Origin of the sequence: Clostridium chrysemydis (assembly GCF_015234215.1) — a bacterium.
In the GTDB taxonomy this organism is placed as follows: Bacteria; Bacillota; Clostridia; order Clostridiales; family Clostridiaceae; genus Clostridium; species Clostridium chrysemydis.
Genome location: NZ_JADEKP010000005.1, coordinates 1 through 57,671, shown reverse-complemented (window position 1 = coordinate 57,671; position 57,671 = coordinate 1). Strand labels below are relative to the sequence as shown.

49 protein-coding genes, 11 tRNA genes and 2 other annotated features (1 of these 62 running past the window's edge) are annotated in these 57,671 nt (G+C 30.7%); of the genes, 52 read left to right on the top strand and 8 right to left on the bottom strand.

Annotation, left to right across the window (positions count from 1 at the left end; translation table 11 throughout):
- From nrdD to INR60_RS12940, 6 genes are all read left to right on the top strand, one after another.
- Window positions 1-1,105, top strand: partial view of an anaerobic ribonucleoside-triphosphate reductase gene (gene nrdD, locus INR60_RS12965; RefSeq protein WP_194191931.1) — the 3' portion only. 1,031 nt of this gene lie to the left of the window's left edge; only the last 1,105 of its 2,136 coding nucleotides appear in the window; the start codon falls outside the window, past its left edge; its stop codon occupies window positions 1,103-1,105.
- A 265-nt stretch (window positions 1,106-1,370) separates the two neighbouring features.
- A complete protein-coding gene (nifV, locus tag INR60_RS12960; RefSeq protein ID WP_194191930.1) occupies window positions 1,371-2,534 on the top strand; it encodes a homocitrate synthase in 1,164 nt (387 codons plus the stop codon).
- 22 nt (window positions 2,535-2,556) lie between these two features.
- Window positions 2,557-4,479: an aconitate hydratase gene (locus INR60_RS12955; RefSeq protein ID WP_194191929.1), complete on the top strand. Its 1,923-nt coding sequence runs from the start codon at window positions 2,557-2,559 to the stop codon at window positions 4,477-4,479.
- 117 nt (window positions 4,480-4,596) lie between these two features.
- Window positions 4,597-5,142 carry a DUF2812 domain-containing protein gene (locus INR60_RS12950; RefSeq protein WP_194191928.1) on the top strand — a complete coding sequence of 182 codons (546 nt, stop codon included), beginning with the start codon at window positions 4,597-4,599 and terminating at the stop codon, window positions 5,140-5,142.
- Between the two features lie 94 nt (window positions 5,143-5,236).
- Window positions 5,237-5,755, top strand: a complete 519-nt coding sequence (gene nrdG, locus INR60_RS12945; RefSeq protein ID WP_194191927.1) for an anaerobic ribonucleoside-triphosphate reductase activating protein — start codon at window positions 5,237-5,239, stop codon at window positions 5,753-5,755.
- Window positions 5,756-5,768: 13 nt separating this feature from the next.
- Window positions 5,769-7,253 (top strand): leucyl aminopeptidase, encoded by a 1,485-nt coding sequence (locus tag INR60_RS12940; RefSeq protein ID WP_420797494.1) that lies wholly within the window; start codon window positions 5,769-5,771, stop codon window positions 7,251-7,253.
- 49 nt (window positions 7,254-7,302) lie between these two features.
- Here INR60_RS12940 and INR60_RS12935 read toward each other — a convergent pair whose 3' ends face one another.
- Together INR60_RS12935 and asnS are read right to left on the bottom strand one after the other, a co-directional pair.
- Window positions 7,303-8,724 carry an amino acid permease gene (locus INR60_RS12935; RefSeq protein ID WP_194191925.1) on the bottom strand — a complete coding sequence of 474 codons (1,422 nt, stop codon included), beginning with the start codon at window positions 8,722-8,724 and terminating at the stop codon, window positions 7,303-7,305.
- A gap of 255 nt (window positions 8,725-8,979) precedes the next feature.
- Complete coding sequence (gene asnS / locus INR60_RS12930) at window positions 8,980-10,377, bottom strand: asparagine--tRNA ligase (protein ID WP_194191924.1); 1,398 nt, start codon at window positions 10,375-10,377, stop codon at window positions 8,980-8,982.
- A gap of 72 nt (window positions 10,378-10,449) precedes the next feature.
- Window positions 10,450-10,694, bottom strand: a binding site (T-box leader).
- Window positions 10,695-10,794: 100 nt separating this feature from the next.
- On the opposite strand from asnS, the gene INR60_RS12925 reads away from it, so the two are divergent.
- Window positions 10,795-11,193, top strand: coding sequence for a cytochrome b5 domain-containing protein (locus tag INR60_RS12925; RefSeq protein ID WP_194191923.1), 399 nt, complete (start codon window positions 10,795-10,797; stop codon window positions 11,191-11,193).
- Window positions 11,194-11,231: 38 nt separating this feature from the next.
- Here the strand turns inward: INR60_RS12925 and INR60_RS12920 are convergent, their stop codons facing one another.
- Window positions 11,232-11,945: a metallophosphoesterase family protein gene (locus tag INR60_RS12920; RefSeq protein WP_274380447.1), complete on the bottom strand. Its 714-nt coding sequence runs from the start codon at window positions 11,943-11,945 to the stop codon at window positions 11,232-11,234.
- Between the two features lie 100 nt (window positions 11,946-12,045).
- On the opposite strand from INR60_RS12920, the gene INR60_RS12915 reads away from it, so the two are divergent.
- From INR60_RS12915 to INR60_RS12905, 3 genes are all read left to right on the top strand, one after another.
- Entirely contained in the window at window positions 12,046-13,125 is a 1,080-nt protein-coding gene (locus tag INR60_RS12915; RefSeq protein ID WP_194191921.1) for a M24 family metallopeptidase, read from the top strand.
- A gap of 131 nt (window positions 13,126-13,256) precedes the next feature.
- Entirely contained in the window at window positions 13,257-13,796 is a 540-nt protein-coding gene (locus INR60_RS12910) for a sigma-70 family RNA polymerase sigma factor (protein WP_194191920.1), read from the top strand.
- Window positions 13,789-14,757: a DUF4179 domain-containing protein gene (locus INR60_RS12905; RefSeq protein ID WP_194191919.1), complete on the top strand. Its 969-nt coding sequence runs from the start codon at window positions 13,789-13,791 to the stop codon at window positions 14,755-14,757. The genes INR60_RS12910 and INR60_RS12905 overlap by 8 nt, the downstream gene beginning before the upstream one ends.
- Window positions 14,758-14,821: 64 nt before the next feature.
- On the opposite strand, the gene INR60_RS12900 is transcribed toward INR60_RS12905, so the two are convergent.
- Window positions 14,822-16,048, bottom strand: a complete 1,227-nt coding sequence (locus INR60_RS12900; RefSeq protein ID WP_194191918.1) for a NupC/NupG family nucleoside CNT transporter — start codon at window positions 16,046-16,048, stop codon at window positions 14,822-14,824.
- A gap of 389 nt (window positions 16,049-16,437) precedes the next feature.
- Here INR60_RS12900 and INR60_RS12895 point away from each other — a divergent pair, with 389 nt between their 5' ends.
- The gene (locus tag INR60_RS12895) at window positions 16,438-16,965 is read left to right on the top strand and encodes a YdcF family protein (protein WP_194191917.1); all 528 of its coding nucleotides are present in this window, start codon (window positions 16,438-16,440) and stop codon (window positions 16,963-16,965) included.
- Window positions 16,966-17,122: 157 nt separating this feature from the next.
- On the opposite strand, the gene murC is transcribed toward INR60_RS12895, so the two are convergent.
- Complete coding sequence (gene murC / locus INR60_RS12890) at window positions 17,123-18,502, bottom strand: UDP-N-acetylmuramate--L-alanine ligase (protein WP_194191916.1); 1,380 nt, start codon at window positions 18,500-18,502, stop codon at window positions 17,123-17,125.
- 241 nt (window positions 18,503-18,743) lie between these two features.
- Between murC and purR the strand changes: the two genes are divergently transcribed.
- From purR to lysS, 35 genes are all read left to right on the top strand, one after another.
- Entirely contained in the window at window positions 18,744-19,559 is an 816-nt protein-coding gene (gene purR / locus INR60_RS12885; protein ID WP_194191915.1) for a pur operon repressor, read from the top strand.
- Window positions 19,560-19,668: 109 nt separating this feature from the next.
- Complete coding sequence (gene spoVG, locus INR60_RS12880; RefSeq protein WP_194191914.1) at window positions 19,669-19,950, top strand: septation regulator SpoVG; 282 nt, start codon at window positions 19,669-19,671, stop codon at window positions 19,948-19,950.
- A 237-nt stretch (window positions 19,951-20,187) separates the two neighbouring features.
- Window positions 20,188-21,558 (top strand): bifunctional UDP-N-acetylglucosamine diphosphorylase/glucosamine-1-phosphate N-acetyltransferase GlmU, encoded by a 1,371-nt coding sequence (gene glmU / locus INR60_RS12875; RefSeq protein WP_194191913.1) that lies wholly within the window; start codon window positions 20,188-20,190, stop codon window positions 21,556-21,558.
- A 57-nt stretch (window positions 21,559-21,615) separates the two neighbouring features.
- Window positions 21,616-22,584 (top strand): ribose-phosphate diphosphokinase, encoded by a 969-nt coding sequence (locus INR60_RS12870; RefSeq protein ID WP_194191912.1) that lies wholly within the window; start codon window positions 21,616-21,618, stop codon window positions 22,582-22,584.
- A gap of 219 nt (window positions 22,585-22,803) precedes the next feature.
- A complete protein-coding gene (locus INR60_RS12865; protein ID WP_194191911.1) occupies window positions 22,804-23,490 on the top strand; it encodes a response regulator transcription factor in 687 nt (228 codons plus the stop codon).
- Between the two features lies 1 nt (window position 23,491).
- Window positions 23,492-24,910: a sensor histidine kinase gene (locus INR60_RS12860; RefSeq protein ID WP_194191910.1), complete on the top strand. Its 1,419-nt coding sequence runs from the start codon at window positions 23,492-23,494 to the stop codon at window positions 24,908-24,910.
- 16 nt (window positions 24,911-24,926) lie between these two features.
- Complete coding sequence (locus INR60_RS12855; RefSeq protein ID WP_194191909.1) at window positions 24,927-26,003, top strand: S1C family serine protease; 1,077 nt, start codon at window positions 24,927-24,929, stop codon at window positions 26,001-26,003.
- A 126-nt stretch (window positions 26,004-26,129) separates the two neighbouring features.
- A complete protein-coding gene (gene pth, locus INR60_RS12850; protein ID WP_194191908.1) occupies window positions 26,130-26,705 on the top strand; it encodes an aminoacyl-tRNA hydrolase in 576 nt (191 codons plus the stop codon).
- A gap of 16 nt (window positions 26,706-26,721) precedes the next feature.
- Window positions 26,722-30,234 (top strand): transcription-repair coupling factor, encoded by a 3,513-nt coding sequence (gene mfd, locus INR60_RS12845; protein WP_194191907.1) that lies wholly within the window; start codon window positions 26,722-26,724, stop codon window positions 30,232-30,234.
- An 88-nt stretch (window positions 30,235-30,322) separates the two neighbouring features.
- Complete coding sequence (locus INR60_RS12840; RefSeq protein WP_194191906.1) at window positions 30,323-31,330, top strand: peptidylprolyl isomerase; 1,008 nt, start codon at window positions 30,323-30,325, stop codon at window positions 31,328-31,330.
- A 199-nt stretch (window positions 31,331-31,529) separates the two neighbouring features.
- Window positions 31,530-32,078 carry a stage V sporulation protein T gene (gene spoVT / locus INR60_RS12835; RefSeq protein WP_194191905.1) on the top strand — a complete coding sequence of 183 codons (549 nt, stop codon included), beginning with the start codon at window positions 31,530-31,532 and terminating at the stop codon, window positions 32,076-32,078.
- A 79-nt stretch (window positions 32,079-32,157) separates the two neighbouring features.
- Window positions 32,158-33,696 carry a putative polysaccharide biosynthesis protein gene (locus INR60_RS12830; protein ID WP_194191904.1) on the top strand — a complete coding sequence of 513 codons (1,539 nt, stop codon included), beginning with the start codon at window positions 32,158-32,160 and terminating at the stop codon, window positions 33,694-33,696.
- A 20-nt stretch (window positions 33,697-33,716) separates the two neighbouring features.
- On the top strand, window positions 33,717-35,162 hold the full coding sequence (yabN, locus tag INR60_RS12825) for a bifunctional methyltransferase/pyrophosphohydrolase YabN (protein WP_194191903.1): 1,446 nt from the start codon (window positions 33,717-33,719) through the stop codon (window positions 35,160-35,162).
- 253 nt (window positions 35,163-35,415) lie between these two features.
- Entirely contained in the window at window positions 35,416-35,691 is a 276-nt protein-coding gene (gene hbs / locus INR60_RS12820; RefSeq protein WP_194191902.1) for a non-specific DNA-binding protein Hbs, read from the top strand.
- 149 nt (window positions 35,692-35,840) lie between these two features.
- A complete protein-coding gene (locus INR60_RS12815; protein WP_194191901.1) occupies window positions 35,841-36,086 on the top strand; it encodes an RNA-binding S4 domain-containing protein in 246 nt (81 codons plus the stop codon).
- A 97-nt stretch (window positions 36,087-36,183) separates the two neighbouring features.
- Entirely contained in the window at window positions 36,184-36,486 is a 303-nt protein-coding gene (gene yabP, locus INR60_RS12810; protein WP_194191900.1) for a sporulation protein YabP, read from the top strand.
- Window positions 36,486-36,875 carry a spore cortex biosynthesis protein YabQ gene (gene yabQ, locus INR60_RS12805; protein WP_194191899.1) on the top strand — a complete coding sequence of 130 codons (390 nt, stop codon included), beginning with the start codon at window positions 36,486-36,488 and terminating at the stop codon, window positions 36,873-36,875. Before yabP ends, yabQ begins: the two co-directional genes overlap by 1 nt.
- An 80-nt stretch (window positions 36,876-36,955) precedes the next feature.
- Window positions 36,956-37,246, top strand: a complete 291-nt coding sequence (locus tag INR60_RS12800) for an FtsB family cell division protein (protein WP_194191898.1) — start codon at window positions 36,956-36,958, stop codon at window positions 37,244-37,246.
- 58 nt (window positions 37,247-37,304) lie between these two features.
- Window positions 37,305-37,715: a S1 domain-containing RNA-binding protein gene (locus tag INR60_RS12795; RefSeq protein ID WP_194191897.1), complete on the top strand. Its 411-nt coding sequence runs from the start codon at window positions 37,305-37,307 to the stop codon at window positions 37,713-37,715.
- Between the two features lie 210 nt (window positions 37,716-37,925).
- Window positions 37,926-38,014, top strand: a tRNA-Leu gene (locus INR60_RS12790).
- A gap of 22 nt (window positions 38,015-38,036) precedes the next feature.
- Window positions 38,037-38,112: transfer RNA gene (locus INR60_RS12785), tRNA-Met, on the top strand.
- A gap of 5 nt (window positions 38,113-38,117) precedes the next feature.
- Window positions 38,118-38,194, top strand: a tRNA-Met gene (locus INR60_RS12780).
- 7 nt (window positions 38,195-38,201) lie between these two features.
- A tRNA-Leu gene (locus INR60_RS12775) sits at window positions 38,202-38,290 on the top strand.
- Window positions 38,291-38,321: 31 nt separating this feature from the next.
- Window positions 38,322-38,397 (top strand) — tRNA-Met (locus tag INR60_RS12770).
- 8 nt (window positions 38,398-38,405) lie between these two features.
- Window positions 38,406-38,482: transfer RNA gene (locus tag INR60_RS12765), tRNA-Met, on the top strand.
- 5 nt (window positions 38,483-38,487) lie between these two features.
- Window positions 38,488-38,576 (top strand) — tRNA-Leu (locus tag INR60_RS12760).
- Between the two features lie 328 nt (window positions 38,577-38,904).
- A complete protein-coding gene (gene spoIIE, locus INR60_RS12755) occupies window positions 38,905-41,301 on the top strand; it encodes a stage II sporulation protein E (RefSeq protein ID WP_194191896.1) in 2,397 nt (798 codons plus the stop codon).
- Between the two features lie 111 nt (window positions 41,302-41,412).
- On the top strand, window positions 41,413-42,813 hold the full coding sequence (gene tilS, locus INR60_RS12750) for a tRNA lysidine(34) synthetase TilS (RefSeq protein ID WP_194191895.1): 1,401 nt from the start codon (window positions 41,413-41,415) through the stop codon (window positions 42,811-42,813).
- A gap of 4 nt (window positions 42,814-42,817) precedes the next feature.
- Window positions 42,818-43,357, top strand: a complete 540-nt coding sequence (gene hpt, locus INR60_RS12745; protein ID WP_194191894.1) for a hypoxanthine phosphoribosyltransferase — start codon at window positions 42,818-42,820, stop codon at window positions 43,355-43,357.
- A 71-nt stretch (window positions 43,358-43,428) separates the two neighbouring features.
- A complete protein-coding gene (gene ftsH, locus INR60_RS12740) occupies window positions 43,429-45,237 on the top strand; it encodes an ATP-dependent zinc metalloprotease FtsH (RefSeq protein ID WP_194191893.1) in 1,809 nt (602 codons plus the stop codon).
- A gap of 209 nt (window positions 45,238-45,446) precedes the next feature.
- Complete coding sequence (locus tag INR60_RS12735; RefSeq protein WP_194191892.1) at window positions 45,447-47,117, top strand: formate--tetrahydrofolate ligase; 1,671 nt, start codon at window positions 45,447-45,449, stop codon at window positions 47,115-47,117.
- Window positions 47,118-47,243: 126 nt separating this feature from the next.
- Window positions 47,244-48,023 carry a type III pantothenate kinase gene (locus tag INR60_RS12730; protein WP_194191891.1) on the top strand — a complete coding sequence of 260 codons (780 nt, stop codon included), beginning with the start codon at window positions 47,244-47,246 and terminating at the stop codon, window positions 48,021-48,023.
- 5 nt (window positions 48,024-48,028) lie between these two features.
- Window positions 48,029-49,018 (top strand): tRNA dihydrouridine synthase DusB, encoded by a 990-nt coding sequence (dusB, locus tag INR60_RS12725; RefSeq protein ID WP_194191890.1) that lies wholly within the window; start codon window positions 48,029-48,031, stop codon window positions 49,016-49,018.
- 263 nt (window positions 49,019-49,281) lie between these two features.
- Window positions 49,282-49,761, top strand: coding sequence for a transcription elongation factor GreA (gene greA, locus INR60_RS12720; RefSeq protein ID WP_194191889.1), 480 nt, complete (start codon window positions 49,282-49,284; stop codon window positions 49,759-49,761).
- A 15-nt stretch (window positions 49,762-49,776) separates the two neighbouring features.
- A complete protein-coding gene (lysS, locus tag INR60_RS12715) occupies window positions 49,777-51,285 on the top strand; it encodes a lysine--tRNA ligase (protein ID WP_194191888.1) in 1,509 nt (502 codons plus the stop codon).
- Window positions 51,286-51,330: 45 nt separating this feature from the next.
- Here lysS and INR60_RS12710 read toward each other — a convergent pair whose 3' ends face one another.
- Window positions 51,331-51,525: a hypothetical protein gene (locus tag INR60_RS12710; protein WP_194191887.1), complete on the bottom strand. Its 195-nt coding sequence runs from the start codon at window positions 51,523-51,525 to the stop codon at window positions 51,331-51,333.
- Window positions 51,526-51,666: 141 nt separating this feature from the next.
- On the opposite strand from INR60_RS12710, the gene INR60_RS12705 reads away from it, so the two are divergent.
- The 4 genes from INR60_RS12705 to INR60_RS12690 all read left to right on the top strand — a co-directional run bounded on the left by INR60_RS12705 (window position 51,667) and on the right by INR60_RS12690 (window position 52,298).
- Window positions 51,667-51,741: transfer RNA gene (locus INR60_RS12705), tRNA-Asn, on the top strand.
- A gap of 68 nt (window positions 51,742-51,809) precedes the next feature.
- Window positions 51,810-51,884 (top strand) — tRNA-Asn (locus tag INR60_RS12700).
- Window positions 51,885-52,088: 204 nt separating this feature from the next.
- A tRNA-Asn gene (locus INR60_RS12695) sits at window positions 52,089-52,163 on the top strand.
- Window positions 52,164-52,223: 60 nt separating this feature from the next.
- A tRNA-Asn gene (locus INR60_RS12690) sits at window positions 52,224-52,298 on the top strand.
- 34 nt (window positions 52,299-52,332) lie between these two features.
- Here INR60_RS12690 and INR60_RS12685 read toward each other — a convergent pair.
- Complete coding sequence (locus tag INR60_RS12685) at window positions 52,333-52,821, bottom strand: LURP-one-related/scramblase family protein (RefSeq protein ID WP_194191886.1); 489 nt, start codon at window positions 52,819-52,821, stop codon at window positions 52,333-52,335.
- 108 nt (window positions 52,822-52,929) lie between these two features.
- Window positions 52,930-53,100: a binding site (T-box leader), on the top strand.
- A 52-nt stretch (window positions 53,101-53,152) separates the two neighbouring features.
- Between INR60_RS12685 and INR60_RS12680 the strand changes: the two genes are divergently transcribed.
- The gene (locus tag INR60_RS12680) at window positions 53,153-54,553 is read left to right on the top strand and encodes a glycine--tRNA ligase (RefSeq protein ID WP_194191885.1); all 1,401 of its coding nucleotides are present in this window, start codon (window positions 53,153-53,155) and stop codon (window positions 54,551-54,553) included.
- Window positions 54,554-54,743: 190 nt separating this feature from the next.
- Window positions 54,744-56,120, top strand: a complete 1,377-nt coding sequence (gene murD / locus INR60_RS12675) for a UDP-N-acetylmuramoyl-L-alanine--D-glutamate ligase (protein ID WP_194191884.1) — start codon at window positions 54,744-54,746, stop codon at window positions 56,118-56,120.
- A gap of 37 nt (window positions 56,121-56,157) precedes the next feature.
- On the opposite strand, the gene INR60_RS12670 is transcribed toward murD, so the two are convergent.
- A complete protein-coding gene (locus INR60_RS12670) occupies window positions 56,158-57,141 on the bottom strand; it encodes a DUF5050 domain-containing protein (RefSeq protein ID WP_194191883.1) in 984 nt (327 codons plus the stop codon).
- Window positions 57,142-57,671: the final 530 nt, after the last annotated feature.

Sequence of the window (57,671 nt, the reverse complement as noted above, 5' to 3'; positions counted from 1 at the left end):
AAATGATCCATACTACTATCTTTATGAGTTAGCATGCAGAGTTGCAGCTAAGAGAATGAATCCTACATTTATGAATATAGATGCAGACTTTAATAAAAAGTGGTATGAAATAGGACACATGCCTGCAACTATGGGATGTAGAACATACCTTATGAGCAACGTAAATGGAGAACCTGGATGTAAGGGAAGAGGAAATATAGCTCCAACAACTATAAACCTACCTAGAATAGGTATACAAGCAAAAGGAGATATAAATAAATTCTTCGAATTATTCGACGAAAGATTAAACCTAGCAAGACGTTCATTAGAGCATAGATATGGTGTATTAAAGAACCTAAGAGTAAAAGATTTACCTTTTGTAGCGGGTCAACACTTAATGAAGGGTGCAGAAGGATTATCACCAGATGATTCAATCGAACCAATCCTAAAACAAGGAACTTGGGGAATTGGATTTATAGGACTTAGCGAAACTTTAGTAGCTTTAGTAGGTGCACATCACGGGGAAAGCGAAGAAGCTAGAGAACTTGGTGTTAAAATAGTAACTCATTTAAGAGATTACTGTGATATGTTAACAAAAGAAACTAAGCTTAATTGGAGCGCATATGCAACTCCAGCTGAAGGCTTATCAGGCAAGTTTATAAAGCAAGACCAAAAATTATATGGAGAAATTAAAGGTGTAACTGATAAAGAATACTACACAAACAGTTTCCACGTACCAGTAGGATGTCCTATTTCAATTAAGAAAAAAGTTGAAATAGAAGCGCCATACCATAACCTTTGTAATGGAGGTCACATAAGTTACTTAGAAGTAGATGATTCACCAACTGGCGAAGATATTATGAATATAATAAACTTTGCATATAGAAACACTAATATAAGTTATTTAGGTGTAAACTTCCATATAAGATATTGTAAAAACTGTGGAACTTATCTTCAAAACCATGAATCTAGATGCACAAGCTGTGGAAGCACAGATATCCAAGGTGTATCAAGAGTTACTGGATACTTAAGTCTTGATGAAAGATTTGGACCAGGTAAATATCATGAAAGACAAGATAGAATAACTCACACAGGAACAAACATGAATCACTATCAAGAATGTTAAAATAATTATAAATCGCAAACACAATTTTAAAAATGTGTTTGCGATTTTTTTTGCTTTGGGGCGTAAATGAATTATTTTATAAAAAACTTGCAAAATAATGTCTAAAATTAATTGAAATATAGTATTATTATTTAATAAATGAAACTTTAAATTAAAAACTTGCAATTATCGTTGTTGATAAAAGTATTTTATGTTAAAATTAAATGGTAAAAATATCTAAAATGGGGAAATTTTATTTTTATAGATATTAAAAGGGGGCTTAAATATGACTATTAAAAAGTTAGATGATGGTAAGCAAATTTTTATTGTAGATACCACCCTAAGAGATGGTGAACAAACAGCTGGAGTAGTATTTGCAAATGCAGAAAAAATAGCAATAGCAGAGATGCTATGTGAAGTTGGGGTAGACCAACTTGAAGTCGGGATTCCTACTATGGGTGGGGATGAAAAGGAAGCTATAAAACAAATAGTAAAAAGGAATCTTAACTGTAGCATAATGGCTTGGAATAGAGCAGTTATATCAGATATAAAAGAATCTATTGATTGTGGAGTGGATGCTGTTGCTATATCTATATCAGTTTCAGACATCCATATCAAGCATAAACTTAAGACATCAAGAGAATGGGTTATAAACAATATGGTTAAAGCAGTTAGATTCGCTAAAGATAATGGTCTTTATGTATCGGTAAATGGGGAAGATGCATCAAGGGCTGATGTAAAATTTTTAGTGCAGTTTATAGAAGAGGCTAAAAAGGCTGGAGCAGATAGGTTTAGATACTGCGATACTGTAGGAATAAAGGATCCATTTAGCATCTATCAAGACATAAAGTATTTAGTAGAGAATACAGGCTTTGATATAGAGATGCATACTCACAATGATTTTGGTATGGCAACAGCTAATGCCTTAGCAGGTATAAGAGCAGGTGCTACTCATGTTGGGGTTACAGTTAATGGCTTAGGTGAAAGAGCTGGAAATGCTGCTTTAGAAGAGGTTATTATGTCATTTAAGCATGTGCTTAAATACGAAGTTGATGTAGATACTAAGATGTTTCGTGAGGTATCTGAGTATGTATCAAGAGCATCGGGAAGAGCTCTTCCTAAGTGGAAGGCTATAGTAGGTGATAATATGTTTGCTCACGAATCAGGGATTCATGCAGATGGGGCGCTTAAGAATCCTAAAAATTACGAAGCTTTTGACCCTTCAGATGTAGGGCTCGAAAGACAAATAATTATAGGTAAGCATTCAGGAAAAGCAGCTATAATAAATAAGTTTAATGAATATGATATAAGCTTAGAAGATTATGAGGCAACAGATATATTAAAACTAGTAAGGTCTACATCAGTAAGACTTAAAAGACAATTATTTGATAAAGAATTAGTTCAAATATATAGAGAATACGAAAACATAATTAATAAAGAAGCTAAATAGCATAAAATAAGGGGGCTTAACTTTGGGAGATAATTTAGTATATAAAATAATAAAAAATCATTTAGTTTCAGGAGAACTTAAAACTTCTGAACCTATAAGTATTAAGATAGATCAAACTCTTACTCAAGATTCAACAGGAACTATGGCATACCTTCAATTAGAAGCCATGGGGATAGATAAAGTTAAAACTAAAAGGTCTATAGCATTTATAGATCACAATATGCTTCAACAAGGTTTTGAAAATGCAGATGATCACAAATTCATTCAAACAGTAGCTTCTAAGCATGGAGTATATTTTTCAAAACCGGGTAACGGTATTTGTCACCAAGTCTTTTTAGAAAGATTTTCAACTCCAGGAGAAACTTTAATAGGGTCAGACAGTCACACTCCCACAGCAGGAGGAGTAGGAATGTTAGCTATGGGAGCTGGGGGGCTAGATGTAGCTCTTTCTATGGCAGGAGGAGCATATAATATAAACATGCCTAAAGTTTGTAAGATAGAACTAAAAGGCAAATTAAAAAGGATGGTTTCTGCAAAAGATATAATTTTAGAAGTCTTAAGAAAGTTTACTGTGAAAGGTGGAGTAGGAAAGGTTTTTGAGTATGGAGGACCTGGAGTTTTAAGTTTGTCAGTTCCAGAGAGAGCAACTATTACAAATATGGGAGCTGAACTTGGTGCAACAACTTCTATTTTCCCAAGTGATGAAAGAACTTTAGAGTTTTTTAAAGCGCAAGAAAGAGAAGCTGAATTTAGATTTTTAAAGCCAGATAGTGATGCTTTTTATGATGAGGTAGTAGAGATAGATTTAGAAAAACTAGAACCTCTAGCAGCTATGCCACATTCTCCTGATAATGTTTTAGAAGTTTCTAAAATAGGGAAAATTAAAGTAGATCAAGTAGCTATAGGAAGCTGCACAAATTCTTCTTATGAAGATTTAATGAAAGTAAGTAAGATATTAAAAGGAAAGAAGATTCAAGATGACGTAAGTCTTGTAATAGCACCTGGTTCTAGACAAGTTATGGAGATGCTTTCTAGAAATGGAGCATTAGGAGATATAATTAGTTCTGGTGCTAGGATTTTAGAAAACTCTTGTGGTCCTTGTATAGGGATGGGACAAGCGCCAGGTACAGATGGAATATCTCTAAGAACCTTTAATAGGAATTTCTATGGAAGAAGTGGGACTCTTTCAGCAAAGATATTTTTAGTTAGTCCTGAAACTGCAGCAGTTTCAGCTATTACTGGATTTTTAACAGATCCTAGAGAACTTGCAGTTTCTTTAGATTTTGAAATTCCAGAGAAGTTTTTAGTAGACGATTCTATGATTATAAAGCCAGCCGCAAATAATAGAGAAGTTGAAGTTAAGAGGGGACCAAATATAAAACCATTCCCAGTAAATAAAGAATTAGAAAAAGATTTAAGCGGTAAAGTTTTAATTAAGGTTGAAGATAATATAACAACAGACCATATAATGCCTTCAAATTCTAAGCTTCTACCGTTTAGATCAAATATTCCGTATTTATCAGAGTTTTGCTTTAATACAGTTGATACAGAATTCCCGAAAAGAGCTAAAGAAAATGGCGGCGGAATAATAGTTGCAGGATCAAATTATGGACAAGGCTCAAGTAGAGAACATGCGGCCCTTGCACCATTATATTTAGGAGTAAAAGCTGTAGTTGCAAAATCATTTGCAAGGATTCATAAAGCTAACTTAATAAATAACGGGATAATACCTGTAGAATTTGAAGATGAAACGGTTTATGAATCTATAGATTTATTAGATGATATTAGAGCTTATAATATTAAGGATGAATTAGAAAAGGGCGAAATAACATTTAAAAATATAACTAAAGGAAACGAATTTAAAGCTAAAGTTGATTTAACTTTAAAAGAAATAGAAGTTATATATTCTGGCGGAAGATTAAATTATGTAAAAGAAAATAATTAATAAAAAGCCTATCAATTTTAAATTTGATAGGCTTTTTATTATGGATTATAAATTGACACTTAAAGAGTAAGAGTGTTATGTTTTAGATAAATATAGATATATTTAAGGGGAGATTTTATGGAAAAAGGGGCAGGGTATTGCGGAGCAAAACTGACTCCGTTTGAGGAAAGAGAATTAGAGTATAAAAACATTTTAATAAAGGTATTTAGGCCTTTATTTTTAATAGATACTGTAGGTACAGAAGACTGGCTTAGCGAAATGGAACTTAGGGGACTTAATTTATATAAAGTAAATTTAGGAATGTTTTATTTTATAAAAGGAAAGCCTCGTATAATGAAATACTTAGTATTAAACAGAAGTGTTATAGATGATGAGACTTGGACTGTTTATTATAGAAGAGGTTTATTATTTGAAAGAAGTATTCTTGGAAAAGATTTAAAGAACAGTTTTGAAGATTTGTCTGAGATAGAGGGACAAATGAAAAAAGAATCATTAAAAACTTTTATAATATATCTTATCTCTTTAATAATTTTTGAGTACTTAGATTATAGTTTATTAAAAAGTGGTTCAAATCTATTTAGAATGGTAGTTTTTATATGGTTAGGGTTAACAATTTTATCAGGAATTAATTACTTTAGGGTAAGAAAAAAATATAGTAAATAATTAAATTTTTATGTTAAAAAGGTTAAATGATATATAAATGTATATAACCGACTAAATTAGTATGATATAATAATTAAAAATCAGGAGGAGCATAATGAGTAAGAAAATAAGACTTGCAGGAATTGCATATGAAAGTTTAGTAAACGGACCAGGTATGAGAAGGGTGTTCTTTTCACAAGGATGCAATCATAATTGTGAAGGATGCTTTAATCCAGATACTCATAACTTTGAAGGTGGTTCTTTAAAAGATATGGATGAACTAATAAAAGATGTATTAGATAATCCTATGATTAAAGGAGTTACTTTTAGCGGTGGAGATCCTTTTGAAAGAGCAGAAGATTTTGCATATATGGCTAAAAAGTTTAGAGAAAACGGAAAAGACGTTTGGTCATTTACTGGATATACTTTCGAATATATAATGGATAATTTAGATAAAAGAGAAGGATTTAAAGATTTATTATATAACTTAGATGCTCTTGTTGATGGGAAGTTTGAAATAGACAACATGGGAGATGGCTTAAGGTTTAGAGGTTCTAAAAATCAAAGAATAATTGATGTTAAAAAGAGCTTAGAATCAGGGAAAGTTGTTTTATTTGAAGAATATATGAAATAGAGAGGTGTTTAGGATTATGGAATTTGGATTTAAAACAAAATCATGTAGAGAAACTTCAGGTGTTATAATGCCATTTTTTGAAGACAAAATTATTATGAAACATGAAGAACTTAAAAAAATGATAGAACACTTAAAAAAGACTGATAAGTTTAACGGTAAGTTAGGTGAAATGTATAACTTTACTCGTGAAATAGATGGAGTTATTCAAGATATAGTTTTAATTGGTCTTGGAAAAGAAGAAGAAATAAATTTAGAAAAAATAAAAGTAAATATATCAAAAGCTTATAAAAAGCTAAAAGAACTTAAAGATACAGATATAGCTGTAAGAATGATAAGAACAGATGCAATTGAAACAAATGAAATTCTTAAAGCTATGACTATAGCTTTAGAACTTACAGATTATACTTTTGATAAGTACAAAAGTAAAAAAGAAGATAAAAAAGACGTATTTATTTCATTTACAGGATGTAATGTTAGTGATATAGAAGAAGAGGATGTTAAAGACTCTATTGAAGAGGGAATAGATATAGCAAATGGTGTAGTTATCGCAAGAGATTTAGTAAACGAACCAGCAAACGAAATGTATCCTGAAGTTTTAGGATTTAAAGTTCAAGAACTTGGAGAAACATTTGGATTTGAAGTTGAAGTTCTAGGTCAAGAAAAGATTGAAGAGTTAGGAATGGAAGCATTCTTAAGTGTAGCTAAAGGGTCAACTAACGAACCAAAATTAATTGTAATGAGATACTTTGGTGATAATGAAAATAAAAAGAAAAGATTAGGATTAGTAGGTAAAGGTCTTACTTTTGACTCAGGCGGATATTCATTAAAACCAACTGATAGTATGGCAACTATGAAATCAGATATGGGTGGTGCAGCTGCAGTTATAGGTGCAATGACTTCTATAGCAAAGAGAGATTTAAAAATAAATGTTATAGGTGTAGTTGCAGCTTGTGAAAACATGATAGATGGAAATGCTTATAAAGCAGGAGATATCATAGGAAGTATGGCTGGAAAAACAATAGAAGTATTAAATACAGATGCAGAAGGAAGATTAACTTTAGCAGATGCTATGACTTATATTAAAACAGAAGAAAAGGTAACTGAAATTGTTGAACTTGCAACTTTAACAGGGGCAGCACTTGTAGCACTAGGAGAAACTACTACAGCACTTGTAACAAACAACGATGATTTATGCAGTGAAGTAGTTAGTGTTTCAGAATATACAGGGGAAAGAGCTTGGAAGTTACCAGCTTTTGAAGAGTATAAAGAATTAATAAAATCAGATATAGCAGACCTTAAAAACATAGGAGGAAGATATGCAGGAACAATAACAGCAGGATTGTTTGTTGGAGAATTTGCAGAAGAAACTCCTTGGGTTCATATGGATATAGCAGGAACAGCTTGGACTGATAAACCTGTAACTTATAAAGGAAAAGGTGGTACTGGAGTTCCAGTTAATACTATTTACGAATTAGCAAAAGGAAGAGCTAATAGATAAAATTAAAAAAGATGCTTCGCAAAACATATTTGCGAAGCATCTTTTTATTTTAAGAAATTCCTTTAGCTCTTCTTTCTTTTGAGGCTATTCTAGGTAAGATTAATCCTAACCCAACTAAAACGAAAGGAGTTATTATATTTAATACTAATTGGAATGTGTTTTCTGAATACATTCCACCTATACATGCAAATGCAGTGAATCCAAAGCACCATGCACCTAGGATAATACCAAATATTTTGCTTTTAGTGAATCTATATTCTGCGTGGAATTTGTCTCCAGCTTTTTTTAATGCTATATAAGCTACGAACACCCAAAGGTATCTAAGTGGCATGCAAACAGCATTAAGTTTTATTAACCATTTTACAATAGCATCAACATCACCTATACCAAAAGCAGGTATTATTATTAAAATAGCAACAATTACCCCGATTAGTTTATTACCATTAATGAAAGAACCATGTTCATTTTGAACAAGTAATTTTTCTGGTATATATTCACTATCTGCACTATCTAAAAGTATACGTAATGGTGCATCTATTGAAAGGATAAGAGTTGATACTTGTCCTATAACATTTGTTATAGCGTAGATAACAACGAAAGTATTACCTATTCCGTAGTATTCACCAAGTCTTTGGAATGCGTAGTAAGCACCGTTTGTTAATAAGTCTTTTGGAACATTATTTGAATCAAACATCATTCCTAAAGAAATAGTTCCAAGTATAGCACAAACAGCAACCATTATAGCAAGTGCTATCATACCTTTTGGGAAACCTTTAGAAGGATCTTTCATCTTATTTACGTAAGGTGAAATCTTTTCACAACCACCAACAGCAAATACTAATATAGATAAACTAGTAAAGTATTTAACGTCGAAAGTAGGCATGAATGTATCAAATGACCAATCTATTTTTAGAAGAGGTGCATTTGTTATAGCTGGTGCTGCAATCATTAATAATATGAAAAGAATTGACATTATAAACATTGATGTACCAGCTATAGTTGTTATGTTCTTTAATGCTTTAATTCCCTTTGATGCAAACCAAAGTCCAAATAAGAATATTACTAAGCAAAGAGCTTGTAATAATAATGGATTTAGATTACTTATTGAACCATCTTGGAATATCGCCCAAGAAGCTGCAATAACTGCACCTTGAGGTTTTTGTGATATGTAAGGTAAGTGTACAACAAAGTAAGTCCAACCAGCATAATAAGCAAGTTTAGGTCCTATAGTTTCGTTAATCCAAGAACTAACCCCACCACCTAAATCTTTAAATGCAGAACCAAGTTCCCCAACCATTAAAGCGTAAGGAACGAAATATACTGCGAAAATTAGTATCCATGATACAATCGCTTTAAGTCCTCCGAATTCAGAGAATCCGTTAACAACGTTTCCAAATCCCCAAACAGCAGAGAAGGCCATAAGTGCAAGACTATACCACATGATTTTTTTAGTATCGTTTTTTGCGTTCATAAAGAACCCCCCATAACTATATTCATTTTTAAAATAACAAGATAATAAATCTTAATATGTTAACTAAATGTAAACATTTAAATAACGTGTGATTGGTTTTGTTAAAGATTTAATTATCGTATCATAACATATAGTAATACAAGATGTACACTATAGTCAATATGTTCCATAATAATTAAAATTATGACAAATTAAGATTAGAATGGAATAATAAATTTAAAAATAAAAGCCACTGAAAATTCAGTGGCTTTTTTATTAGAAGTCTGATTGACCTGTAGTTCTTGGGAATGGGATTACGTCTCTGATATTTGACATACCAGTTATATACATTATTAATCTTTCGAATCCTAATCCATATCCTGAGTGCTTAGTTTCACCGTATTTTCTAAGCTCTAAATACCACCAGTAGTCCTCTTCATTTAAGTTAAGTTCAGCCATTCTTGCTTTTAAAACATCAAGTCTTTCTTCCCTTTGGCTTCCTCCTATGATTTCACCGATTCCAGGAACTAAAAGGTCCATAGCAGCAACTGTTTTGTTATCTTCGTTCATTCTCATGTAGAATGCTTTTATATCTTTTGGATAATCAGTTACAAATACTGGACACTTGAAGTGTTCTTCAGTTAAATATCTTTCGTGTTCAGTTTGTAAGTCAATTCCCCACTCAACAGGGTAATCAAATTTCTTATCGCAAGATTTAAGTATTTCTACAGCATCTGTGTAAGTAACTCTTGCAAAGTTTGAGTTTACTACGTGGTTTAATCTTTCTACTAAACCTTTATCTATAAATTGGTTGAAGAATTGAATTTCTTCTGGACATTCATTCATAACATATTTAATAACATATGTTAGCATTTTTTCAGCAAGTTCCATGTTATCATTTAAGTCTGCAAATGATATTTCAGGCTCAACCATCCAGAATTCAGCAGCATGTCTTGCTGTGTTTGAATTTTCAGCTCTAAATGTTGGTCCGAAAGTATAGATATTTCTAAATGCTAAAGCAAAAGTTTCACCGTTTAATTGGCCTGAAACTGTAAGGTTAGTTTCTTTTCCGAAGAAATCTTCTTTGAAATCTATTTTTCCTTCTTCAGTAGTAGGTACGTTTTGTAAATCAAAAGTAGTTACTCTAAACATTTCTCCTGCACCTTCACAGTCACTACCAGTTAAGATTGGAGTGTGAGTGTATACGAAGTTTTGTTCTTGGAAGAACTTGTGTATAGCGTAAGCTGCAACTGATCTAACTCTAAATACTGCTGAGAAAGCATTACTTCTAGGTCTTAAGTGAGCTATGCTTCTTAAATACTCGAAAGTGTGTCTTTTCTTTTGAAGTGGGTAGTCTGAATCTGACATACCTTCTATTACTATTTCTTTAGCTTGAATTTCAAACGGTTGTTTAGCGTTTGGAGTTTCTACTAAAGTACCTATTATTTTTAAAGATGAGCATATAGGTAACTTTGAAACATCTTTAAAGTTATCTAATTCGCTTCCAAATACTACTTGGATATTTTTAAAGAAAGAACCATCATTGATTTCTACAAAACCAAAAGCGTTTGAAGCTCTTAAAGTTCTTATCCATCCAGTTATAGTTACGTCTTTGTTTAAATATTCAGCTGTGTTTCTGTAAAGAGATCTAACTAATACGTTATCTTTGTTCATTAATATTACCTCCTAGTAATTGTTTTTTCTTGATTTTAGACAATAAAAAAAATCCTATCGTTTCCCTAAACTATAAGGGACGAAAGGATATATCCGCGGTACCACCCAAATTGCTGATAAACAGCCGGCTTTAACAGGCACAAAAGTTATGCCCTCCAATATTAACGGTTTGGGTCCGTCTAAGTCTACTTGCTTTAAAAGCTTTCGGTTAGAAACTCAGAGATGTTCTTCAATCAAAGGCTTCGTATGAGGCTCTCACCATCCCTCACTCGCTAAGAACTACGTCCTAAGTCTACTCTTCTCGTCAAAGTTTTTTAAATTTGAATACATTAAATTGATTTTACAATACTTTTCTATCAAATGCAATATAGTAAGCATATATTAATTTTATATACTAATATTTCTTAGGGGGATAAAATGTTACTAGAAAAACTTCTAATTAAAAAAAATATCCAAATAAATAAACTTAAAAAAATGCTATTAGAAAGAACAAAGAATAAAGAGGAAATAGTAGATGAAATAAAAAATATAATGGATGATATAGAAATTATATTAGAAGAATATAGTTTGGTAGATTATATGAGAAAAGAATTTACAATAGAGGAGCTTTCTAAGTTTGATGGAGTCGGAAACAACTTAGCTTACATAGCTATAGAAGGAACTGTTTATGATGTTACTGGTGTTACTGGATTTAAAGAAGGAATATATTGTAATATAAAACCTGGAAAAGATGTTACTAGTGAATATAAGGCTTGTAACAATAAAGATAAAGTAAAGCTTAAAAGCGCTAGGATAGTAGGTAATTTAATAGAATGAAATATTCTGAGATGATAAAAATCATCTCAGAATATTTTTTATTCATTTCCAGTTTCAAATGAAGATATAAGCCTTTCAGGGAAGTTTAACATCTTCATATCTTTAACTATTCTTTTTACTTCATATTCGACTTCATGGATTTTAACAGAAGTTCCACTATCTTTGTCTATATTTAATATAGCGTAAGTAGGGTTTGGTCTTCCGATTTTTGGTTTACCAACGCTTCCGTCATTTATAAATAATTTGTTGTCAAATTGTTTAGCGCAAGGAAGGTGTGTATGTGCAGAAACTAAAATATCATAATTAAGTTCTTTCATAATAGTTTCAGTTTCTTCAGAGTCTTTTAGCATATATTCATTTATTTTATTTGGGCTACCGTGTACAAATAAAATATTGTTACCATCAAAGTTAAGATTAAGTGAAGTAGGTAAGTTATCAAGATAATGCCTGTTTTCAGCTCTTAATTCTTCTACAGTCCAAGGTAATGTAAATGAATTAATATTATTTTCTCTTATAAAGTTAAATTCATTTTCACAAACAGCTGCATCGTAATTTCCTTTAATGCAAAGGATTTTTCTTCTTCTTATCATAGCAACTACTTCGTTTGGATGAGGACCGTACCCAACTAGGTCTCCAAGACATACGATTGTATCTACTTTATTGTCTTCTATATCTTCTAATACTTTCATTAGTGCATATAGATTTCCGTGTATATCAGAAATAACTGCGATTTTCATTGTTAAGACCTCCATAATTCAATATAACTATATTATACAACAATAGAAGAGAGATATAAAAGTTATTAAATAGTGTATAATAGAAGATAAATATACATAAACGGAGGGATAAAGAATGAAGGTAAACAGAATTTTTAATGTAATTGAAGAGATGCAAAGACAAGGCTTAAAGCAAATGGTAGTTTCAGCACCTCCATCATTATTTTATTTAACAGGAAAATGGTTTAGTCCAGGGGAGAGAATGATAGCGCTTCTTATTAAATCTAATGGAGAGCATAAACTAATTATAAATAAACTTTTCCCTATAAATGAAGATTTAGGAGTAGATTTAGCTTGGTACACTGATACAGAAGATCCAATAAAACTACTTTCAAGCTTTGTAGATAAAAACGAAGTTTTAGGAATAGATAAAACTATGCCAGCACAATTCTTAATAAGATTAATGGATATAAATAGTGCAAGTGGATACGTAAATTCATCTACAATAATAGACGATTTAAGAAGAGTTAAAGATGAAGAAGAAATAAAGCTTATGAAAGAAGCTTCAAGATTAAATGATAAAACTATGGTAGAACTTTTAGAAAGACTTGAAGAAGGAAAAACTGAAAGATATTATGCAGACCTTTTAAAAGAGCTATACGCTAAAAATGGAATGAACAAATTCTCATTTAGTCCTATAGTTGCATTTTGTCCAAATGGTGCAGATCCGCATCACGGAACTGATGATACAGTTCTTAAAAAGGGAGATAGCATAGTAATCGATATGGGTGGAGTTTATAAAGATTATTGCTCAGATATGACAAGAACAGTATTCTTTAAAGAAGAACCATCAAAAGAACATGCTAAAGTTTATAATATAGTAAAAGAAGCTAACGAAAGAGCTATAGCTATGATAAAACCAGGAGTTAAATTTAGTGATATAGATAATGCAGCTAGAAGCTATATAGAAAAAGAAGGCTATGGAGAGTACTTTACTCATAGAACTGGTCACTGCATAGGGATAGAGTGTCACGACGCTGGAGATGTTAGTGCTATAAATCATAACGAAGTTAAAGAAGGAATGATTTTCTCAATAGAACCTGGTATTTACTTAAAAGATAATATCGGAGTTAGAATAGAAGATTTAGTTTTAGTAACTAAAAACGGCTGTGAAAAGTTAAATCAAGTAACTAAAGAACTTACAGTAATTAAATAATTAAAAAAAGATATCTAAAAATTTTAGGTATCTTTTTTTATCTTTTTTTAAAGGCTTGAAACATTTTACGTTGAATAATTATCTAATATGTAATTACGTAATTAATTTAAAGCTTAAGGGGGACTTGAAATTTGAAAATAGCTTTGTTTAAGCCTAAATCAGATGTTTATAAAGCAAAAAAAGGAGATAAGGATTCATTTTCTAAATTAATAAAGGAAAATAAACTTAATTTATATAAAGTATCAAAAGGTATGTTAAAAAGAGAATGTGATATAGAAGATGCCATACAAAATACTATAATAAATGCTTATGAAAACATAGAAAATTTAAGGGAAGAAAAGTATTTTAAAACTTGGCTTATAAGAATCTTAATTAATGAATGTAAAAAAATATTAATTAAGAGCAAAGATATTATAAGCTTAGAAGAAATACAAGAAATATCAAATAAGTGTACAGACGATTCTTATGAAAATCTAGATTTAAAGGATGCTATAGAAAAATTGCCTAAAGAAACAAAGGAGATAATAATTTTATATTATTTTGAGGATATGAAGCAAAAAGATATAGCTAAGATTTTGAATTTGAAAGATTCTACTGTTAGAACTAAATTATTAAGGGGAAAGAAAAAACTAGCAGATTTGATGGGGGAGGATTATGTAGTATATGAATAGTGATTTTGATAATAGAATAAAGGTATTAATAGAGGGTGGAAGTGATGAAATTCCTAAAAATATAGATGATAAGATAAATGAAACATTAAATAATCTAAATAAAAGAAATAGTATAAAAAAAGAAGGGAAGTTCCTTAAAATAGCTCTTTTAGGGTTAGTGGTTTTATGCGGAACTAGTTTTACTGTTGTTAGCTATGCAACTGGAGAAGATGCTAAGGATTTTATATTTAGTTTATTTGGTAGAAGTGATAAATACAGTAGTAATGCAACTTTAGTTAATCAAAAATTTTATTTTAAAGGCGGGGATTTTAAAATAAATAGTGTTGTTTATGATGGATTTACTTTGAGTTTCTCGTATGAAATTAAATATAATGAAGATAACTTAAACAAAGATGAAGATATAAATATAAATTCAGACTTTAAGATAAATGGAGAAAATAGAGAGTGTAGTGCTGTAGGAGGCTACAGTGAAAAGGTAGATAAGAATACTAGGGTTGGGATAAAATCTATTTATTTAAATGATGGTTGGATGTCAGATATAGATAGTGAAATATATGATAAGAAATTAAGTAAGTATGTTGGAATAGGAAGTGAAGATTTTAAATTAGATCAAGATATAAATATTGGAGATAAAAAGTTTTCACTTAAAACTACAGTTAAAAATGTTTCTGATAAATCAGATGTTTTAAGAGTAGATAAGATAATTTCAAATTATAAAATAAATGAAGTTGTTTCCACAGAAACTCATCTGATATTAAGAGGTGAGAAGATTAAAGATGGGACAAGTGAAAATGAATTAAAAGTTCTATCAAGTAATAAAGAAATGGATAGTGATAGTAAAGTATATTATGAAAATAAAGAGAAAAACAAGTTTGAGTATAGATATATAAAAGGAAAAGATTTTAAAGATGAAGTTAGTATAAAGTTTGGAGGTAAGGATATAACTTTAAACTTAAAATAAAGTAAAAAGCATTCGGGAGGCCCGAATGCTTTTTCTTGTATGTGTTGTTAAAAATTTAAGTTATTTATATTGAGAATAGGACTCCGGCAATTGTACCTGTTAAACAAGTAGCAAGTGCACCACCTAATAAGGCTTTAAATCCTAATTTAGCGATAATTGATTTCTTTTCTGGTGCTAATGATCCAATTCCACCGATTTGGATAGCAACAGAACTGATGTTAGCGAATCCGCAAAGTGCATAAGTTAATATTAATACAGTTTTTGGTTGTAATACATTTGCTGCCATTTGTTTTGATAATTCAGCATATGCAACGAATTCGTTTATCATTACTTTTTGACCTAATAAGTTACCAGCTGCAGAGATATCTACAGTAGGAACACCCATTACGAATGCAAGTGGTGAGAATAATTTACCCATTATCCATTGGAATGTTAACCAAGGAGCTCCGAATAATCCACCGATTGAAGCAAGTATCCAGTTAAGGCAAGCGATAAGAGCAACGAATGCAAGAAGCATAGCTCCAACGTTAAGGGCTAATCCTAAACCTTCACTAGCACCGTTTGCAGCAGCTTCAACTACATTTGAAGCAGTTTGCTCAACTGTGATGTTTGATATATCTTTAGTAACTGGTTCTTCAGTTTCAGGAACTAAAATCTTAGCTAAAACTAATCCAGCAGGTGCAGCCATAATACTTGCTGCAAGTAAGTTACCAGCATCAATACCCATTGCTACGTATCCTGCCATAACTCCACCAGCAACTGTAGCCATACCACCAACCATGATAGCCATAAGCTCAGATTGAGTCATTTCTTTTATATAAGGTTTAACTAGAAGTGGTGCTTCAGTTTGACCTAAGAATATGTTACCTACGGCGCTTAAAGTTTCAGCACCTGAAGTTCCTAGTAATTTACAAATAAATTTAGCTATAACTTTAACTACAGCTTGCATGATTCCTAAATAATAAAGAATTCCCATTAAAGCTGAGAAGAAGATGATAGTTGGAAGTACTTTTAATGCAAAGATCATTCCAAAAGTGTTTTCATCTAAAAGGTTACCGAATAAGAAACGAGTACCCTCAGCTGTAAAATCTAATAATTTAGTTATAAAAGTGCTAATGTAATTGAAAAAATCTCTACCAGCAGGTACGTTTATGATTAAAAGTCCAAAAATAGTTTGTATTATAAGACCAGTAATAACTAGACGCCAGTTGATTTTTTTTCTGTTTGTTGAAAATAATACTGCTATACCAATGATAACAGCTATACCTATTAATCCAATAAATCTGTCCAATTTTCCTTCTCCTTTGTGTATTATATTTTTTTGTATGTTAAAAATTATTACAAACGAACATAAAGATAAATGTTTAGAATAAATATTCAAAACATTTATAACAAAAAATATTTAAACGTTTTCTGCATTGCAAAAAATATAAAAGACTTATTTATAATTTATATATTTTCATATAAAAATATGCAGAATATTGTAGAAGAACTAATTTTGTTCGTTCTTATTATAAGTTATAATTGAAAAAAATTAAATAGATTTACAAAAAAATGTTTCGAGAAATTTTGGAAATTAAAGAACTAATAAATAGTGTACGCTATATAATAGTATAATAAATAGCAAGTTTTGGATATAAAAGTATGATTTTTTTAGTGATAAAAATTTTTTGTATTATATTGTTAATTTTATTTGCTATATTAATATGGATTTCTACTCAAAAGGGAGAGGAATCAGAACCTAGCGAAGTTGCAATAGTTTTAGGATGTAAGATAAAGAGTGAAAGTATCAAAAGAAGGTTAGATTTAGCTATTAATTTATATAGGAAAGATAAGGTAAAGTCAATAGTAGCAACAGGTAGGGGGAGAGGATCTATTCCTGAATATATTTGGATGGAAGAAGAACTTTTAAAAAGTTTAGTAAAAAAGAGTGATATATATTTAGAAAAAAGGTCTATGAACACATTCGAGAACCTTTTATTTACTAGGGAGATATTAAATAAAAATAAAAGTAAACGTTTAATTGTGTGTACTAATAGATTTCATATAGCAAGGGTTAAGTTTATTAGCAAGGAACTAGGGCTTAAAGTCAGTGTTGTAGGTAGTAGAGAGAGATTTGATATAAAACTTTGTTTGAGAGAGACAGCTGCTTTTATAAAGGATTATGTAAAGATAAAGTACTTAAAATGTAATAGAAAGCTTAAGTAGTATACTATATTAATGAAAAAATGTAGTAGATAGAGTTTTTGAATTCGTATTCATTTTAAAATAGAAAATACAAATACTTAAACAGTATTTGTATTTTCTATTTTTTTAACTTAAATTAATTACTTAAATTTACAAAATTGTAAAAGGAGAAAGGGTTTTAGTCTTGTAAAAACGTTTCTCCAACGATAACTACATCTCCAGCACCTACTGTAAGAAGCATGTCGTTTTTGTTCAATTTTTTGTTTAAATATTCAACTGCTTCTTTATGAGAGTGAACATTAGTGCATTTAACACCTTTTTCTCTTATAGCCTCACCAAGTTCATCTGAAGAAACAAGACCTGTATCTTTTTCTCTAGCTGCGTAAATATCCATAAGGATTAACTCATCACAGTCAAAGAAGGCTTCTGTGAATTCATTAAATAAAGTCTTAGTTCTTGTGTAAGTGTGAGGTTGGAATACGCAATAAGTTTTACCGTGAGGTATTTTTTTTGCAGTATTAAGAGTTGCTTTAATCTCAACTGGGTGGTGAGCGTAATCATCTATAACAGTGATTCCATTTCTTTCACCTTTATATTCAAATCTTTTGTGCGCACCCTTGCATTCTTTTAAACCTTCAGCTATTTTTTCGTAAGATATATCAAATATTAATCCTACAGAAATAGTTGAAAGTGCGTTTAAGATGTTATGAGTTCCTGGCATTTCAAGAGTAACTTCAAATAGTTCTTCTGAGCCACGAACTACAGTAAATGTAGCACATCCTTTGTTGTTGTATGAAATATTTTTAGCCCATACATCAGAATTATCATCAAAACCGTAGCTTATGGTGTTACAATCTGCGTGATTTAAGATATCTTTTACGTTAGGATCTTCGTTATATCCTATAAGGTATCCGTCTTTTGGTATAAGTTTTGAGAATTTTTTAAAAGTTTCAGTTATGTGGTCTAAATCTCTATAGTAATCTAGGTGGTCAGCATCTATATTTAGTATTATTCCAACGTATGGGAAGAATTTAAGGAAAGATTCCTTATATTCACAAGCCTCAGTTACGAAGTATTCGCTTTGACCTATTCTATAGTTTCCTCCTATAACATCTAATTCTCCACCTACAAGAATAGTAGGATCTAAATCAGCCTCAAGAGTTATGTTAGTGATCATAGAAGTACAAGTAGTTTTTCCGTGAGTACCAGCAACCGCTACGTTGTATTTATGTCCTTTCATAATTAAACCTAAAAATTCAGCTCTATCCATTAAAGTGATACTATCTTCTTTAGCTTTAACAATCTCAGGATTATCAGATGGGATAGCAGCTGTATAAACAACTAAATCTACATCTTTAAGATTATCACTATTATGTCCTATATATATTTCAGCACCTTTATCTTTTAAGTTGTTTGTTATAGCAGATTCTTTAGAATCTGAACCAGATACTTTAAAACCATTGTTTAATAGTACAGCAGCAAGACCGCTCATGCTTATACCGCCAATACCAATAAAATGAACTTTTTTGTTTTTATCATTTAAAAAATCGAATGACATGAAATCAACCCCTTTTCTTAGTTCATTTATAATTATATACAAAATTAATAATTTGAACACAGAAAACGAATAATAATTTATTAAATTTGAATTAAATACTAAATTTACATCTTTAATGAAAATATTTATAGATATAAGTTTAAAATATATTGCAAGAGGAAATGATATAGAATAAAATATGAATATTGAGGTATGATTTTTATCATATATTTCGTATTTATTGAAAATGTGGGTGATTATAATGGAAAAGTTAAGTAGAAATAATAGAGTAGTAGTTATTACAAAAGTTTTAATGGAAAATCCAAATAAGATAATTGGATTAAATAGATTTTCAGAAATGCTAAATGCAGCAAAATCAACTATAAGTGAAGACATAGTTATAGTTAGAGAAGTGCTAGAAAAACTCCAGATGGGTAGAATAGAAACTATATCTGGTGCAGCTGGAGGAATTAAATATATTCCTCAAATCGGAATAGATAAAGGGAAAGAATTCGCTTTAGAATTATGTAACCTTTTAAACGATGATAGCAGAGTGATACCTGGAAACATAATTTATATGACAGATGTTATGTGTAATCCTGAAATTATAAGTAGAGCTGGAACTATTCTTTCATCTTTATTTAAATCAACAGAAGTAGATTACGTTATAACAGTTGAAACTAAGGGTATTCCTTTAGCTTATGAAGTAGCAAGAAATCTAGGAGTTCAATTAGTTATAGCAAGAAGAGATGCACAAGTTACAGAAGGTCCTACGATGTCTATAAACTACGTATCAGGTACTAGTGGAAGACTTCAACAAATGTCACTTTCAAAAAAATCAATGAAGAGTAATTCAAAATGTATATTTATTGATGACTTTATGAAAGGTGGAGGAACTGCACTTGGAATAAAAGATTTATTAAAAGAATTCGACAGTGAACTTACAGGAATCGGAGTTTTAGTTGACAATAAAGATGTAGAAAAGAAAATATTAAACTACGTATCTATAGTTGATCTTCATGCAGTTAATGGATCAACTATATTAGACGTAAAACCTTCAAAAATGTTTGAAAAATAAAATTTTCTAGTTTTTTTTAGAAATATTATAAATTTTCCAAGGAAAAAAGAGGATTTAACCAATAAATGGAGAATTATAATACCATCAAGGCAACTGGAGGTGTAGTTAAATGCAAATAACAGACGTAAGAATAAGAAAGATAACTACGGATGGAAAAATGAAAGCAATCGTTTCTGTAACTTTTGATGAGCAATTTGTTGTACACGACATTAAAGTAATCGAGGGGCAGAACGGACTATTTATCGCTATGCCAAGTAGAAAGACACCCGATGGAGAGTTTAAGGATATAGCACATCCTATAAACACAGACGCTAGAGAGACTATTCAAAAAGCGATACTAAAAGCATATGAAGAAGCATTACAAGAAGAAAATGAAGTAAGTGAAGATTAAATCAGTGATAAAAGGGTAGTAATACCCTTTTATTTTTTTGTTTTGTACAAAAAAGCGAATATTTTTGATTAAACTCTTATAAATAGTAAGGAAAAATTGATTAAAGCCTAGTTTGCGAGGTTGAAATACTGAGATGTTTGAAATATAATTATAAAGGTATATGATTATAATGGTGTATACACTAAATCAAATAATATATACTATTATGTAAATATTCGTCATAATAGAGGTGGTAAAATGTATAAATGCGCATTAATACTTGCGGCAGGACAAGGGAAGAGAATTAAATCAGATTTACCTAAGGTATTACACAAAGTTTGCGGAAAAGAAATGGTGAACCACGTAATAGATAATATGAGAAAAGCTAACATCGAAGATGTTAATGTAATTATAGGAAAAGGTGCTGAGTTAGTTAAAAAAGGAACAGAAAGCAGAAATGTTTCTTATTCACTACAAAATGAACAATTAGGAACAGGACACGCAGCTAAGTGTGCTATTGATTTCCTAAAAGGTAAAAAAGGAACAGTTATAGTTTTTGCAGGGGATGCTCCATTAACTAAAGAAAGTACTGTTTTAGAACTTATAAAAGAACACGAAGAAAATAATAATTCAGCAACGCTTTTAAGTGCAATGGTTGAAGACCCTACAGGATACGGAAGAATCATAAGAGATGAAGATGGTTTTGTACTTAAAATTGTTGAGCATAAAGATTGCAGCGAAGAAGAATTATTAGTAAATGAAATGAACGCAGCAATGTATTGCTTTGATATAGAAGAGCTTATAGAAGCTTTAGATAAACTATCAAACAACAACGAACAAGGAGAATATTACTTAACAGACGTTATTGGAATATTCAAATCAGAAGGTAAAAAAGTTGGGGCAGTTGTTACAGATTACGAAGATACTATAGGAGTAAACTCAAGAGTTCAACTTGCTGAAGCAGAAGAAATTTTAAGAAAAAGAATAAACTTATCACATTTAGAAAATGGGGTAACTTTAATAGATCCAAAATCAACATATATAGGTGCTGATGTAGAAATAGCAAAAGATACAATAATCTATCCAAACGTTGTATTAGAAGGTAATACTAAAATCGGAGAGTTTTGCACAATTATGCCAAACTCAAGAATAAAAGACAGCGTTATAGAAGATAATGTAAATGTTGAGTCATCAGTAATACTTGAAAGTAAAGTAGGAAAAAATACTACTGTTGGTCCATTTGCTTATATAAGACCAGAAAGTACTATAGGTGAAAAAGTTAAGATTGGTGACTTCGTTGAAGTTAAAAAATCATCTATAGGAGATGGAACTAAGGTATCACACTTAACTTATATTGGTGATGCAGAAGTAGGAAAAGAATGTAACTTTGGTTGTGGAACAGTAATAGTAAATTACGATGGAACTAAAAAACACAAAACAATAATAGGTGATCATAGTTTCATAGGATGTAACACAAACTTAGTGTCTCCAGTAAAAGTTAACGATAATACTTATATAGCAGCAGGTTCAACTATAACATCAGAAGTAGAAGAAGGTGCTTTAGCTGTAGCAAGAGCTAAGCAAAGAAACATCAAAGGATGGGTTTCTAAAAAAGGACTAATGAAATAATAAATTTTATTATATAAACTAATAATAGCTAAAATATTGAGGAGGTCTTCATAGATTATGATTAATCATGGAAAGAATATCAAAATATTCACAGGTAATTCACACCCAGAATTAGCAGAGGAAATAGCAAAAATATTGGGATTAGAAATAGGTAAGGCTCAAGTAGGAACTTTCAGTGATGGGGAAATAGCAATAAATATCGGAGAAACTGTAAGAGGTGCTGACGTATTTATAGTTCAATCAACTTGTTCTCCAGTTAACAACAACTTAATGGAACTATTAATAATGATAGATGCATTTAAAAGAGCATCAGCAGGTAGAATAACAGCAGTTATGCCATACTATGGATATGCAAGACAAGACAGAAAAGCTAAGTCAAGAGATCCAATAACAGCTAAGTTAGTTGCTGACCTTTTAACTACAGCAGGAGCAGACAGAGTTCTTACTATGGATTTACATGCTGCACAAATTCAAGGATACTTCAATATACCAGTAGATCACTTAGTAGGGTCACCAATCCTTGCTGAATATTTCGTAAACGAAATGGATTTAGATGATAAAGAAGATGTAGTTGTTGTATCACCAGATTTAGGAAGTGTAACTAGAGCAAGAAAGTTCGCAGATTACTTACATGCACCTATAGCAATAATCGATAAAAGAAGACCAAAAGCAAATGTATCAGAAATAATGAATATAATTGGGGACGTTGAAGGTAAGAGATGTATCTTAATAGATGATATGATAGATACAGCTGGAACTATAGCAAATGCTGCAAATGCTCTTAAAGAATTAGGAGCAACTAAAGTATATGCGTGTTGTACACACGGTGTATTATCAGGACCAGCATTTGAAAGAATTACTGATTCTGCAATAGAGAAATTAGTAATGCTTAATACTATAAAATTACCAGAAGGAACAAATACTGAATTATTCACATCACTTTCAGTAGCACCATTATTTGCTGAAGCAATTCAAAGAATATATGATGACAAACCAATAAGTAAATTATTCGAAATGCAAAAATAAGGCTATTTTATTTTAGAGGCTGCACACTACATAATTTTTTATGTATGGTGCAGCCTAATTTTATAAATTTAAATAATTTCATATATATGGTTAATAATTTGTAACTTATTAGATAAAACTATACTAATGATACTTAATTAATGATAAATTTATAATGGATAGTTAAACAAAAATATAAGTTTTTAAAATATTATATTTAAAATATATGGAGGTGCTAATATGGAGGGCGTATTAGGAAAAGTTTTAATAGTAGACGATGATGAAAATATTTGTGAAGTCATAAACATGTATGTTAAAAGTGCAGGTTATGATACAAAAATTGCAAACAACGGAAAGGAAGCTGAGGATATATTCTTAGAATATAAACCAGATATAGTTTTACTTGACGTTATGATTCCAAACATCGATGGAATAGATGTTTTAAAATGGATAAGAAAAGAAGGAACAACACCTGTAATAATGTTAACAGCAAAAGGTGATACTTTTGATAAGGTTTTAGCTTTAGAACTTGGTGCAGATGATTATATAGTTAAACCATTTGAACCAAAAGAACTATTAGCTAGAGTGAAAGCTGTTATGAGAAGATATACAGCAGACAACACAAACAAAGAAGTAATTCAATACAACGATCTAACAATCGATGCAAATTCATACAAGGTAATTTATAAAAACAATGAAGTTAAAATGCCACCTAAAGAATTTGAACTACTTTACTACTTAGCTTGCAATAAGAATAGAGTATTTACAAGAGAACAACTTTTATGTGAAGTTTGGGGGTACGATTACCCAGGCGACTCAAGAACTGTAGACGTACATGTCAAGAGACTTAGAGAAAAATTACATTCAGGAGATACATGGCAAATAGAAACAGTTTGGGGAGTAGGATATAAATTCGAGGTGAAATAGGATGAAGAAGAATAGTTTAGTTTATAAACTAATACTAACTTTTACCTTGATTTTAGCAGCTAGCACTATATTAGTTGCAGGAACTCTATCTTTTTGGTTTAAGCAGTACTATTTTAACCAAAAGAAAAGTGAATTAGATAAACAAAGTTTAATAATAGAAAATGCGGCGATATCTTATTTGACATTAGATAAAAGTTCTAACTTAACAACTCTTAATAACGTTATTGATTTCGTAGGGAGTGCTGTTGATGCAGATATATTCATTACAGATAATATGGGATACGTCTATGCAGTATCAAATGAAAAAGATGAAAAATATACATATTCACACCTTGGAATAAGTAAAGAACAAATGGATTTACTAAAAAAAGGTCAAAGTATATCTTACAGTCAAAAAGCTGATGATTCGGGAAAAGGATATGTATTTATGAAGCCTATTTTTAATGGTAAATACTTTAGTGGAACTATAGTTATGACTACCTCAATGGATAGCATAAATAGTGAAATATTTAAAGTAAACGAAGTTATTTGGATAACTGCAGTGATTGCTATTATAATAGGATCAATAATTGTTTATTCATATGGTAAACGAAAGTTAACTATGCCACTAACAAAGATAACTACAGCAGCTAGGAAGCTTGCAAGTGGGGATGTTGATTCAAGACTCGAAATAATATCTAATGATGAAATTGGAGAACTTGCAGAATCATTTAATATAATGGCTGAATCTTTAAGGCAAATAGACTCAAACAGAAGAGCCTTTATATCAAATGTTTCACATGAATTGCGTTCGCCTATAACTTCTATTAAAGGATTTATTTCAGGTATATTAGATGGAGTAATCCCTAAAGATAAAGAGGGTTATTATCTAAAAATTGTTTATGATGAAACAGATAGACTATCAAGACTTATAAATGATTTATTAGATCTATCAGCTATGGAAACAGGTAAGATAAAACTTAATATGCAAGAACTTGATATAAGCGTTCTTATAAGACAATGCCTTGCTAAGTTTGAAGGTACAATTAGAAAAAAAGGAATTCACGTTAACGTTACATTAGAAAACGCGCACCAATACGTAATGGGAGATATGGATAGGATTACGCAAGTAATTACAAATCTTTTAGATAATGCGCTTAAGTATGGACACGAAAATGGAGAAATCAGAATAAACACTAAATCTAAAGGCGATAAAGTATTCGTAAGCATATATAACGATGGTCCAACACTAAATCAAGAACAACGAGTTAAGATTTGGGATAGATTCTATAAGGTTGATGAATCTAGGACTAACAAGATAAGTACTGGACTTGGGTTACCAATAGTAAGACTTATTTTGACAGAACACAATGAGGACATTTGGGTTGAAAACTACAAAGATAATGGTGTAGAATTTACTTTCACATTAAGTAAAATATAAAAATTGGTGATAAGATATGAAAGAAAATGAAAATAGAATTGGTAAGATAGAAATTACTAATAAAAATCAAACATTAACCAAATACATCATCTTAATTATATTAGTTGTAATAGGTGTATCGATAGTAACGGGTGCAATTACATCAAGATATATATTCAAAAAAATGGAAGCTCAAGGTAATAGTTCTAATGTTAAATCAAATTTATTTAATTACAAAGGAACTAGTAGTGATGCCAAGGATGTTATTAATGCAGTTGGTCCATCTATAGTCTCAATCGGTAAATCTGAAAAAGGATTAGAAAAGAGTGAGATTAATAGAGATAATACAAGTGGTGTTATAATTGATTCTACTGGAATAATTTTAACTAATTACTCTAGTATAAAAGATTTCAAAGATATATACGTAAAACTTCCAAACAAGGGAGTTAAACCTATAAAGGCAACTCTTTTAGGACACAACGAAGAAACAGACTTAGCTCTTGTAAAAATAACTCATGCAGAATTAATTCCTATTAAATTTGCAGATATAAACGATGTAAAAGAAGGGCAATTAGTTTTTGCGCTAGGGAATTCTACAGGAGATAATTATGTAGGATTAATAACACCTGGTATAGTAACTTCAAGAAACCATAGAGTTACTATAGATGGTGAATACTATTCAGTTATTCAAACTAATGCAGTTATGAATGGAGAAAATTATGGAGGTCCTTTATGTAATAGTAAAGGAGAGTTTATAGGTTTAAATAGCAGAATTGCTACTAAGGAATTAAACGATCAAAATTTATACTTCTCTATAGGTGTAGATGCTATTAAAGAAAGTATAGACTCTATAATAGAAACTTCAAATAAACTTGGATTAAAAGGTGCTGAACTTCAAACTGGAGCCGGATTTTATGTAACTAATTTAAGTGAAAATGGTATAGGATATGAGGCTGGCATAAAGCCGACTGACATAATAGTTAGTATAAATGGTACAGCTGTTAATACTATAGATAAGTTTAAAAATACACTTGATAAGATAAAACCTGGTGACAAAGTAAAATGCAAGATACTTAGAGACGGAAAAGAAATAGAAATAGATATGAAAATGTAGTAAAGAGACTTTTTTAAAAGTCTCTTTATTATTGTTAAAAATTAGTATAATATAAAGAAGTATATTATAAAAATTTAGGATAAAAATATAAGATAACAAATTATATTTAAGAAGAGGAGAAGTTTTATGTTTTTAATAGTAGGACTAGGTAATCCTGGTAGCAAATATAAAAATACAAGACATAATATTGGATTTGAAGCTATAGATAATATAGCAAAAAAGTATAATATAGACGTAAATAGGGCAAAATTTAAAGGTGAGTATGGTGAAGGGTTTATAGGAAGTGAAAAAGTTATCCTTTTAAAGCCAACTACATTTATGAATTTAAGCGGTGAGTCTGTTAGAGAAGTGGTTGATTTTTATAAATTAACTAATGAAGACATATTAGTTATCTACGATGACATAAGCTTAGATATAGGAAAACTTAGAATAAGAGAAAAGGGTAGTGCAGGTGGTCATAACGGAATTAAAAGCATAATAAATCACCTAGGAACTAACGAGTTCCCAAGAATTAAAGTAGGGGTAGGACAACCTAAAGGTGATTTAGTAAATCACGTGCTTGGAACTTTTTCTAAAGAAGAGTTAGAAGTCTTAGAAGAGAGCTTAGAAGCTACTTCAAAGGCTACAGAATGTGTTATAAAAGAAGATTCAAAAAAAGCTATGAACGATTTTAATGGGTTTAGTGCAAATAAAACTGTTTAAGGATGGTGTATAAGAAATGAGATTGGAAGGGTTAAATAAGCCCTTGCTAGATAGTAGGGAATTTGGAGAAATAAAAGAGAATATACGGAATAATAAGTATCCGCAAGCTATTTATGGTTTATCAGACTCAGGTAGAAGCTACGTAATTAACGCTATCTACGAAGAGGAAGATAAGCCTTTAGTTGTAGTTACGCATAATGATATGGAAGCTAAAAATCTTTATGAAGATCTTAGTTTTTATACAAACGACGTTTATTATTTCCCAGTAAAAGAAGTTGTTTTTTACAATATAGATGCAATTTCAGGAGATTTAAGATGGGCTAGATTAAAAGTTATAAAAGAAATTTTAAATAAAGGCAAAAAGATAATAGTTACATCTATAGAGGCTTTTGCAGCTATGTATACTCCTATAAAATACTACGAAAACAGCAGGCTTAAATTAAGAATTAACGAAGAGGTTAACTTTAATAACATAAGTAAAGTCTTAGTTGAAAGTGGTTATGAAAGAGTAGAGATGGTTGAAGGAAAGGGAGAGTTCACTTTAAGAGGTGGTATATTAGATATATATCCAGCTGACGCAACTTATCCTTATAGAGTAGAGCTTTTTGGTGATGAAATAGACTCTATAAGAACATTTAATGTAGAGTCTCAAAGAAGTATAGAAAAAGTTCAAGAAGTAAATATATTTCCTGCAAAAGAAGTTATACTTACAGAAGAAAACATAGATAGTGGCATAGAAAAAATCAAGGGTGAGCTATCAGAAGCTTTAAAAGGAAGTAAGGATAAAGAAAGAAATTCAAGACTTGAAGAAATAACTTTAGCTAACATAGAAAGCTTAAAAACTACAGGTAGCTTCGAAACTATAGATTCTTACTTACCATTTTTCTATGAGGAATTAGAAACTCTTTTTGATTATTTCAAAGGTTATAACGTAATAATTGATGATACAGAAAGATGTTTAGGAAAACTAGATAGCACTTATATTGAATTTAGAGAAAATTATTCTATGTTCCTTCAAAAAGGAAATATATTACCATCTCAAGGTAATTTACTATTAGATTTAGAAAAAGTTATAGATAATTTTGAAGACTCAAGACTTTTAACTTTAGATGTGTTTAAAAAGACGAGGTCTCATTTAAAACCTCTATCTATAGTAAATATAACTCAAATGACGCTTCATAATTATCAAGGACAACTTGATATATTGATAGACGAAATAAAAAGGAAAAAAGAAAGTGGATATAAAACGCTTTTACTTTCGGGGACAAGAACTAGAGGTGAAAGGTTTGTAGAAACTTTAAGAGATAGAGGGATTGAAAGTGCATACAAAGATGATGTTAAAGATATACAATTTGGAGAAGTTGTAATTACTTTTGGAAATCTTTCTAAAGGCTTTGAATTTCCAGAAAGTAAAGTATGTCTAATATCAGATAAAGAAGTTTTTGGAGAAGCTAAGAAAAAGCTTAAAAGGAGAAACCGAAATAAAAAAGGTGTCTCAAAAATAAACTCCTTTGCAGAACTTAAAATAGGGGATTATGTAGTACACGTTAACCATGGTGTTGGTGTGTATAAGGGAATAAAACAAATAGAAGTAGGGGGTAATACCCGTGACTATTTAGATATAGTTTATCAAAAAGGTGATAAATTATATGTTCCTGTTGAGCAACTAGACTTAGTTCAAAAATATATAGGAAGTGAAGGAAAAACTCCAAAAGTTAATAAGCTTGGGGGAACAGAGTGGCAAAAGGCCAAAATAAAAGTAAAAAAATCTATAAACGAGATAGCAGAAGATTTAGTAAAGCTTTATGCTACAAGGTCAACTATAAAGGGATATAAATTCTCAAAAGACACAGAGTGGCAAAGGCAGTTTGAAGACGAGTTCCCACACGAAGAAACGCCGGATCAATTAACTTCTTTAGAAGAAATAAAAGAAGATATGGAATCTACAAAAGTTATGGATAGGCTTCTTTGTGGAGACGTTGGATACGGTAAGACAGAAGTAGCTGTAAGAGCTGCTTTTAAAGCTGTTATGGATGGGAAGCAGGTAGCATTTTTAGTTCCTACAACTATCTTAGCTGAGCAGCACTTCAAAAACATGGTAAAGAGATTCTCAGATTTCCCAATTAAGATAGATATGATTAGTAGATTTAGAACAGCTAAACAGCAAAAAGCTACTCTTCAGGCAGCAAAAGAGGGAAATGTTGATATTGTGATAGGTACTCATAAGCTTGTAACAAAAGATATAAATTTTAAAGATTTAGGGCTTCTTATAATAGACGAAGAGCAAAGGTTTGGAGTTAAGCAAAAAGAAAAAATAAAAGAACTTAAAAAGAATATAGATGTTTTAACTTTAAGTGCAACGCCTATTCCAAGAACTCTTCATATGTCACTTACTGGTGCTCGTGATATTTCAGTTATAGAAACTCCGCCAGAAGAAAGATATCCTGTACAAACTTATGTTATAGAGCAAAATGACCAACTTATAAGAGATGCTATTTTAAGAGAGATGAATAGAGGAGGCCAAGTATTCTTTGTTTATAATAGAGTAGAATCTATAGAAAGTGCTGCAAATTACATTAAAGAATTAGTTCCAGAAGCTAGGGTAACTTTTGCACATGGAAGAATGACAGAGAGGCAGCTAGAAAACGAGATGGTAAACTTTATGGATAGAGAATATGATGTCCTAGTTTGTACAACTATAATAGAGACAGGTATAGATATGCCAAATGTTAATACTATTATAATCTCAGACTCAGACAAAATGGGATTATCTCAGCTTTATCAATTAAGAGGTAGGGTTGGAAGATCAAACAGAATAGCTTACGCCTACTTACTTTATACTAAAGATAAAGTTCTTACAGAAGTTGCAGAAAAAAGGCTTAAAGCTTTAAAAGATTTCACAGAACTTGGTTCAGGGTTTAAGATTGCTATGCGTGACTTAGAAATAAGAGGTGCAGGTAATATGATGGGTTCTTCTCAGCATGGCCATATGGCAACTATAGGTTATGATCTTTATTGTAGAATGCTTGAAGATACTATAAAACTTATAAAAGGTGAGATAACAAAAGAACCAGTTGAAACTACTGTAGACTTAAAGGTGGATGCTTATATTCCAAGCGATTACATCTTAGATGAAAACTTAAAAATAGAAGTTTATAAAAAGATTGCAGCTATAGAGAATTTAACAGACTATATGGAAATAAAAGATGAATTAGAAGATAGATACTCAGATATTCCAGATACTGTGTATAATTTAATGGATATAGCTTATATTAAGAGTAAAGCAAAATCACTAAATATAGAAGAAATCAAAGAAACTCCTAAAGGAATATTCTTTAAATTTGAAGAGGGAGATAAAGATTATAAAAAAGCTTACAAAATTATCTTAGAAAAATACAAAAATAATTTCCTTCTTAAGTTTGGAAATAATCCTGAAATTCAATTTAAAATAGAAAGTATTAAAAAAGAAGAGGTTTTAGTCTTCTTTAAAGAAGTTTTTGATGAGCTTGTAAAAGTAATAAATACTTAATCTTAATTAATTGAATTGTTAAAGAGATATTGATATACTTAAAATAGTCAAAATTTGTGAAAATAAAAAGAGAAGTGAGGGAGAGCACGTGGGAAAAATCAAAAAGATAATAGCTCTAGGATTACTAGCAATAACAGGATTCGCTTTTGTTGGTTGTGATATGATCCAAAAAACTCCAGAAGCTATACAAAATGAAAAATTAGCTGTTGTAGGGGATAAAACGATAACTAGAGGTGACTTAGATAAAGTTATGCAACCTACATTTGATCAACTTAAGCAACAATACGGTGAAGACTACATGAAAAATGATCAAATAAAGGAAAATGTTATAAAACAAGAGAAGAGCCAATTAACAGCTTTAGTAGATAGCGCTGTTATGCTTCAAGAGGCAACTAAATTAAACTTAGTTCCAAATGAAGAAACAATGAAAAAAGAAATGGATGACAGAATGAAATTCTTTGAACAACTTTATGGTTCAAAAGAAAATTTAGAGTCAGAAATTAAAAAAGCTGGTTATAAAGATATGGATGCGTTTAAAGCTTTCGTAAAAGATCAAATAATAGTTGGAAAAGTTATGGAATACATCGTTAAAGACGTTAAAATAACTGATGCAGACGCTCAAAAATACTATGATGAGCACAAATCAGAGTACGAAATGCAACCTGGTGCTAACGTATATCACATCTTAGTTAAAGATGAAAAAGCAGCAAAAGAAATAAAATCAAAATTAGATGGTGGAGCTAAATTCGCTGATTTAGCTAAACAATATGGAACAGATGGAACTAAAGAACAAGGTGGTTCATTAGGATACATTCCATATGATTCAAAAGATTATGATCAAGACTTTATGAATGCTGTTAAAAAGCTTAAAAAAGATGGAGAAATATCAGGACCTGTTAAAACTCAATTTGGTTATCACATAATAATGGTTGATAACATAAACACTAAAAAGACAGTTACTCCATTTAAAGATGTAAAAGACGAAATCAAAAAGACTTTAATGAGTCAAGCGCAACAAGCTAAATATGATGAGTTTATGAAAAAATGGAAAGAAGAATTAAAAGTAAAAGTTTATGAAGATAAAATAGGCAAATAGTTTTAGTAAAGCATATGTAAATTTACATATGCTTTATTTTTTTATAAAAGTTTCTAAAAGAGTATGCTAAATAATAAAATAAGAAAAATTTAGAGATAAATAATTATAAATAATAGTTATATGTGTATAAAATTCCTTATGAATCAAATAATATTAATGACAAAAAACATTATTTGGTTTTATTAGGAGGTTGAAATAAATGAAAGCTACAGGAATCGTAAGACGTATAGATGATTTAGGAAGAGTTGTTATTCCTAAAGAAATAAGAAGAACTCTTAGAATTAGGGAAGGAGATCCTTTAGAAATCTTTACAGATAGAGAAGGTGGAGTAATTTTAAAAAAATACTCTCCAATCGGTGAACTAACTGATTTCTCAAAAGAGTATGCTGAAAGTTTACAACAAGTTATAGGTCATATAATTTTAATAGCAGATAAAGATGCGTTTATCTCAGTAAGTGGAGCACCTAAAAAAGATTATATAGACAGAAAAATAAGTAACGAATTAGAAGAAATTATGGATAACAGAAAAACAATTCTGTTAGGAGAAAATAACGATTCAATTCCATTACATAGTGATGAAGATAACAGCAATATGTCATCACAAGTAGTTGCACCAATTATAGCAGAAGGTGATGCAATAGGAGTAGTTGTTATAGTAACTAAAGAATCAGGAGAAAAACTTGGAGAACTTGAGATGAAACTTGCAGAAACAGCTGCAAACTTCTTAGGAAAACAGATGGAACAATAAGTTAAATAAAAAAACAGTAATAATACCTCCAAACTTGAAATAAAAATTATTAGTAATAATAAAAGTTTGGAGGTATTTTATGAAAAAACAATCTTTAGTAAAGGGCAGCATAATACTAGGTGTAGCAGGGATAATTACTAAAGTATTAGGTTTGTTTTTTAGATGGCCTATAATAATGCTTATTGGGGACGAGGGTCTAGGACTGTATCAAATGCCCTTTCCTTTATATATGTTATTTATAGCGATAGGGGCCGGAGTGCCTGTTGCTGTTTCAAAACTAGTTTCAGAAAATAATGCTATGGGAAGATTTAGAGAAAACTTTGTGATAGTTAAAGAAACTAAGATTGCTATGATGCTTTTAGGTGTTGGATACAGTGCATTGATGTTTATTTTTGCAAAACCTATAATTCATGCATTTAATTGGAATGAAGAAGCTTATTATGCAATGATTGGACTTGCTATTGGGCCTATTGCAATATCAGTTATGACTGTTTACAGGGGTTTTTTTCAAGGTATGCAAAATATGGTGCCAACTGCTATTTCGCAGCTTTTAGAACAAGTTGGAAGAGTTGTTTTTGGAGTAGGACTTGCATACATTCTTTTAGATAAGGGGATTGGTTATTCGGCAGGAGGGGCTGCACTTGGTGCAAGTCTTGGAGGATTTTTAGGTGGGGGATATTTAATGATTAAATATCACTCTGAAAGAAAGAAACATAAAATTAAAAAGGTTGAATCAAAGCCTGAGATTTTAACTAAAATATTTAAAATAGCATTCCCTGTTACGTTAGGTGCCTGCGCTGGAAGTATTATGGGTATCATAGATTCAGCTGTAATACCACACCAATTACTAAATGCAGGTTTTAATAGTGAAGAGGCAACTGTGCTATATGCACAATTAACAGGGAAAGCATCTGTAATAATAAATCTTCCGATGACTTTATCTATGGCACTTAGTATATCCTTAATACCTGTAATTTCAGAAAATTTTATTTTAAGAAAATATGATGAATTAAATAGAAAAGTTGATTTATCTATAAAAATTTCTACAGTTATTTCTATACCATGTATGTTTGGGATATTTATAATGGCAGAACCTATAATGAGATTATTATTTCCAGGTAGGCATGAAGGGTTTGAAATATTAAGGTACCTTTCATTAACAATTCCATTTATTATATTAACGCAAACTACTACAGCTATTTTGCAAGGTATAGGAAAATATATGTTACCTGTAATAAATTTATTTATAGGATGCGGTATAAAGCTAGTCTTAACGATAATATTAGTTAAAAACCCAGAGATAAATGTATTTGGATCGGTTATAGCATCTTTCATAGCATATCTGTTTGTAACTATAATAAATGTTATCCAAATGAAAGTTTATATGAAGGTAAAGCTTGAAGGTTATAATAATATAATAAAACCTATAATAGGATCTCTTATTATGGGGGCAAGTGTTATTTATTCATATAATTTTATATTTGAGAAAACTACAAGTGTAGCTATCTCTTGCTTAATATCAGTATTTTTAGGTATTATAATATATATGATATGGATTTTGTGTGCTAGGGTCTTTGATATGGATGATTTAAAAAGAAGAGTACCAAAAAGAAAATGATATAAAAAGGAGAATACCTAATGATTAAGATTATAGGACTTGGGCCTGGAGCGCCAGAAGCGCTAACAGTAGGAGCTTTAAGATTATTAAAAAATAGTAAAAATATATTTTTTAGAACAGAAATTCACCCAACGGTTGATTTCATAAAAGAAGAGGGAATAAAGTTTGAGACTTTTGATAAATATTACAACACTTTAGAAAATTTTGATGATGTATATAAAAGCATCGCTGAAGATTTAATAAAAAAACATGAGGAACTAGGAGACTTAATTTATGCAGTACCAGGACATCCTTTAGTTGCGGAGATTTCAGTTACAAATTTAATAAAATTATGTGATGAGAATAATATAGTCTACGAAATTGTTCCTGCTGTAAGTTTTATAGACGCTATGATGGATAGACTTAAAATTGATCCTATGGAAGGATTAAAAATAATAGATGCTTTTGATATAAACAACCAAATACTAGATAAGAGAATAGGAACTATTATAACTCAAGTTTATAATCAGTTTATAGCATCAGAAGTAAAACTTAAATTATTAGAGCGTTATAACGATGAAACTAAAATAATATTCGTAAGAGCAGCTGGAGTGGAAGGTGTTGAGAGTATAAGAGAAATACCTTTATACGAGCTAGATATGCAAGAAGATATAGATTATTTAACATCAGTTTATATACCAAAAGATATAAACAACAAAAAAGACATATACGATTTAATAACTATAGTAGATATATTAAGAGGGGACTACGGTTGCCCTTGGGATAGAGAGCAAACTCACGAGAGCCTTAGAAACGCAATAATAGAAGAGGCATACGAGGTTACTGACGCTATAGATAAGGTTGATGATGATGCTTTAATAGAGGAACTAGGGGACGTTTTACTACACGTTATATTCCATGCAGCTATAGGAAGGGAAGAAGGTTACTTTGAACTTTCAGATATAATTTCAGGAATTTGCGATAAAATGGTATTTAGACATCCTCATATATTTAAAGATGAAAATGTTAATTCTTCAAAAGAAGTAGAAGAAAACTGGGAAGAATTAAAAAGAGAAGAAAAAGGTTTTGAAACTTTAACAGAAGAACTAGAGGCTGTTTGCAAAGCACTTCCTTCATTAGTTAGGGCAGATAAGGTTCAAAAGAAAGCAAATTCAGTTGGATTTGACTTTGAAAATGTTGAAGACGCATCAAATAAAGTAATAGAAGAACTTAGAGAAGTTTTAGAGGTATATAAATCTGAAAATAGGGATAGAATAACAGAAGAAGTTGGAGATTTACTATTTGCTTGCGTAAACGTAGCTAGATTTTTAAAAGTAGACGAAGAAGAAGCACTTAATAAAACTACTGACAAATTCATTAAAAGATTTAAACACATAGAAGAAACTGCACTAAAGAAAAACCTAAAATTAACAGAAATGACTTTAAAAGAAATGGACGAATTGTGGGAAGAAGCTAAAAAACAATAAAAAATTCTTACGATAAAAGGATTTTAAGATTTTTTGGAGAATAATATAACTTGAAAAAACTATGCAAAGATTATTCTATTAAAGTTTACTAAATAAAAAAGTAAACTTTACAAAACTTTTCAGAACATTTTAATTAAACGGTATAGACTATGTAGAAAAGTAATAATATAATAGAATAATGTAAGTGTAGTACATATTTAAGAACAGTTAGGTACTATAAATATATAACTGGTTATTTAAGGAGGATGTAATTATGAATAAAGCAGAATTAATTACTAGCATAGCAGAAAAATCTAATTTAACTAAAAAAGACGCTGAATTAGCATTAAAAGCATTAATCGAGAGCGTTGAAGAAGCTTTAGAAAATGGTGAAAAAGTTCAATTAGTAGGATTTGGAACTTTTGAAACTAGAGAAAGAGCTGCAAGACAAGGTAGAAACCCAAGAACTAAAGAAGTTATCGAAATACCAGCTTCAACAGTACCAGTATTTAAAGCTGGAAAAGAGTTCAAAGAAAAAGTTAACAAGTAGTATTGTTATGAATGAACCCGAGGTGACTCGGGTTCTTTTTATAATAACAGTAAAAAATAGTAGAAAAATTAAAATTGTGGCGTAAGCCATTTTTTTACATATAGAGAAATATAATAGTTAAAAATATTTTTTTAGAAGAGGTAAGATATATGAGATTAGATAAATATTTAAAAGTTTCTAGACTTATAAAAAGAAGAACAGTTGCAAAAGAAGCCTGCGAAGGCTCTAGAGTTTCTATAAACGGAAAAATTGCAAAATCTTCAACAGGAATCAAAGAAGGCGATATAATAGAAATTCAATTTGCAAACAGGATTTTAAAAGCAGAAGTAATAAATATTGCAGAACATGTAAAAAAAGAAGATGCAAAAGAGATGTATAAAATAATTTCTGAATAAATTTGTTCTAAGTATAAATAATATTACTTATTTAGAATAGTACTAAGAGTAGTTTCATATATTTTTTATTAGAAGTATTCTATTAAGGGAGAAATATATGGATAATAAAAAAGAAATATCTAACAAAATAAAAAAGAGTGGACTAACATTAGAAGAAAGAAAGATAATGACACTTACAGGTGTCTTAGAAGTAGTTAGCTTTGATGACGAAAAAATTATTTTAAGTACTATACTTGGAAGACTTGTAATCAAAGGACAAGGGCTTAAAATGGATAAACTAGACATTGAAAATAGCGATGTAATAATAAGAGGATATATAAATAGTTTTGTTTATAACGGTAAAGTAAAGAAAAAAGAAAAAAGAAGTTTCTTAAAGAAATTTCTAAAAAAAGGTGAATAATGCCTTTAGAGATAGACCTTCAACTTCATATAGTTTTATATAGTCTTTTGGCGGGGCTTATCGTTGGGGGATTATTTGATTTATATAGGATAATAAGAGGGAAGTTTGGACCTAAAGTAGTTCTTATTATTCAAGATATATTGTTTTGGGTTTTATGTTCTATAGTAATATTTGTTTTCTTGCTTTACACAAATTATGGATTCTTTATGCCATATGTATATCTTTTTATAACTATTTCTTTAGGCTTATATTTAAAAGTGTTTAGTCCATTTATTTTAAAATTGGAAATGTTCTTGATTGCATGGTTTAAAATAACATTAAGGGTTAGTTTTAAACATATTTTCTATCCTGTTAGATTAGTTTTTGGAAAATTCAAAAACAAAATATAATTTAATAAAAAATTACTTGAATTAAGTAATATTAATGTTTAAAATAGATTTATAGAATTTGAAAAAATGAGGTACTATGGATGAAAAAAGGTTTAAAGTGGAAAAATATAATAATCTTAGTACTCGTAGGCTATATAGTTATTTCATTTGTTAGGCAAGAAATGGCAATTAGAAGAATTGAGGATGAGATAAGTCAAAAGCAAACGGAATTAGAAAAACTTAAAGATGAGAATGTAAGACTTGAAGAGCAAGTTAAAAATGCTAATTCTGATGATTATATAGAAAAACTAGCTAGAGAAAGACTTGGAATGCTTAAACCAGGAGAAATTATAGTTAGTGATAAAAAAGGTGACTCAAATTCTAATAAGTAGTTTGTTATTTGTAATAACATAGATATTTTTATTTAATTTAAGGAGGAGTCTTTTAAACATGACCTTAGCGGCAGGAAACATATTAGAAGGTACAGTGGTAAATATCACAAATTTTGGAGCGTTCGTAGAAGTTGGAGGCGAAACTGGTTTAGTTCATATATCAGAGGTAGCAGATTCTTTTGTTAAAGACATAAGACAACATCTAAAAGAGCAAGATAAGGTGAAGGTAAAAGTTATTTCAATAGATGATAACGGAAAAATCAGCTTATCAATAAAACAAGCAAACGTAAGACCTAAAAAATCTTTAAAACCAGTTGAATTTGACTGGGGAACTGAAAAAGAGAAAAAGAAGAAGGCTGGAAACTTTGAAGATCAAATGTCAAAGTTCTTAAAAGACAGTGATGAAAGAATGCAAGATGTAAAAAAACATCAAGAATTCAGAGGCAAAAATAGTAAAAAAAATTATTAATTTAGTATATAAGTACAAATTTAATATATAAATCTATTTAACAAAAGGCTACTGAGGCGTTGGAATCAGTGGCTTTTTGTTACTTTAAAAAGAAATTTGTACAAATAATGAAAAAAACTTTGAAAAACTTGTTGACAGTATACATATCATAATATATAATAAATCTTGTCGTCAGGGGATGACGGCGAAACGAAAGAAAGCGCAGTGCTTGCCGAAGTGGCGGAACTGGCAGACGCACAGGACTTAAAATCCTGCGGTGGTTAAACACCGTACCGGTTCGATTCCGGTCTTCGGCACCAAGTTTTCTTTAAAACATAATATCGCGGGGTGGAGCAGTTGGTAGCTCGTCGGGCTCATAACCCGAAGGTCGTAGGTTCAAGTCCTGCCCCCGCAACCAAATCTGGCGGAATAGCTCAGCTGGCTAGAGCATTCGGTTCATACCCGAAGTGTCGTAGGTTCAAGTCCTATTTCCGCTACCATATATATGCCGAAGTGGCGGAACTGGCAGACGCACAGGACTTAAAATCCTGCGGTGGTTAAACACCGTACCGGTTCGATTCCGGTCTTCGGCACCATATATATGATTTTTAAAGGCAAACTTAATATCGCGGGATGGAGCAGTTGGTAGCTCGTCGGGCTCATAACCCGAAGGTCGTAGGTTCAAGTCCTGCTCCCGCAACCAAAATTTTTGGCGGAATAGCTCAGCTGGCTAGAGCATTCGGTTCATACCCGAAGTGTCGTAGGTTCAAGTCCTATTTCCGCTACCATGCCTGCCGAAGTGGCGGAACTGGCAGACGCACAGGACTTAAAATCCTGCGGTGGTTAAACACCGTACCGGTTCGATTCCGGTCTTCGGCACCAAAAAGATCTAAGATTTCTTAGATCTTTTTTTGCGTTTAAAAATAATTCTAAAATAAAGCAACTTATATATTAATTAAGAAAATAAAAAAATATAACATAAAAAATAATTCAATTAATAACAAGTTAGCCTATCTATATACAGTAATTTCAAAAATAAAAAAATTAAAAAAGAAATAAATTATCGAAAAACTAAATAAAAAAATAGAAAAATAAAATGATTGAAGGAATAATGTCTGAATAAAATTAAATTAGAAAAACATATAGCGACATATTATTTTAAAACCTCTTGCTATAATTAATTTACAAAATATGGAAAGGGGAAAGAAAGATGCAAGTAGGAGTTAATAGTGGTGCTTTAAAAAATGTAGGGAGAGATTTTACATATAAGAGTAAAGTTAGATTTGAAAGTGAGCAGAAAAGTGTTGTAGCTACATTTATAATAACTTTTCTTTTAAGTAGGGTTGTTTTATTTATAGGTCAAGGGGACATTGTTGGGATGGCGCCTTTTGGGATAGTATTTTTAATGGCTATGATAATGACAGGAAGTGAGAGTAAAGTAATAGCATCTAGTATAGCTGGATTTATAGGATACTTTACTATAATAAATGAATTAAGCGATATCATGTGGTACATAGCTACAATATTGATGTTTTTAGTATATAGTCTTATATTAACGAAGCTAGAGAGAAGATCTAAAATATATGTACTTTACGGGATTGTGTTTACGGTACAAATATTAAGTGGACTTATTGCTGGTGGGTATACTGTAGGACTTAATTTTACATTAGCAGCTATTAACACAGTAGTTTTAGTTCCTATATATTATGTAATTAACTATGGACTTAGGTGTGCATATGAATATAACTCCAATTATTTCTTTAATGTAGAGGAACTTATAAGTATTGCACTTATATTATGCCTTATGGTTGCAGGAGTTGGAGGCGTTACGGTATTTGATTTATCAATACGAAATATACTAGGATATCTTATGATAATGCTTATTTCCTATTTAGGAGGAGCAGCAAATGGAACAGCTATAGGGGTAGCTATGGGAATTGTTATTGGTATAAGCAGTGGAAATATGATAACTGGCGTAGGTTTTTATGCAGTTATAGGACTGGTTTGTGGCTTATTTAAAGATACAGGAAAGATATTTTCTTTCTTATCATCGATTTTGATTTATTTTATACTAGCTTTATATTCAAAGGATTTAACTGTAGTTGGATCAAGTGAAGTTATTTTAGCTGGTCTGATATTCTTATTATCACCTAAAAAGGTGTTAAATGTTATAGAGGCAGAGTTAGATAATGAAATAAAGGGGGAGAATTTAAGTAGTAATCATTTAGAACAGGTAAAGGCAGAGTTTACAGAAAGGATTGAAGTATTAGGAGAAGCTTTAGAACTTGTAGCTACATCTATTAAAGATATGTCAGAAAATGATAAGTTATCATACAAAAATAAAAGTACGGAACTTATTGATAATTTGAGTAATAGAGTTTGTAGCACTTGTGATAGAGGAGTAAGGTGTTGGAAGCGAGAATTTAATCAAACTTATATAGCGGTAGAAAGATTAATTCAAAGCAGAGAGGAGGGTTATCCAGAGTTTCCTAGCGATTTAGAAAAGAAATGTAAGCATAAAAGATTACTTGTTAAAGAAGCGGATAATATAGTGAATATATCAAAAATTCAAGAACTAGAAAGAAGGAGGATAGAAGAGGGAAGGAAGATAGTTTCTAATCATATAGTAAATATATCTAAAAACCTTGATCATATGTTTGATGATTTTAAAAGAGATGTTAGTTGGTGTGGAAATTTAGAAAGAGTAGTAAGAAAGGAACTTAATAAAAATTCAATTAAATACAAAGATATATTCTGTTATACAGATAAAGGAGGGAAATTAAAGGTAAGAATCAATATGGAAAACTGTGAAGGGGGAAGATATTGCGCAAAGAACGTTTTACCTATTATAAATGATATAGTAAGAACACCTATGACTCTTGGAGAAGATGGATGTAGAATTAATCCAAATAATAAAGATTGTACAGTTACGCTATCAGAGGTTCCGAAATATCAAGTTATATCTTATGCGGCTATGGATATAAAAGAAGGTGAAAAATACACTGGAGATAGTTATACTTTTGGAAAGGCTGGAAATGGAAAGTATATAACTATTTTAAGTGATGGAATGGGTTCAGGTCCAGAAGCTGGCAGAGATAGTAGGATAACTGTTGATTTAGTAGAAAAATTTATGCAATCAGGTTTTGATATAGACACATCTTTAAATACAGTTAATTCAATTATGAGCATGAAGTTTGATGAGAGCGAAAAATATTCAACTTTAGATATGAATATGATTGATTTATACACAGGAAAGGTTAAATTCTATAAAGTAGGAGCTACTACAAGTTTTATAAAGAGAGGGAAGACTATTAAAAAGATAAGTTCAAACATGCCACCTTTTGGACTTATGGATAGAATGGAGGTTGAAGGGTTAGAAGAAACTTTAAGAGATGGGGACTTTATAATAACGTTAAGTGATGGGGTATTAGATGTTTGTAAAAGTGAAGTAGGAAATTCAGAGTGGCTTGAACATTATTTACAGGGAAATAAAAGTGGGGCTAGAGATCTTGTTACGGATATATTAGAAGAATCAAAAAGAGTTAATAATGGAAGAATAAAAGATGATATGACTATTGTAGTCTCTAGAGTAAGTGCGGTATATTAAAATTTAGTTTAAATAATAAGAGCTGACAAAAGTCGGCTTTTATTATTTTACTTAAAGGAGATTTTAGTTTAATGTAGTATTATATAAAAAATAATTTGGGAAGTGGATTTTGTGATTAGAGAATTTAAAGAATTTATAGAAAAAAATGAATTGATTAAAAAAGGGGATGGGGTAGTAGTCGGACTTTCAGGTGGACCTGACTCAGTTTGCTTACTTCATTTATTACATAGTATAAAGGATGAGTATGATTTAAAAATAGTAGGAGCACATATAAATCATATGATAAGAGGAGAAGAAGCGAATAATGATGAAAATTACGCAAAAGAACTTTGTAAAAGTTTAGGATTAGATTTTCATAGTATAAGAGTTGATATTGAGGGACTTGCTAAAAAAGAAGGTATTTCAACAGAAACAGCAGGAAGAAATGTTAGATATGGATTCTTTCAAAAGATTAGAAAAGAATACGGATATAATAAAATAGCTACAGCACATAACGCTAACGATCAAGCAGAAACTATTCTTATGAGAATAATGAGAGGAACTGGTATAGAAGGACTTTTAGGGATACCTGTTAAAAGAGATGGAGTGTTTATAAGGCCTATATTAGGTATTGAAAGAAAAGATATAGAAGAGTATTGTGAAAAAAATAAATTAAACCCTAGAATAGATAAAACAAATTTAGAGACTATATATAGTAGAAATAGAATAAGATTAGATATTTTACCATATATGAAAGAGCATTTTAATGAGGATATAGTTAATACAATAAACAGGATGAGTGAGATATTATCTTTTGATAATGATTTTATAAATAAAGAAGTAGAAAAAGAATATAAAGAAAAATGTATAGAAAAAGAAGAAAGAATAATAATAAAAAAGGAATTATTCTTATCTCATAAGGCTATAATTACTAGAGTAATAAGAAAATCATTAACAAATGTTTCAAAAAGTATATATGATTTTGAACTTAAGCATATAAATGATGTAATATCGTTAAATAATATAGGAACTAATAAGAGGATCGATTTACCTAATGGGATTGTAGCAGAAAATATTTACGGGGATATAGAAATAAAGAAAAAAGAAGCCTTAGAAGAGAGTTTTGAAAAAGAAGAAACTGAAATAATGATAGAAAAAGAAGATATTGATAAAGAAGAATTAGATTATTTAGGATATAATTTTAAATTCCAAGTGTTAAAAGACGCAAAAAAATTAAAATTTAACAATAATGACTTAATTAAGTATTTTGATTATGATAAACTAAATAAGTGTGTTATTTTAAGGGCTAGAAAGAATGGAGATAAAATAGTTCCCTTTGGTATGAAGGGAAGCAAAAAGCTTAAAGATATCTTTATTAATATGAAGATACCAGTAAATCAAAGAGATATTACTCCAATACTTCAATTTGACGATAATATAGCGTGGGTAGTAGACGTGAAATTATCAGATATATTTAAAGTAACTAAAGACACAAAAACTATTTTAAAAGTAATTTGTGAGAAAAGGGGATAAGACTATGAAAAATGATATCAAAGAAGTATTATTTGATGAAAAACAATTAGCAGAAAGGGTAAAAGAACTTGGTGAAAAGATAAGTGAGGATTACAGAGGAAAAGATTTAGTTGTTGTTGGTGTATTAAAAGGTTCAGTAGTATTTACATCAGACCTAATTAAAAATATATCAATTCCATGTGAATTAGATTTTATGGCTGTATCAAGCTATGGGAATTCAACTGAAACTTCAGGAGTGGTTAGAATATTAAAAGATTTAGACCACAGCATTGAAAACAAACATGTATTAATAGTAGAGGATATAGTTGATAGTGGAATAACATTAAACTACCTATTAGGCTACTTAAAAGCTAGAAAAGCTAGTAGTATAGAAATAGTTTCATTATTAAACAAACCTGAGAGAAGAACAGCAGATTTAGATGTTAAATACATAGGTTTTGAAGTTCCAAATGAATTCATAATAGGATATGGAATAGACTACGCAGAAAAGTATAGAAACTTACCTTATATAGGTATATTAAAAGAAGAAGTTTACGAAAAATAATATAATTGTCATATGTAAATTACTATGATAAAATTTTTTAATAATATTTAAAAAAAGAGAGGGGGACCTTTATGAAGAAAAAACATTCAAGTGCCGCTATGTACATTGTAATTTTGGTTGTAATAGTCTTTGCTTCAGTTGCCCTGTGGGAGTCTGGAAATAAGTCAGAGACAATTTCATATAGTTCATTCCAAAACAAATGGAATACAGATCAGATAACAAGTATATATGTTCACGAAGATTCTATGACAGTAGATGGTGTTATGAAGGGTGATAAAAAGTTTACGACTATAGTTCCGCAAACTCTTTTATCAGATTTAATGACAAAAGCACCTAAAGAAGCAGTTAAGGTTGAATTTGAACCACTTTCAAACAGTGGGGCTTGGTTATCATTAGTGCCAACAATCCTAACGGTAGTATTATTTTTAGTTCTTCTTTTTGTTATGACTCAACAATCACAAGGAGGATCTGGTGGTGGAAGAGGAGTTATGAATTTCGGTAAAAACCGTGCAAAAATAGCAACTCCAGAATCACAAACAGTTACTTTTAAAGATGTTGCAGGTGCAGATGAAGAGAAGCAAGAGTTAGAAGAAATTGTAGATTTCTTAAAAGATCCAAAAAAATATACTAGCATGGGTGCTAGAATCCCAAAAGGAGTTCTTTTAGTAGGACCTCCTGGAACTGGTAAAACTCTTCTTGCAAAAGCTATCTCAGGAGAAGCTGGAGTACCATTTTTCAGTATTTCAGGTTCGGATTTCGTTGAGATGTTTGTAGGTGTAGGTGCATCAAGAGTTAGAGACTTATTTGCAGACGCTAAAAAGAACTCACCTTGTATTGTATTTATCGATGAGATAGATGCTGTAGGTAGACAAAGAGGAGCAGGTGTTGGTGGAGGCCACGATGAAAGAGAACAAACACTTAACCAACTTCTAGTTGAGATGGACGGTTTTGGTGTTAATGAAGGAATCATTATGATTGCTGCAACTAACAGAGCTGATATCTTAGACCCAGCATTACTTAGACCAGGAAGATTTGATAGACAAATCTTAGTTGGAGCACCAGATGTTAAAGGTAGAGAAGAAGTATTAAAAGTCCATACTAGAAACAAACCTTTAGCAGAAGATGTTGATTTAGAAGTTTTAGCAAAAAGAACTCCAGGATTCGCAGGTGCAGACCTTGAGAACTTAGCTAACGAAGCCGCACTTTTAGCAGTTAGAAGAGGCGAAAAAGAAATAACTATGCAAGACATGGAAGAAGCTATTACTAGAGTTATAGCTGGTCCTGAAAAGAAAAGCAGGGTTGTTATTGAAAAAGAAAGAAAGCTTACAGCTTATCACGAAGCTGGTCACGCTGTTGTAATGAGAGCATTAGAACACTCAGATCCAGTTCACGAAATAAGTATAATACCTAGAGGAAGAGCTGGTGGATACACTATGCATTTACCTACAGAAGACAGATCATACACTTCTAAACTTAGATTAAAAGATGATATGGTAGGGCTTCTTGGAGGTAGGGTTGCAGAAGCTATAATACTAGGAGATATAAGTACTGGGGCTAAAAATGATATAGATAGAACTAGTGCTATAGCAAGAGCTATGGTTATGGAATATGGTATGAGTGAAAAACTTGGAACTATTTCATACAGTTCAGATAATGGTGAAGTATTCTTAGGTAGAGATATCGGAAGAGGAAGAAACTTCTCAGAAGAAATCGGAGCAGAAATTGATAAAGAAGTTAAGAGATTTATTGACGAAGCTTACGAAAGAACTGAAAAAATTCTAAGAGAAAATATAAACAAACTTCATTCAGTAGCTGGAGTTCTATTAGAAAAAGAAAAAATTGATGGCGAAGAGTTTGAAAAAATTTGTAGCGAAGCTTAAAATAAAAAAAGCTATACCTTAAAGGTATAGCTTTTTTATTATTTACGAATGTTAATTTACAAATAAATATATAGCAAGGTTATATAACGAATGATTATATGTAAGTATAAAAAAACATTCGATTGAGTATTTTCTAAATCTATTTTAAGTGATATACTAAATTTAAAAATGACGGAAAATAAGCAAAAATGAAATGGGGTATTAAAAATATGAAAAGTGATATTCAAATAGCACAAGAAGCAAATATGGAGCCTATAGTTAATATAGCAAAAAAATTAAATTTATCAGAAGATGATATAGAGCAATACGGTAAGTATAAGTGCAAAATATCATTAGATGTTTTAGATAAGAAAAAGGATGAAAAAGACGGGAAATTAGTTTTAGTTACAGCAATAAACCCAACTCCGGCTGGAGAAGGTAAATCAACTGTAACTGTTGGGCTTGGTGAAGCGTTATGCAAAATGGGGAAAAATGCAACTATAGCACTAAGAGAACCCTCACTTGGACCTGTATTTGGTATCAAAGGAGGAGCTGCTGGAGGCGGATATGCGCAAGTAGTTCCTATGGAGGATATAAACCTTCACTTTACAGGAGATATGCACGCTATAACGTCAGCAAACAATCTTTTAGCGGCAGTCATAGATAATCATATACACCAAGGCAATGATTTGAAAATTGATTCAAGACAAATAACATTCAAAAGAGTTGTAGATATGAACGATAGAGCTTTAAGAAATGTTGTAGTTGGAATGGGTGGAAAAATAAACGGATTCTTAAGAGAAGATGGATTTATGATAACTGTAGCTTCAGAAATAATGGCTATACTTTGTTTAGCTACAGATTTAAATGATTTAAAAGAAAGAATGGGAAATATAGTAGTTGCTTATAATTTAGATGGTGAGCCTGTATATGCAAAAGAATTAGAAGTTCAAGGTGCTATGGCTATGCTTATGAAAGATGCAATAAAGCCAAATTTAGTGCAAACTTTAGAAAACACTCCAGCTATTATTCACGGAGGACCTTTTGCAAATATAGCACACGGATGTAACTCAATTATTGCAACTAAACTTGCGTTAAAGTTAAGTGATATAGTAATTACAGAAGCAGGGTTTGGAGCGGATTTAGGGGCTGAAAAATTCTTGGATATAAAATGCAGATATGGTGATTTAAATCCAGAATGCGTTGTAATTGTTGCAACTATAAGAGCGTTAAAACATCACGGTGATGTTAAAAAGGAAGATTTAAATACACCAAATGTTAAAGCTTTAGAAAAAGGTATATCAAACTTAGAAAAGCAAATAGAAAACATTAAAAAATTCAATGTACCTGTAGTAGTTGCTATAAATAAATTCCAATCAGATAGCGATGAAGAAATTGAATTTATAAAAGAATTCTGCAAAAAAATTGGAGTTAGAGTAGCACTTTCAGACGTATTCTCAAAAGGTGGAGAAGGTGGAATTGAACTTTCTAAGGAAGTACTAGATGCATTAGAAAATGAAAAGTCAGATTTTAAAGTTTTATATGATGAAAAAAATAGTATAAAAGAAAAAATAGAAACTATAGCAAAAGAAATATACGGAGCATCAGGAGTTGACTTTACACCATCAGCTTCTAGGGAGATTAAAGCTTTAGAAAAATTTAATTTAGATAAACTACCTATATGTATGGCAAAAACACAATATTCTCTTTCAGATAATCCAAGTTTACTTGGAAAACCAGAAGGATTTAGAATAACAGTTAAAGAAGTTAAAATTTCAAATGGAGCTGGATTTATAGTAGTTTTAACAGGAAATGTTATGACTATGCCAGGGCTTCCAAAAACACCAGCAGCAAATAAGATGGATATATTGGAAAATGGTGAAATAATAGGACTATTCTAATATATGTTAAAGTATTGACAAATACAGTCAAATTGATAAAATTATATTGTCAAAAATAAGTTATTTTATTTGATAAAAGCAGCTTAATTGAAGCTGCTTTTAATTATATTAAGGTGGTGTGCTATAGTGGTTTTACTAGTAGATGTAGGAAACACGAATATAGTTTTAGGTGTATGTAGAGATGAGGAGTACATAGCAAGCTGGAGAATTTCAACTGATGTTAATAAGACTTCTGATGAATATGGAGCGATAGTTACTCAACTTTTTGCTCAAAGTGATTTAAATCCAAAAGAAGTACAAGGGATAATTATATCATCAGTAGTCCCAAATATAATGCATTCTCTTGAAAATATGATAAGAAAATGTTTTGAAAAAGAACCGATAGTAGTTGGGCCAGGAATCAAAACTGGTATTAATATAAAGTACGATAATCCTAAAGAGGTAGGTGCAGATAGAATAGTTAATGCAGTTGCAACTTTTGAAAAGTATAGGAAGCCAAATATCGTAATAGATTTTGGTACAGCAACAACTTTCTGTTCTATAACTGAAAAAGGGGATTATTTAGGAGGTTGCATAGTTCCAGGAATAAAGATATCAGCAGATGCTTTATTTGAAAGGGCTGCAAAACTACCTAGAATAGAATTAGAATTCCCAAAAGAAATAATATGTAAAAATACTACAAAAAGCATGCAAGCTGGTATTTTATATGGTTACATTGGGCAAGTTGAATATATAGTAAATAAGATAAAAGAAGAAATGCGTCCTAAAATAAGTGAGGAACCTATAGTTATAGGAACTGGAGGCCTTGCAAAGCTTATTGCTACAGAAACTGATGTAATAGATGTAATAGACAGTGATTTAACATTAGAGGGGTTAAGAATAATATACAATAAGAATAAGGAGTAGGCCTTATGAAAATAGGAAACTTAGAATTTAAAAACAATGTATTTTTAGCACCTATGGCTGGAGTGACTGATATCTCATTTAGAGGACTTTGTAAAGAACAAGGATGCGGATTAGTTTACACAGAAATGGTTAGTGCTAAAGCGCTATATTACGGTAGCGAAAACACAAAAACTCTTCTTAGAATTGCAGACGAAGAAAGACCTGTAGCTGTTCAAATATTTGGACACGAACCAGAGATTATGGCAGAGGTTGTAAGAGAGCATTTTAGCCATAGAGATGACATATGTATAATAGATGTTAATATGGGGTGTCCTGCACCTAAAATAGTTAAAAACGGTGATGGATCTGCACTTATGAAAGATCCAAAACTTGCAGCTGAAATAATCAGAAAGATAAAAGAAGTATCTACAAAGCCAGTTACAGCTAAATTTAGAAAAGGCTTTGACGATGAAAACATAAATGCTGTAGAATTTGCAATTGAACTTGAAAAAGCAGGAGCAGATGCAATCGCTATACACGGAAGAACTAGATCTCAAATGTATTCAGGAACTGCAGATTGGGATATAATAAAAGAGATAAAAAAGCACGTTAAAATCCCTGTTATAGGAAATGGGGATGTTTTTTCAGGAGAAGATGCTAAAAGGATGAAAGAACATACAGGTTGTGATGCTATAATGGTTGCAAGAGGAAGTATGGGAAATCCTTGGCTTTTTAAAGAAATAGAAAGAGCCTTAAATGGAGAAGAGCCTTTAGATATAACTCCAGAAGAAAAGATTAATATGTGTATAAGACATTACGAATTATCAGTAAAATACGATGGAGTATATAAAGCCACTAGAGAAATGAGAAAGCACGCGGCTTGGTACGTTAAGGGACTACCTAACTGTACCGATATAAGAAACAAGCTAAACACTTTAGAAACAAGTGAAGAAGTTATAGAACTTTTAAAAAATTACAAAAAAGAATTAGAAAATATGAATAAAATTTCTGAATAATAAGTATACTTTTGAATAGAATTTTAAACTTGGAAGAACATTTTATAAATGTTCTTCCAAGTTGTATCTATTGAAATCTATATATATAAGGAGGAAATTGGAACACCGATTGATTCCTTAGAATAGTCAGCTTTGTTGACATATTATAGGCACTGATTTATAATATTTTAAATGAAATTCAATTGTGATTAGTATATTTTATGTCAAGTAAGATAATAAAAAATATATTACCCAAATTAGTTTTTGGTAAAGGGGAGTTAAGTATGAGTGAAAAGAAAACTTTTGTTATGACTGTAGAAGGTCTTAATAAGCTTGAAAACGAATTAGAGCACTTAAAGACAGTTAAGAGAAAAGAAGTAACTGAGAGAATTAAGGTAGCTTTAGGATATGGAGACTTAAGTGAAAACTCTGAATACGATGAAGCTAAAAACGAGCAAGCATTCGTAGAAGGAAGAATCATGCAAATCGAGAACATGCTAAAAAATGCTGAGGTTGTTGATGAATCAGAAATACCTTCAGATATAGTAGCAGTAGGTTCAATAGTAAAAGTTAAAGATTATGAATTTGATGAAGAAGTTGAATATACAATAGTAGGTTCAGCAGAAGCAGATCCAATGGAGTTTAAAATATCTAATGAATCACCAGTAGGAGAAGGTTTAATAGGTAAAAAAGTTGGAGATATAGTAGAAATAAATGTTCCAGGAGGAGTTAATAAATTCGAAGTCCTAGGAATTAGAAGATAAAACGGAGGGATATCAATGTCAACTGAGGAAATGAATGTACAGGAGTTAGAAGCTCAGTATAGTGAACAAGAAGCTCTAAGAAGAGAAAAATTAGCTGAATTACAAGCAGCTGGAAAAGACCCATTTGACGTATACAAGGTAGAAACAACTCATGTATCACAAGAAGTCAAAGATAACTTTGAGGAGTTAGAAGGAAAGACTGTTAAATTAGCAGGTAGAATAATGTCTAAGAGAGGTCAAGGGAAAGTAGTTTTCTCTGACATACAAGACATAGCAGGTAGAATCCAATTATTTATAAAAATCGATGTAGTTGGAGAAGAGGCTCTTAAGGCATACAAGGCATATGATTTAGGAGACTGGGTTGCAGTTACAGGAGAAGTTTTTAAAACTAAGGTTGGAGAAATTTCAGTTAAGGTTTCAGAAGTAGAACTTATCTGTAAATCACTAAAGCCACTACCAGAGAAATTCCACGGATTAAAGGATCCAGACTTAAGATACAGACAAAGAGAAGTAGATATAATCACTAATCCAGAAGTTAAAGAAACTTTCATTAAAAGATCTAAAATAGTTAGAGCTATAAGAGAGTACTTAGATGATAGAGGATTCTTAGAAGTAGATACTCCAACACTTGCAACTATTGCTGGTGGAGCTGCTGCTAGACCATTTATAACTCATCACAATACTTTTGATATAGATATGTATCTAAGAATTGCACCAGAGTTATATTTAAAAAGATTAATAGTAGCTGGATTTGATAAAGTATACGAAATGGGTAAAAACTTCAGAAATGAAGGAGTATCAGTTAGACATAACCCAGAGTTTACAGCAATAGAGTTATATGAAGCATATGCAGATTACAACGACATGATGGAAATAACAGAAAACATGGTAGCTTATGTTTGCGAAAAAGTTAACGGAACTACTAAAATCACTTACGAAGGAACTGAAATAGACTTTACTCCACCTTGGAGAAGAGTAACTATGGTAGATGCAGTTAAAGAGTATGCTGGAGTTGACTTTAATGAAATTAAAGACGACAAAGAAGCACAAGCTATAGCTAAAGAAAGAGGATTAGAATTCCCTAAACCTTTAGATAAGGTAACTAAAGGGGAAGTTCTTAACATGCTATTTGAAGAGTATGGTGAGTCAAAATTAATCCAACCTACTTTCTTAATAGACTACCCAGTAGAAATTTCACCTCTTACTAAAAAGAAAAGAGGAAACGAAATGTTTACTGAAAGATTCGAAGGATTCGTATACGGAAGAGAGTTATGTAACGCTTACTCAGAGCTTAACGATCCAATCGTTCAAAGAGAAAGATTTGCACAACAAGAACAAGAAAGAGAATATGGAGACGATGAAGCATACATGTTAGATGAAGAATTCATGAGTGCTCTAGAAACAGGAATGCCTCCAACAGGTGGTCTTGGAATAGGAATAGATAGATTAATAATGTTCTTAACTGATTCATCATCAATTAGAGACGTTATCTTATTCCCAACAATGAAACCGATAAATAAATAGTTAATATATAAATAGACATTATGATAGGATATCCTATCATAATGTCTATTTTTTGTTTTTCCATGAAGTTATAAAATACTCTAAAAGTGATCCGCCTAATGCTATAAAAGGTAAGAGTAATACGTATGCTATATAATCAGAATCTAAATAGGATTCACTAAAAAATATAAGTAGTATTCCAAAGAGTATAGGAAATAAAACGATAAATAAATTTCTTTTCAATATTTTTTTAAATGGCATATAATCAGCTCCTAATAGGTAATTATTATATAATACTATTATTGGTAAAAAATAGAATAAAAACTAAAAATAAATACCAAAATTTCAAAAAACACTTGCAAATTCTACAAAACTTGATATAATAATCAATGTGATAAACGTTCCGCGATAGCTCAATGGTGGAGCACTCGGCTGTTAACCGATAGGTTGGAGGTTCAAGTCCTCTTCGCGGAGCCACTTTTATTTTAAAAGGAAGTTTATCATATGTCGCTTTGTGTTAGTAAAGATACTGCACTTAATAATAATCCGCGATAGCTCAATGGTGGAGCACTCGGCTGTTAACCGATAGGTTGGAGGTTCGAGTCCTCTTCGCGGAGCCAAAGAAACAGTGATTTAATCACTGTTTTTTTTTGCCTAAAAAATATAAGATTTATATATAAAAATCAATAATATAAAGCTTTAACTAGAAGCTAAGTTATAAGTATTTAGGTAGTTTAAATAAAAACTTATGTTAATTTAAAGTATTTTAAAAAAATACTTGCATTTTAAATGAAAACTGATATAATATTCAATGTAATGAATGTTCCGCGATAGCTCAATGGTGGAGCACTCGGCTGTTAACCGATAGGTTGGAGGTTCAAGTCCTCTTCGCGGAGCCAATTTTCTTTTAAGATCATTCATTACAAAGTCGGTTGTGTTAATAACACAAATTTTAATAATCCGCGATAGCTCAATGGTGGAGCACTCGGCTGTTAACCGATAGGTTGGAGGTTCGAGTCCTCTTCGCGGAGCCAAAGAAAGCAGTGAATTTATCACTGCTTTTTTTATTTACTCTTCACCCTCATCGTGCTCTACTAAATCTATGATTATAGAAGCTGCTAGAATAAGTGCATGATCATCAAATTCAAATACATCTACTACGTATTTATCAGTTTCTAAAATAAGGTCTTTAGAAACTTTAGCTATTTTTTCATTATCCTCATCAAAAAACTCGAATTCGTGATCTATAAAATCCCCCTTTATTTCAATTTCCCCGTAAGGTGTGTCTAAGATAAAGTTTTCTTTTAAAGGAGTAAGGAGTTTTTTATGAACTTCTGCATAATCTTCTCCGTTTTTCTCGATAATAAAAGAATCATTAAAACTTAAAAGTTTCTTTTTTAATTTAAATAATTTATTTCCACTATGATCTTTAAAATATAACTTTTCTGAAGAGGCGCTGATTTTACCGTCAATTTCATAGCGTAAGTTACCTTCTGTATCTTTTACTTTATAGTCATTTGATATGGCTACAAGATTTTCACTTAAAATGTATTTCATATAATTCCATCCCTTCTTTAAAATAGTATATAAATAAATTATAATACTTATTTATAGATAAATTCTTGACATATAGAAACCATTTGGTAAAATTAATAATATAATTTCATATGTACGTCGAAAAAGAAGAGTAAATTCAAAAGATTTCTTTTAGAGAGATGATGGAAGGTGAAAATCATTAGAAGTTTGGATTGAAGGGAGCTTTGGAGTACAGTTATTTAGAAAGATGGGCTTTAGCCAAGAAGGGTGGAACCGCGGAAAAGAAATTTCGTCCCTTTATTGTGCTTTAAGGCTTTTTTTATTACAAAAAATTAATTTGGAGGGATAAATTATGGCAGTAGAAAAGACTATGGAAAAAATCGTAGCGTTATGTAAAAACAGAGGATTTATATTCCCTGGCTCAGACATATACGGTGGACTTGCAAACTCATGGGATTACGGTCAATTAGGAGTAGAGTTTAAGAACAACGTTAAAAAGGCTTGGTGGCAAAAGTTCATCCAAGAAAGTCCTTATAACGTAGGAGTTGACTGCGCTATATTAATGAACAAAAGTGTTTGGGAAGCTTCAGGTCACTTAGGAGGATTCTCAGATCCTTTAATGGACTGTAAGGAATGTAAAACTAGATACAGAGCAGATAAATTAGTTGAAGACCATATGACAGAATCAGGAGTAGAAGTTGCTTCAGCTGATGGTATGTCAAATGAAGAGTTAAAAACTTATATAGAAGAAAATAATATAGTTTGTCCAAACTGTGGAAAAATGAATTACACAGATATAAGACAATTTAACCTTATGTTTAAAACATTCCAAGGTGTAACAGAAGATGCTAAAAATGAAATATACTTAAGACCAGAAACAGCACAAGGTATTTTCGTAAACTTCAAACAAGTTCAAAGAAGTTCAAGAAAGAAAGTACCATTTGGAATAGGTCAAATAGGTAAATCATTCAGAAATGAAATAACACCAGGAAACTTTACATTTAGAACTAGAGAGTTTGAGCAAATGGAACTTGAATTCTTCTGTAAACCAGGAACTGACTTAGAGTGGTTTGGATACTGGAGAGATTATTGTTGGAACTTCCTATTAAACCTAGGAATGGATGCAAAATCATTAAGAATGAGAGACCATGGAGAAGAAGAATTATCATTCTACTCAAATGCTACATCAGATATAGAATTCTTATTCCCATTCGGATGGGGAGAACTTTGGGGAATAGCAGACAGAACTGACTACGACTTAAAGAAACACCAAGAGCATTCAGGTCAAGATATGAGTTACCTAGACCCTCAAACTAATGAAAAATACGTTCCATACGTAATAGAACCATCACTTGGGGCTGATAGGGTTGCACTTGCATTCTTAGTAAATGCATACGAAGAAGAAGACTTATCTACAGAAACTAAACAAGATTCAAGAGTAGTTATGAGATTACACCCAGCACTTGCACCTTACAAAGCTGCAATATTACCATTATCTAAAAAACTTTCAGAAAAAGCTGAAGAAGTATATTCTTTATTAGCTAAAAAATTCAACGTTGAGTATGATGAAGCTGGAAGCATAGGAAAGAGATACAGAAGACAAGACGAAATAGGAACACCATTCTGTATAACAATTGATTTTGAAACTGTGGAAGATGGAGCAGTAACTGTAAGAGATAGAGATTCTATGGAACAAGAAAGAATTAAAATAGAAGATTTAGAAGCTTACATCCAAAAAAGCTTAGAATTTTAAAAAATAGCCTGCCTTATTAACCTAAGGTAGGCTTTTCGCATATAAAAAAATAAAAATGTTTTTATATCTATATATATGATTATATTATGGTGAAAAACTTAAATGTGGGTGTTATAATTATTAGGAAATGGGACAAAATTTAAGGTGGTCAAAAAAGTTAAGCTGAAGGCACTATAATTGGAGGAGAAGTATGAAAAAGGATTTTAATGAGTTCAAGAAATTTATAAAAGACAAAAAAGTAGGGGTTGTAGGTATTGGAGTAAGTAATATTCCATTAATTAATTTCTTATTAGAACTTGGTGCAAAAGTTACAGCTTTCGATATGAAAAATGAAGAGGATTTAGGAGATGTAGCGATAGATTTCAAAAATAAAGGAGTTAAGTTATCATTAGGTGAAAACTACTTAGATAATTTAACAGGCTTTGACGTTGTATTTAAAACACCATCTATGAGAATAGATAGTGAAGCTTTAGTTAGAGTTTCAAAAGAAGGTGCTTATATAACATCGGAGATGGAAGAGTTCGTTAGATATTGCAAAGGAAAAATATTTGGAGTTACAGGTAGTGATGGTAAAACAACAACAACTACTATAATCTCTAAGTTATTAATAGAAGAAGGATATAAAACTTGGGTTGGTGGTAACATAGGAACACCTCTATTTTCTAGAATAGAAGAAATAGAAAAAAAGGATATGGTTGTACTTGAATTATCAAGTTTCCAACTTATGACTATGGATTTACCTATGGAAGTTGCGATTTGCACAAACCTAGCCCCAAACCATTTAGATATGCATAAAGATATGCAAGAATATATAGATGCTAAGAAAAATGTATTTAAATATGCTGATGAAAATGGAATTTTAGTTATTAATAGAGAAAATGAAATAACGTATGGATTCAGAAATGAATTTAAAGGCGAGATAAGAGAATTCAGTTCAAAAAGAGAAATAGAAGATGGTGCTTATTATAAAGATGGAGTGCTTTACTTAGATGGAAAAGAAGTATGCAAAAAAGAAGATATAGTTATAAAAGGTATGCATAATGTAGAAAACTATCTAGCAGCATTTGCAGCAGTTAAAGATGACGTATCTATAAAATCAATGAAAAGAGTTTGTGAGACATTTACAGGTGTTGAACATAGATGTGAGTTTGTAAGAGAGATAGATGGAGTTAAATACTATAACGACTCTATAGCTTCAAGCCCAACTAGAACACTTGCAGGACTAAGAGCGTTTGAAAGAAAAGTAATACTTATAGCTGGTGGGTATGATAAACATATACCATTTGCACCTCTTGCAAAAGAAGGGCATGAGTTTATAAAAGAACTTATAGTTATGGGAGATACTAAAGAGTTAATTAAAGATGCTTTTAAAAAGCTTAAAGAAGAAGATGGGGTAGATATAACTATAGAAGAGGCAACTTCACTTGAGGATGCAGTTAATATAGCTAAGAGAATAGCAAAGCCTGGCGATATAGTTACTTTAGCTCCAGCTTGTGCATCTTTTGATATGTTCAAAAACTTTATGATAAGAGGAAATAAATTTAAAGAGATAATAAATAATCTATAATATAAAATTAAAGAGATAAGCTTAAAAGCTTATCTCTTTATTTTTTGTATTGAAATCTATTGACGTTTATACTCGGCAGATAAAAAATTCCTTCTTCTGTTGGATAAAATTCATTAACTGATTCAGAAATAACAGTAGATACTTTATATTTATCATTTTTAATATCTAACTTTATAGAACAAACAGTATCATTAGCGCCTTTATTTAAGAATAATATATCCTTTTTATACATCTTTAAGTCTTCACCATTTATTTTAGCGACTCTCTTTGCTTTAGAAGTGGCAACATCTAATAAATATATTGAATTATTATCAGATGGGTTTATAAATAATATATTCTTATCATATGGAATGAAGCTTTGAACTGGATAATCTGATAATTTAACTCTATTAGTTCCATCTTCTCCTATAGCATATAGCTTAAGTCCATCATTTAAGTTTTGGTAGAGTACATTTTTACCATTTACTATAAATCTACCAGCCTTATCAGATGTAAGTCTTAGAGTTTTTTTGGATTTTGTATCATATTTAAATAGTTCTTTAGTTTTACTATTAATAAAGAAAATACTATTATCTGCAAAAACTAAATCTTTAGCTGGCATACTATTTAATTGAGTAACTTCTTCATTTATTAAATTAATTTGTTTTAAAGGATCGTTATTTTTCCAATCTGAAAAATAAATAATATCATTATTAAAAGCTAAAGAAGAAGCAAAGTTTTCATAAAAGTTATTAAGGTCTGATGAAATATCTTTTTTTATCTTTTTATTATCTATGTAAGTTATCTTTCCGTTGTTGTCTGGATTCGGAAAATAGGTTGAAGATTTAGAGATAACAAAATTAGAAGGATAATATGTTTTATCGCTCACTGAAAAATGAATTGGTATAGTCTTTGGTGTTATTGTAGTACTTTCAGTATTTGTATTATTTTCGTTTAGGCTAACTCCTTTAGCATCGTCCTTACCACAACCTATAAAGGTAAGAGGAACTAAAAGAAGTGCAGCTAGTAAAAGTTTTTTCATTAAATTGCCTCCTGACAAAATTTAAATAATCTTATAAGTATTATATCGAAAATAAATAGAAAAATATAAGTTAAATGAAGAAAAGCTTGTAAATTTAACATAATGCGATAAAAATTAGCGTTAACATATCCACGTGTATCATTATAAGAAATTTATAGTAATTAAGAGAAAATAAGAGTATAGAAAGAATAATTAGGTTGAAATAAATAATATATATATCGACATAATGTATAATCGTGTTACTATAATATCCGTCCTAAGGAAACGGACACGAAACACAAAAAAGTTTCAAAAACATCTTTTTTAAAACAAAAAAGTTTTTCAAAAAAAGTTGTTGACAAAAAGAAACTTAAGTGTTAATATAAAAAAGCAGTCGTGAGAGCGACACAAGATCTTTGAAAATTGAACAGATTTATATAATACAAAACCAGCAATTCTTTTTACGAATTTAAGTTTTAAGAGTACAGATTAAACTTTTTATTGAGAGTTTGATCCTGGCTCAGGACGAACGCTGGCGGCGTGCCTAACAC

Excerpts from the sequence above, each read along its gene's own strand:
- nifV (WP_194191930.1), top strand. The coding sequence starts at position 1,371 with ATGACTATTAAAAAGTTAGATGATGGTAAGCAAATTTTTATTGTAGAT.
- INR60_RS12950 (WP_194191928.1), top strand. The coding sequence starts at position 4,597 with ATGGAAAAAGGGGCAGGGTATTGCGGAGCAAAACTGACTCCGTTTGAG.
- nrdG (WP_194191927.1), top strand. The coding sequence starts at position 5,237 with ATGAGTAAGAAAATAAGACTTGCAGGAATTGCATATGAAAGTTTAGTA.
- INR60_RS12935 (WP_194191925.1), bottom strand. The coding sequence starts at position 8,724 with ATGAACGCAAAAAACGATACTAAAAAAATCATGTGGTATAGTCTTGCA.
- asnS (WP_194191924.1), bottom strand. The coding sequence starts at position 10,377 with ATGAACAAAGATAACGTATTAGTTAGATCTCTTTACAGAAACACAGCT.
- INR60_RS12925 (WP_194191923.1), top strand. The coding sequence starts at position 10,795 with ATGTTACTAGAAAAACTTCTAATTAAAAAAAATATCCAAATAAATAAA.
- INR60_RS12920 (WP_274380447.1), bottom strand. The coding sequence starts at position 11,945 with ATGGAGGTCTTAACAATGAAAATCGCAGTTATTTCTGATATACACGGA.
- INR60_RS12915 (WP_194191921.1), top strand. The coding sequence starts at position 12,046 with ATGAAGGTAAACAGAATTTTTAATGTAATTGAAGAGATGCAAAGACAA.
- INR60_RS12905 (WP_194191919.1), top strand. The coding sequence starts at position 13,789 with ATGAATAGTGATTTTGATAATAGAATAAAGGTATTAATAGAGGGTGGA.
- murC (WP_194191916.1), bottom strand. The coding sequence starts at position 18,502 with ATGTCATTCGATTTTTTAAATGATAAAAACAAAAAAGTTCATTTTATT.
- purR (WP_194191915.1), top strand. The coding sequence starts at position 18,744 with ATGGAAAAGTTAAGTAGAAATAATAGAGTAGTAGTTATTACAAAAGTT.
- spoVG (WP_194191914.1), top strand. The coding sequence starts at position 19,669 with ATGCAAATAACAGACGTAAGAATAAGAAAGATAACTACGGATGGAAAA.
- glmU (WP_194191913.1), top strand. The coding sequence starts at position 20,188 with ATGTATAAATGCGCATTAATACTTGCGGCAGGACAAGGGAAGAGAATT.
- INR60_RS12870 (WP_194191912.1), top strand. The coding sequence starts at position 21,616 with ATGATTAATCATGGAAAGAATATCAAAATATTCACAGGTAATTCACAC.
- INR60_RS12865 (WP_194191911.1), top strand. The coding sequence starts at position 22,804 with ATGGAGGGCGTATTAGGAAAAGTTTTAATAGTAGACGATGATGAAAAT.
- INR60_RS12860 (WP_194191910.1), top strand. The coding sequence starts at position 23,492 with ATGAAGAAGAATAGTTTAGTTTATAAACTAATACTAACTTTTACCTTG.
- INR60_RS12855 (WP_194191909.1), top strand. The coding sequence starts at position 24,927 with ATGAAAGAAAATGAAAATAGAATTGGTAAGATAGAAATTACTAATAAA.
- pth (WP_194191908.1), top strand. The coding sequence starts at position 26,130 with ATGTTTTTAATAGTAGGACTAGGTAATCCTGGTAGCAAATATAAAAAT.
- mfd (WP_194191907.1), top strand. The coding sequence starts at position 26,722 with ATGAGATTGGAAGGGTTAAATAAGCCCTTGCTAGATAGTAGGGAATTT.
- spoVT (WP_194191905.1), top strand. The coding sequence starts at position 31,530 with ATGAAAGCTACAGGAATCGTAAGACGTATAGATGATTTAGGAAGAGTT.
- INR60_RS12830 (WP_194191904.1), top strand. The coding sequence starts at position 32,158 with ATGAAAAAACAATCTTTAGTAAAGGGCAGCATAATACTAGGTGTAGCA.
- yabN (WP_194191903.1), top strand. The coding sequence starts at position 33,717 with ATGATTAAGATTATAGGACTTGGGCCTGGAGCGCCAGAAGCGCTAACA.
- hbs (WP_194191902.1), top strand. The coding sequence starts at position 35,416 with ATGAATAAAGCAGAATTAATTACTAGCATAGCAGAAAAATCTAATTTA.
- INR60_RS12815 (WP_194191901.1), top strand. The coding sequence starts at position 35,841 with ATGAGATTAGATAAATATTTAAAAGTTTCTAGACTTATAAAAAGAAGA.
- yabP (WP_194191900.1), top strand. The coding sequence starts at position 36,184 with ATGGATAATAAAAAAGAAATATCTAACAAAATAAAAAAGAGTGGACTA.
- yabQ (WP_194191899.1), top strand. The coding sequence starts at position 36,486 with ATGCCTTTAGAGATAGACCTTCAACTTCATATAGTTTTATATAGTCTT.
- INR60_RS12800 (WP_194191898.1), top strand. The coding sequence starts at position 36,956 with ATGAAAAAAGGTTTAAAGTGGAAAAATATAATAATCTTAGTACTCGTA.
- INR60_RS12795 (WP_194191897.1), top strand. The coding sequence starts at position 37,305 with ATGACCTTAGCGGCAGGAAACATATTAGAAGGTACAGTGGTAAATATC.
- spoIIE (WP_194191896.1), top strand. The coding sequence starts at position 38,905 with ATGCAAGTAGGAGTTAATAGTGGTGCTTTAAAAAATGTAGGGAGAGAT.
- hpt (WP_194191894.1), top strand. The coding sequence starts at position 42,818 with ATGAAAAATGATATCAAAGAAGTATTATTTGATGAAAAACAATTAGCA.
- ftsH (WP_194191893.1), top strand. The coding sequence starts at position 43,429 with ATGAAGAAAAAACATTCAAGTGCCGCTATGTACATTGTAATTTTGGTT.
- INR60_RS12735 (WP_194191892.1), top strand. The coding sequence starts at position 45,447 with ATGAAAAGTGATATTCAAATAGCACAAGAAGCAAATATGGAGCCTATA.
- dusB (WP_194191890.1), top strand. The coding sequence starts at position 48,029 with ATGAAAATAGGAAACTTAGAATTTAAAAACAATGTATTTTTAGCACCT.
- greA (WP_194191889.1), top strand. The coding sequence starts at position 49,282 with ATGAGTGAAAAGAAAACTTTTGTTATGACTGTAGAAGGTCTTAATAAG.
- lysS (WP_194191888.1), top strand. The coding sequence starts at position 49,777 with ATGTCAACTGAGGAAATGAATGTACAGGAGTTAGAAGCTCAGTATAGT.
- INR60_RS12710 (WP_194191887.1), bottom strand. The coding sequence starts at position 51,525 with ATGCCATTTAAAAAAATATTGAAAAGAAATTTATTTATCGTTTTATTT.
- INR60_RS12685 (WP_194191886.1), bottom strand. The coding sequence starts at position 52,821 with ATGAAATACATTTTAAGTGAAAATCTTGTAGCCATATCAAATGACTAT.
- INR60_RS12680 (WP_194191885.1), top strand. The coding sequence starts at position 53,153 with ATGGCAGTAGAAAAGACTATGGAAAAAATCGTAGCGTTATGTAAAAAC.
- murD (WP_194191884.1), top strand. The coding sequence starts at position 54,744 with ATGAAAAAGGATTTTAATGAGTTCAAGAAATTTATAAAAGACAAAAAA.
- INR60_RS12670 (WP_194191883.1), bottom strand. The coding sequence starts at position 57,141 with ATGAAAAAACTTTTACTAGCTGCACTTCTTTTAGTTCCTCTTACCTTT.